A 56353-nucleotide genomic window follows, 5' to 3' on the forward strand; every position below is an offset into this window, starting at 1 on the left:
GGGGCGCGGCCCGGGCGGGCGCGGCGGTGGCCGGACCCGCGCAGCCAGCGCGGCAGCGTGCGGTCGAGGAACCCGAACGCGGTGTCGCGGTCGCGCAGGTGCACCAGCAGGAGCCCGCCGGGCTTCAGCGCCGCGACGAACCGGTCGAGCACCAGTTCGGCGTGCGGGACGCGCTCGATCAGGTACGAGGCGTGGACGATGTCGAAGGCGCGCGGCGGCAGCGGGACGGTGCGCAGGTCGCCGAGGTGCCAGGCGTCGAGGTCGGGCCGCTCGCAGGTGTAGGCGCGCAGCTCCGGGGACTCCAGGTCGACCCCCGTGACTTCGCGCTCGCGGTCGCCGAGGTCCAGCCCCGTCCCCCAGCCGCAGCCCGCTTCGAGGATGTGGATCCGCTGCAGGGGCTTCTCTAGGGCGTACTGGCGGGCGCGTTCTGAGAAGAGATCGCCGCCGTTGACCGGCGACGTACGCAGATCGGTCACAATCTCGCAGCGTAATCGCTTGGCTGCGCTCCGTCCGCTATTTGCCTTTTCTTGGTGACGGCCGTGTCGCCGTCCTCGCCGGTCAGGGTGCGGACGGCGGGCCGCGTGCCCGGGCGGGCGCCTTCGGCTCCGCCTGAACGAGCGTCGTCCGGGGCGCGTACGCTGGTACGCGGTACCGGGTCCGGCTGGATTCCGGGTTTTCGGCCTGCCCTGCCTCGGGGTGATTGGCCATTTGTGGGCGAATATCGGGCTAATAATGACGCTTTCTGGACTTGTTGACCTTGCGTGCACCGACCCCGGCCTGCGGAGCGCGCTCACGCGGCCGCGCACGGACCGGGAGATCGTCGCACCCGCCGCGCTGTGGCCGATCCTGGCCGCCGCGCTGAGCCGCCGCCTGCGCGCGGACGGCGAGGGCGTCGTGCTCGCGGTGACCGCGACCGGCCGCGAGGCCGAGGACCTGGCCGCCGCCCTGTCGAGCCTGCTCGACCCCGAGCGCGTCGCGCACTTCCCGGCGTGGGAGACGCTGCCGCACGAGAAGCTGTCGCCTCGCTCCGACACGGTCGGGCAGCGGCTGGCGGTGCTGCGCCGCCTCGTCCACCCGGGCGCGGGCGGCCCGCCCGCCGGGGACGGCTCGGCGAAGGGCGGCGCGCTGGACGTCGTGGTGACGCCGGTCCGCGCGGTGCTCCAGCCGATCGTGTCCGGGCTCGCCGACCTGGAGCCGGTGCGGCTGGCCTCCGGCGAGGACGCCGACATGGACGACGCGGTCCGGCGCCTGGTGGAGGCCGGGTACCAGCGCGTGGACCTGGTGGAGAAGCGCGGCGAGATCGCGGTGCGCGGCGGGATCCTCGACGTGTTCCCGCCGACCGAGGAGCACCCGCTGCGGGTGGAGTTCTGGGGCGACACCGTCGAGGAGATCCGCTACTTCAAGGCGGCCGACCAGCGCTCCCTGGAGGTCGCGCAGGGCGGGCTGTGGGCGCCGCCGTGCCGCGAGCTGCCGCTGACGGAGAAGGTGCGCGAGCGCGCGAGGCGGCTCGCGCAGGAGCACCCCGCCCTGGAGGAGATCCTCGGCCGGATCGCCGACGGCGACACCGTCGAGGGCATGGAGGCGTTCTCGCCCGTCCTCGCCGAGAGCATGGAGCTGCTGACCGACCTGCTGCCGGACGGGTCGGCGCTGCTGGTCTGCGAGCCGGAGCGGATCCGCACCCGGTCGGTCGAGATGGTCCGCACGAGCCAGGAGTTCCTGGAGGCGAGCTGGGTCAACGCCGCCGCCGGGGGAGAGGCGCCGATCGACCTCGGGGCGGCGGCGTTCCGCTCGCTGGAGGAGGTCCGCGCGCACAGCGCGGAGCTGGGGCTGCCGCGGTGGAGCGTGACGGCGCTGAGCCCGCTGGCGGCGGGCGGCGCGGACGCCGAGCTCCCGGACGGCGGGTCCCTCGGCGGCGGCGCGGAGACGCTGAGCCTCGGGGTGCAGCCGGCGGAGGCGTACCGCGGCGACACCTCCCGCGTCGTCGGCGACCTCAAGGGCTGGACGGACGGCGGCTGGCGCGTCGTGCTGGTCACCGCCGGGCACGGACCGGCCGAGCGGCTCGTCCAGCTCGCCCGGGAGGAGGGCGTCGGCGCGCGGCTCGCCGACGTGGCCGGCGCGCCCGAGCCGTCGGTGGTCACCGTCACGACCGGGCTGCTGGAGAACGGGTTCACCTGGGAGTCGGTCAAGCTCGCGGTGCTGACCGAGACCGACCTGTCGGGGCAGAAGTCCTCCACGCGCGACGCGCGGCGCATGCCGTCGCGGCGGCGCGGCGGCATCGACCCGCTCCAGCTCAAGCCGGGCGACTACGTGGTGCACGAGCAGCACGGCGTCGGGCGGTACGTGGAGATGGTCAGCCGCACGGTCCAGGGCGCCACCCGCGAGTACCTGATCCTGGAGTACGCCAAGAGCGACCGGCTGTTCGTCCCGACCGACCAGCTGGAGGAGCTCACCCGCTACGTCGGCGGCGAGGCGCCCAGCCTGCACCGGCTCGGCGGCGCCGACTGGCAGAAGGCCAAGTCCCGCGCCCGCAAGGCGGTCAAGCAGATCGCCGGGGAGCTGATCCGGCTGTACTCGGCGCGGATGGCGAGCCCCGGCCACGCCTTCGCGCCCGACACCCCGTGGCAGCGGGAGCTGGAGGACGCCTTCCCCTACAACGAGACGCCCGACCAGCTCGCCGCCATCGACGAGGTGAAGGGCGACATGGAGCGGGCCGTCCCGATGGACCGGCTGATCTGCGGCGACGTCGGCTACGGCAAGACCGAGATCGCCGTGCGTGCGGCGTTCAAGGCCGTCCAGGACGGGCGGCAGGTCGCGGTGCTCGTGCCGACGACGCTGCTGGTGCAGCAGCACCTGTCCACGTTCGCCGAGCGGTTCGCGGCGTTCCCCGTCGTGGTGAAGCCGATCAGCCGGTTCCAGTCCGACAGGGAGATCGGGGAGACGCTGAACGGGCTGTCGGAGGGCTCGGTGGACGTCGTGGTCGGCACCCACCGGATCCTGTCGTCGCAGACCCGCTTCAAGAACCTCGGCCTGGTGATCATCGACGAGGAGCAGCGGTTCGGCGTCGAGCACAAGGAGGAGCTGAAGCGGCTGCGGACGCAGGTGGACGTGCTCGCCATGTCGGCGACGCCGATCCCGCGGACGCTGGAGATGGGCCTCACCGGCATCCGGGAGATGTCGACGATCCTCACCCCGCCGGAGGAGCGCCACCCCGTCCTGACGTTCGTCGGCCCCTACGAGGAGAAGCAGATCGCCGCGGCGATCCGCCGCGAGCTGCTGCGCGAGGGCCAGGTGTTCTTCGTGCACAACCGCGTCCGGTCCATCAACAAGGTCGCGGCGACCCTGGCGCGGCTCGTCCCGGAGGCGCGGATCGCGGTCGCGCACGGCCAGATGAACGAGCACGAGCTCGAGAAGGTCATGGTCGACTTCTGGGAGAAGAACTACGACGTCCTGGTCGCGACCACGATCGTGGAGTCCGGCCTGGACGTGCCGAACGCCAACACCCTCATCGTCGACCGCGCCGACATGTACGGGCTGTCGCAGCTCCACCAGCTGCGCGGCCGCGTCGGGCGCGGCCGGGAGCGGGCCTACTCCTACTTCCTCTACCAGCCGGAGCAGCCGCTCACCGAGACCGCGCACGAGCGGCTCGCGACGCTGGCGCAGCACACCGAGATCGGCGCCGGCATGTACGTCGCGATGAAGGACCTGGAGATCCGCGGCGCGGGCAACATCCTCGGCGCCGAGCAGTCCGGCCACGTCGCGGGCGTCGGGTTCGACCTGTACGTCCGGATGGTCGGCGAGGCGGTGCGGGAGCTGAAGGAGGGCGGCGGCGAGCCCGAGGCCGTCGAGACCAAGGTCGAGCTGCCCGTCGACGCGCACCTGCCGCACGAGTACGTGCCGGGCGAGCGGCTCCGGCTGGACGCCTACCGGCGGATCGCCGCGATCACCTCCGAGGACGAGATCGGCGCCGTGCACGACGAGCTGAAGGACCGGTTCGGTCCGCTGCCCGTCCCGGTGCTGAACCTGCTGGAGGTCGCCCGGTTCCGGGCCAAGGCCCGCAGGGCGGGGCTGAGCGACGTCACCCTCCAGGGAACGTTCGTCAAGTTCGCGCCCGTGCACCTGCCCGACTCCAAGCAGGTCAGGCTGCAGCGGCTGTACCCGAAGAGCATCCTGAAGCCGGCGACCGACACCCTGCTCGTGCCCGCGCCGAAGACGGCGGTGCTCGGGGGCCGTCCGCTGCGTGACCAGGAGCTGCTGAAGTGGGCGACCGACCTGGTGGACGCCCTGTTCCTGGAGTCCGCGGCGCGGCGCTAGGCTGGCGCCGCCCCGATCGAGCGACGAGACGAGGAATCCGTGCCTGGTAAGTCCGTGAAGGCGGCGGTGGCGGCCGTGCTGGCGGCCGCCGCGCTGGCCGGCTGCGGCGGCTCCCCGAAGGTCGGCACCGCCGCACTCGTCGGCGACGACCGCATCACCGTCAGCACCCTCAGCCAGACCGTCCGCGACTGGCGCGAGCAGTTCCGCTCCGACCCGGCGGCCAACGAGCTGCGCGCCAACCCCGCCAACCCGGCACCGCAGGTCGCGGGCGACTCCGAGTCCGACCTGCAGGGCGCGCTCACCCTGCTGATCAACTTCCGGGTCGCCGACCGGGTGGCGCGCCGGGCCGGCGTCGAGGTGACCGGAGGGCAGGTCGACGGCGCGCTCCAGGCCCTGGACCGCCAGGGCGGGGCCCAGTCGATCACGCTGGCGAGCGGGCTGCCCCGCGCGCACTCCCGCGACCTCGCCCGGCTGGTGGCGACGCAGCTGGCGGTCATGCAGCGGTTCGGCGCCGACCTGAACAACCGGCTGAACCCGGCGACCGAGCAGGCCGGGCGGCAGTGGAACGAGCTGTTCCAGCGCACCGCCGCCGGCATGCACATCAAGGTCAACCCGCGCTACGGGCACTACGACCCCGCCAAGTTCGAGGTCGCCCCGATCGTCTACCGGCTGTCCAGCCCCGATTCGGGTATCTGAGGCCCATGAGCCTCACCCTGCTGGCGACCACGCACCGGGTCGCGCCGGGCCTGCTGACCTGGCGGGCCTGGGACGCGCTCCGGTCGGCCGACGCCGTCCGCCTCCGGGACGGCCATCCGCTGCTGCCCGCGCTCCTCGACGCCGGCGTCGTCCCCGACCTCGTGGAGGAGCCCGACCCGGCGCTCCTGGTGGCCGACGCGCGGCGCGCGGACGTGCTGTGGGTGGCCGCGCCCGAGGGCGACGAGGCGCTGATGCGCGGGATCGGGGCCCTGGTCGTCGACGACCCGCTGGACGTCGAGGTGCTCCACGGCTCCTACGACCTGCCGGGCGCGCGGCTGCTCGACCTGGTGTCGGTGATGGACACGCTGCGCCGCGAGTGCCCGTGGGACCGCAAGCAGACGCACACGACCCTCGTCCCGTACCTGCTGGAGGAGGCCTACGAGGTCCTCGACACCGTCGAGGCCGGCGACTACGGCGCGCTCCGCGAGGAGCTGGGCGACGTGCTGATGCAGGTGGCGTTCCACTCGGTGGTGGCCGCCGAGCGCGACGACGGGACCGGGTTCACGATCGACGACGTGGCGGGCGCGATCGTCGACAAGCTCGTCCGGCGGCACCCGCACGTGTTCGGGGACGTCACCGTCTCCGGCGCCGACGAGGTCAACGCCAACTGGGAGCAGATCAAGGCGGCCGAGCGCGCGGAGAAGAGCGGCGCGGAGGCCTCGGCGCTCGACGGCGTGCCGATGGGCCAGCCCGCCCTGTCGCTGGCCGCGCAGCTGCAGCGCCGCGCCGCGCGCATGGACGCCCCGTCCGGGCTCGCCGAGGGGCTGGCGGAGGAGGCCGGAACCGAGCTGGGCGGACGCCTGTTCGCGCTGGTCCGGGAGGCGGGTGAGCGAGGCGTGGACGCGGAGTCGGAGTTGCGCGCCGTTTCCCGGGTATTCCGGGACCGTGTCCGGACCTGGGAGCGGCGCGACGCCTGATTCGGGGGATAACGGGCGGAACCTCACCAATGGGGTGGTCCGCTCGGGAAGGCCCGTCTACTCTGAGCGCGTGCCGACCGAGGCCGGAAATGACGCAGGGGATCCCGGGCCGGGAGCCCCCGCGGCGCGGCGCCGCCGCCCGCGCCGCCTGCTGACCCCGTCGACGACCCGCGCCGAGAAGGTCCGCGCCGTGCGCGGGCTCGGCGCCTTCGGCGGCCTGGCCGGGCTGCTCGTCGCGCTGATGCTGCTGCCGACCGCGTGCACGGCGGGCGTCGGCGCCCGCGACGCCGCCGGCTGGTTCGAGGCCGAGCCGGACGGGCTGACGACCTCCGGCGTCCCCCAGCGCTCGAAGATCCTCGCCGCGGACGGCTCCACCCTCGCCACGTTCTTCTACCAGAACCGCGTCGACGTCCCCTTCAACAAGATCGCCCCGGTGCTGCGCCAGGCGGTGCTGGCGATCGAGGACAGCCGCTTCTACGAGCACGGGGCCATCGACGCGCAGGGCACCCTGCGGGCGCTCGCCAGCAACCTCAGCAGCGGCCAGGTGACGCAGGGCGGCTCCGGCATCACCCAGCAGTACGTGAAGAACCTGCTGCTCACCCAGGCCGACACCGACGCCGAGCGGCAGGAGGCCCGGGAGGTCTCGGCCGCCCGCAAGATCCGCGAGCTGAAGTACGCGGTGGCGCTGGAGAAGCGGTTCACCAAGGACGAGATCCTGCGCCGCTACCTCAACATCGCCTACTACGGCGACGGGGCCTACGGCGTCGAGGCGGCGTCGCGGCACTACTTCTCCAAGCACGCGTCGGAGCTGACGCTGCCCGAGGCGGCGCTGCTCGCCGGCGTCGTCCGCTACCCCTACGCCTACGACCCGATCCGCCATCCCGGCTCGGCCCGGGAGCGCCGCGACACCGTGCTGACCCGGATGGCCGAGCTCGGCTGGCTCGACCCGGCCAAGGCGGCCGCGGCCAGGCGGGCGCCCGTCCGGCTGGACGTCGACAACGTGCGGAGCGGCTGCGTCACCAGCGACGCCCCGTTCTTCTGCGACTACGTCCAGCGCGAGATCCTCACCGACCCCGTGTTCGGCAAGACGGCCGAGGACCGGGAGAAGCTGCTCAAGCGCGGCGGGCTGACGATCCGCACCACCCTGGACCGGCGCGCCCAGAAGGCCGCGCAGCGCGCCGTCGACGGGCACGTCCCGCCGAAGAACTCCGCGCACAAGGCCGCCGCCGAGGCGATGGTGCAGCCGGGCACCGGCGAGATCAAGGCGATGGCCGTGGACCGCGAGCTCGGCCCCGACCGGGACCGCGGCAAGACGTGGATCAACTTCGCCGCCGACGCCAGCCACGGCTCCAGCATCGGCATGCAGGCCGGGTCCACGTTCAAGGCGTTCACGCTGGCCGCGGCGCTGGACGAGGGCATGCCGTTCGGGACCCGGATGATGGCGCCGCGCGCCTACACGCCCGTCGGCTACCGCAACTGCGACGGGGACCGCGTCGGCGACCCGTCCGCCTCCCTGCGCAACTCCGCCGACGGCGAGGGCGGCCGCCAGTTCAGCCTCGTCACCGGGACGCACCACTCGGTCAACACGTTCTTCCTCGCCCTGGAGAAGAAGGTCGGCCTCTGCGACACCGTCAGGATGGCCGAACGGCTCGGGATGAAGCAGGCGAACGGCAAGCCGCTGGAGCAGTACCCGTCGTTCACGCTGGGCTTCAACCCCGTCTCCCCGCTGCGGCTCGCGGCGGCCTACGCGGCGTTCGGGGCCCGCGGCCGGTACTGCGAGCCGATCGCGATCCGGGAGATCCGCGCCGCGTCCGGCCGCAGGCTGAAGGTGCCGGGGCGCCACTGCGAGCGGGCGATGGACGAGGGCGTCGCGGACGCCGTCAACTACGTCCTGCGCGGCGTCCTGACCAAGGGCACCGCGCGCGGCATGGGCCTCGGGCGCGACGCCGCCGGCAAGACCGGGACCGTCGACAACTTCTCCGCCGCCTGGTTCGCCGGGTACACCCCGGACCTTGCCGCGGCCGTGTGGGTCGGCGACCCGCGCGGCGGCTACAGGCACCCGATGGAGAACCTGTGCATGGACGGCCGGTGCTACGGCTCGGTGTTCGGGGCGACGATCCCGGCGCCGATCTGGCGGCAGAGCATGCTCGGGGCGCTGTCGCACACCGAGCCGGGCTCGTTCCACCGGCCGCCGTCGCGCTACTTCAGCAGGGGCTCGGGCGAGGACCGGGCCAGGGTGCCGGACGTGCGCGGTATGAAGCCGGGCGAGGCCGCCGCCCGGCTCCGCGCCGCCGGGTTCAGGGCCCGGATCGGCGCGCCGATGGCCTCCCGCCGGTTCCCGAAGGGCACCGTCGCCGGCATGTCGCCCTCGTCGGCCGAGCCGGGCGGCACCATCACGCTGCACGTCAGCAAGGGCGCCGGGCGCGGGCCCGGCGGCGGGCCCGGCGGCGGGCGCAGGGGAGGCGGCCACCCCACCGTGCCGCCCGCCACGCCCACCCCGGAACCCGGCGGGCCGCCCCAGCAGGCCCCTGCGTGACCCGCGTCCCCGCGTGACCTGCGCCGACGTGTGATCGTCCGGTCGCGGGGTAGATCGACACGGGAAGATCGACAGCGGGACGCGACGCCCGCGCTGATCCGTTTCGGGGGACGATCGTCATGCGAGCCATCGCCGTGTCGGAGTACGGCGCCACGCCGGCGCTCATGGACCTGCCGCGCCCGGAGCCGGGGCCCGGCGAGATCCTGGTGCGGGTGATCGCCGCCGGGCTGAACCCGCTGGACTGGAAGATCGCCGAAGGCATGCTCAAGGACTCCGTCGACGTGCCGTTCCCGCTGATCCTCGGCCGGGACGGCGCGGGCGTCGTGGAGGAGGCCGGCGAGGGCGTGACCCGGCTGCGGCACGGCGAGCAGGTCTACGGGGCCTTCGCCATCGTGGAGCGCGGGCTCGGCAGCTACGCCGAGTACGCCCTCGTCCGCGAGGACGGCCCGGTCGCGCGGATGCCGCAGGGGATGATCTACACGCAGGCCGCGGCGGTGCCGACCGCGAGCGCGACCGCGCTCGCCATGGTCGACCAGGCGCGCATCGACACCGGCCAGACCGTTCTCGTGGTGGGCGCGACCGGCGGCGTCGGGCAGAGCGCGGTGCAGCTCGCGTCCCGCGCGGGCGCCAAGGTCATCGCGACCGCGCGCGACGACATGGCGGGCACGATGCGGCGCCTCGGCGCGGACGAGACGGTCGACCACTCCGCGGGCGACCTCAACCGGCAGGTGCTCGCCGTCCACACCGACGGGATCGACGCCGTCCTCGACACGGCCAGCGACACCCGGTCGGCCGAGCACCTCGCGCAGCTGCTGCGTCCCGGCGGGACCTACATCTCCACCACCTGGTCGGTGAACCCCGACTCCCTGGAGGCGAAGGGGCTGCGCGGCGTCAACTTCCAGACGCAGCCGTCCGCCGAACTGCTGGACCGCCTCTCCGACCTCATCGACGCGGGCGCGCTGCGCGTCCGCGTCGAGCGGGAGGTCCCGCTGGAGCGGGCGGCCGACGCCCTGGCCGACAACCGGCTGGGCGGCGCGCGCGGCAAGACCGTCCTGCGCATCTGACGGCCCCGCCGAGGTGAGGACGGCCCGGGCGCGGGCATGCAGAGCCGGAGGAGGAGACACATGAACCAGAGTGAGACCGAGGACGACCGGCGCGCGCGGCTCCGCGACATCGAGGAATCCCTGAAGCGGCTGCGCGCGGACCTTCCCGCACCGTCCGGCGACCCCACGGACATGGTGGACTCCGGTCAGTACCTCGCCCAGCGCGAGGAGCTGCAGGGGCAGATCGACCTGCTGGAGGCCGAGCGCGAGCGGCTCCGCGCCGATCTCGGGATGACCTGAGCGCCCGGGGGCGGCCGGGCCGGGGAACAAAGCCCGGCCGTCCCCGGTTCCGCAGGCATGACCACCTACGAGGAGTTCGAGCGCGCGACGCTGTTCTTCGACGCCCGGGACTACGCGGGCGCTGCGCGCATGCTGGCCCCGATCGTCGACGGCGACCCGGGCAACCGCGCCGCGGTCGAGCTGCTCGGCCGCGCCTACTTCCACAGCGCCCAGCTCGGCCGCGCCGAGGAGACGCTCCGCCGCCTCGTCGAGCTCGACCCGGGCAACGGCTGGGCCTACGAGGCACTGGCCCGCACCCTGGAGCGGCGGAGCCGCCCGGACGAGGCCCGCGCCTTCCGCAAGCTCGCCCGCGCCATGGGTGTCGAGCCCACCGCGGAGATCGAGGTCTCCGTGACCGCCGCCGACCTGGCCTGACGTCCCGTCCCGAGGTAGCCGTCCCCGCGGGGGACGGCTACCTCGGGACGTCGTCGCTGGGGAGGCGCAGGACGAAGCGGGCGCCGGGGACGCCGTCGATGCGGTCGGTGAGGATCAGCGACCCGTGGTGCGCCTCGGCGATGTCGCGGGAGATCGCCAGGCCGAGGCCGGTACCGCCGGCGTCGCGGTGCCGGCCCTCGGCCAGCCGCGCGAACCGCTCGAACACCCGCTCGCGGTCGTCCGGCGGGACGCCCGTGCCGTCGTCGATCACCTCGACCACCGCGGTGGCGGGCTTCTCCGTGCGCAGGATCACCGTCACCTCGCCGGCGGCGTGCCGGTCGGCGTTGTCGATGAGGTTGGTCAGCAGCCGCGCCAGGTCGCTGCGCCCGCCCCGCACCACCACGGGGCCCTCCGCGAGCACCGTCACCTGGACGCGGCGGGGACGGCGCAGCACCTCCTGGTCGGTGATCTCGGTCAGGTCCACCCGCTCCATGGGGGAGGCGGTGCGGTCGGCGTCGAGCCGCGCGAGCGCGAGCAGGTCGTCCACCACCGCCGACAGCCGCTCGGTGTTGACCAGGACGGCGCGCAGCGCGGCGGGGACGTCGGTGTCCTCGGGGGCCGACAGCGCCAGTTCCAGCTCCATGCGCAGCGCGGTGAGGGGGCTGCGCAGTTCGTGCGACACGTCGGAGACGAACGCGCGCTGCCGCGCGACCGCCTCCTCCAGACGGTCCAGGGTGGCGTTCACGCTCTCGGCGAGCCGCCCCACCTCGTCGCGGCGGTGCGGCTCCGGCACGCGGCGCTCCAGGTCCGTGGCGGTGATCTCGTCCAGCTCGCGGCGGATCCCCTCGACCGGGAGCAGCGCCCGGTTCACCGACAGCCACGTCCCGTAGCCGGCGAGCAGGGTGATGAAGGGGATGCCCAGCAGGATCAGCACCCCCGAGACCGGGCGCGGCAGCGGCCCCGGTGCGGGGGCGAGCGAGTTGATGAACAGCGCGTCCGGTCCGAGCCCCACCCGGCGCTCGACGATCACGAAGCAGTGGGCGCCCGGCGCGTCGATCCCGCAGACGCGGCCCACCCGGCGCTCCTCGAACGGCGGCGGCGGCGGGAACCGGACCCTGGGGCGGCCCCGCATCCGCGGGGTGGCCGCGACCACCTGGCCCTGCTGGTTCACCACCTGCTGGAGGCTGTCGGTGGTGGGGGAGATGTCCAGGGTGAGCTGCCCGGTCTCGATCGCCGTCGCCGTCCGCCGGTTGTCGCGCGCCAGCGCCCGCACGAGATCCTGGTAGGCGTCCTGCTTGAGCTGGACCAGCAGCACCGCGCTCAGCGCCGACGACAGCACGAAGGCCACCAGCGAGGCCGCCACCGTCACTCGGAACCGGATCTCCGGGTGGCGCAGCACGGCTTGCCAGATCCAGCCGCTCGGGGACGGCCGGCGGAGCCGGACGCCTATGACGACCTCCCTGGTGCGCTGCACGTCATGTCAGTACCGGGGAGTTCTTACCTGGGCAGGGCGGATCCCATCCGGGTCGGCGGGTAAAAGATTGTCAGTGTCCCTCGTCGACGCCCCAGCGGCGCCGGATCGCCCCGTCCACCAGCCCGAACAGCTGGTCGATCACGATGCCGAGGACCAGGATCATCAGCATGTAGGAGATCATGTCGGCGGTGTTGTTCAGCTCCCTGGCCTGCGACAGCAGCACCCCGAGCGAGGTCGTGTCGCCGATGACGACCAGCAGCTCGCCCGCCATCAGGCTGCGCCACGCGAACGCCCAGCCCTGCTTCAGCCCCGCCACGAACGAGGGAAGCGAGGCCGGCAGGATCAGGTGCCGGTACAGCGCGATGCCCCGCAGCCCCATCACCTTCCCCGCGCGCAGCAGGATCGGCGGCGTGTAGTCGACGCCCGTGATCAGCCCGTTGGCGATCGACGGGGCCGCGCCGAGGATCACCACGAACAGGATCGCGCTCTCGCTGAGCCGGAACAGCAGGATGGCGAGCGGGAACCAGGCGATCGACGGCATCGTCTGCAGACCGGTGATCAGCGACCCGAACGCCCGGCGCAGCACCCGGAACCGCGCCACCAGCGCGCCGGCCACGACGCCCACGGCCACGGCGAAGGCGAACCCGACGACCGCACGCCGCATCGTCAGGGCGACGGCGTCCCAGAACCGCCCCGAGGTGAGCTGGTCCCAGAACACCGGGAGCGTGTCCCTGGGGCCGGGGAGCACCCACGGCTCCTTCCAGCCGCTCCACACGACCAGCTGCCACGCCGCGAGCGCGATCAGCACGGCCGCGACGATCGGCCACGCCGCCGACCACGCCCGCTGGAGGAGCCGGGTACGCGCCGTCCCGCCGAGCTCCAGCGCGTCCAAGCCCGCCAGCTCGCGGTCGAGCCGCCTCTCGCCCTTCACCGTGTCATGCGCCATGCCGGACGACCTCCTCGCGCAGCCGGTCGGTGATGGTCCCGGCCAGGGAGGCGACCTCGGGGGAGTCGATCCGCCGCGGCCGCTCCATCGGGACGGGGAACTCCTCCACGACCCGGCCGGGCCGGCTGCTGAGCAGCACCACCCGGTCGCCGAGTCGCACCGCCTCCCTGACGTTGTGCGTGACGAACAGCACGGTCAGGGCGCGCTCCCGCCAGATCCGCTCGATCTCGTCGTGCAGCAGGTCGCGGGTCATCGCGTCGAGCGCGCCGAACGGCTCGTCCATCAGCAGGACGGTCCCCTGCCCCTCGCCGGCGTCGTCCTCGGTGAGGGCGAGGGCGCGGGCCAGCGCGACCCGCTGCCGCATGCCGCCCGACAGCTGGTGCGGGCGCCTGCCGGCGAACCCGCCGAGGTGCACCGAGTCGAGCAGCCGGCCCGCCCGGCTCCGCCGCTCGCCCCGCGGGACGCCGCGCGTCTTCAGGGCGAGTTCGAGGTTGCCGGTCACCGTCAGCCACGGGAACAGCGCGGGCTCCTGGAACATCAGCGCGACCCGCGCGCCGTCCTTGTCGATCGTCCCGGCGCTCGGGCGTTCGAGGTCGGCGACCAGGTTGAGCAGCGTGCTCTTGCCGCAGCCGGACGCGCCGACCAGGCACACGAACTCGCCGGGGGCCACGTCGAGGGAGACCTTGTCGAGCGCGAGGAGCGCGGATCCGCCGGTCCCGAACGCCTTGGAGACCTCGCTGAGGCGGACCGCCGTGTCCGCGGTCATCGGTCGCTGACCTGTGCCTTCCCGCCCGCCTTGAGCACGTCGTTGAGCGGGGCCAGGTTGTAGATCCCGTCCAGGTCGGTCTTCTCCAGCAGGCCGATCTCCTCGGCGTGCGCCGCGCCCGCGACCAGCGAGGACGCGACCGGGTCGGTGGTGAAGTCGATCTCCTTGAAGGCCGCCGTGAGCACGTCCTGCTTCAGCGGCTTGCCGCTCAGCTTGGCGAGGGCGTCGTTGGTGACCTTCTCGGCGTCCGCCTTGTTCTGGTTGATGTAGTCGGTGGCCTCGACGACGCCCTGGAGCAGCTTCTTGACCTGGTCGGGGTGCTTCTTCTCGTACTCCTGGCTGACGAGCAGGTTGGTGATGACGAACTTGCCGCCGGGCCACAGCGACTTCTCGTCGAGCAGCCGCTCGCCCTTGTTCTCCAGGATCAGCCGCGAGGCGTAGGGCTCGGGCACCCAGGCCCCGTCGATGTCGCCCTGCGCGAACGTCTGCAGCGTCTGGGCGTTCTCCTGCGGGACGACCTTGACGTCCCCGCTGCCGTCCTTGTTCGCGGTGAGGCCGTTCTTCTTCAGCCAGTACCGCAGCGCGACGTCCTGCGTGTTGCCGAGCTGCGGGGTCGCGATCTTCTTGCCGCGCAGGTCCTGGACGCCCTTGATCCCGGGCTTGACCACCAGCGAGACGCCGCCCGAGGCCGCGCCGGAGATGATGTGGACGGCCTTACCGTGCGACTTGGACCAGGCGTTGATGGACGGGTTGGGCCCGACGAACGTCGCGTCGATCGCGCCGGAGAACAGCGCCTCGACGGCGGCCGGACCGGCGTTGAACGTCGCGGTCTTCGGCGCGGCGCCGAGGTGCTTGGCGAAGATGCCCTTCTCGACGCCGACCAGGGCGGTCGCGTGGGTGAGGTTCGGGAAGTAGCCGAGCCGGAGCGGGGCCGCGTCCCCGCCGGACTCCTCATCGCCGCCGCCGCAGGCGCCGAGCGTGCCCGCTGCGACGAGAACGGTCAGTGCCACGGCGGCGACGCGCCCGCGGAGTCCACGATGCATTGGAAGTTTCCCTATCAATCAAGTCTGTTTGACCTGCTTAGTAGATAAGGCGGGCGTTCTCCGCGTCAAGTCGTCTTCCTGGCACGATGCGGTCGCCGAGGTGGAGTTGTTTCGCCACCGCCGTCCCCTATGTGCGTTTCTCTGAGGGCTACGGCGAGGCGGTTGGGCGGCGGCGGGGCCGCGCGGATAGGCTCGGTGACCGCACCGACCATCCGCACCATCAGGGGGTTCCCCGTGTCGTCGATCGAGGCCGTAATCGCCCGGGAGATCCTTGACTCCCGCGGCAACCCGACCGTCGAGGTCGAGGTGTTGCTCGCCGATGGGACCGAGGCGCACGCGGCGGTCCCGAGCGGCGCCTCCACCGGCCAGTTCGAGGCGGTCGAGCTGCGCGACGGCGGCGAGCGCTACGGCGGCAAGGGCGTCCGGAAGGCCGTCAAGGCCGTCAACGAGACCATCGACGAGAAGCTCGTCGGCTACCCCGCCTCCGACCAGCGCCTGATCGACCAGCTGCTGATCGACCTCGACGGGACCCCCGCCAAGTCCGCGCTCGGCGCCAACGCCATCCTCGGCGTCAGCCTCGCCGTCGCCAAGGCCGCCGCCGACTCCGCCGGCCTGCCGCTGTTCCGCTACGTGGGCGGCCCGAACGCGCACCTGCTGCCCGTCCCGATGATGAACATCCTGAACGGCGGCGCGCACGCCGACACCAACGTCGACATCCAGGAGTTCATGATCGCGCCGATCGGCGCGGCCACCTTCGCCGAGGCGGTGCGCTGGGGCGCCGAGACCTACCACGCGCTGAAGTCGGTGCTGAAGTCCAAGGGCCTGAACACCGGCCTCGGCGACGAGGGCGGCTTCGCCCCCGAGCTGCCGAGCAACCGGGACGCCCTCGACCTCATCCTGGAGGCGATCCGCAAGGCCGGCTTCACCCCCGGCCGCGACATCGCCCTCGCGCTGGACGTCGCCGCCACCGAGTTCCACGCCGACGGCCAGTACGCGTTCGAGGGCACCAAGCGGTCCGCCGACGACATGGCCGCCTACTACGGCGAGCTGCTCGGCAACTACCCCCTCGTCTCCATCGAGGACCCCCTCGACGAGGAGGACTGGGCCGGCTGGGAGGGCCTCACCGCCGCCGTGGGCGACCGCGTCCAGCTCGTCGGCGACGACCTGTTCGTCACCAACCCCGAGCGGCTCGGGCGCGGCATCAAGTCCGGCGCCGCCAACGCGCTGCTGGTCAAGGTCAACCAGATCGGCACGCTCAGCGAGACCCTCGACGCCGTCTCGCTCGCGCAGACCAGCGGCTACCGCTGCATGATGAGCCACCGCTCCGGCGAGACCGAGGACACCACGATCGCCGACCTCGCCGTCGCGACCAACTGCGGCCAGATCAAGACCGGCGCCCCCGCCCGCAGCGACCGGGTCGCCAAGTACAACCAGCTGCTGCGCATCGAGGAGCTGCTGGACGACGCCGCGCGCTACGCCGGCGCCGCCGCGTTCCCGCGCTTCGACGCGCAGGGCTGAGCCGCGCGGCCCGGCGGGGCGGCGTCCCCGTCCCGCCGGGCACCGGTTTCCGGCAGCCGAGCCACAGGCAGGGGACACGATGGCGCAGGGCGACGACCACGAGACCGGCCGCGGGACGCGGGGCGCCCGGGCCCGCCGTTCCAATCCGGCGCTGACGAGCCGCGCCGCGATCCTCGCGGTGGTGATGTGCGCGATCGCGCTGAGCCTCGCCTACCCTGTCCGGGAGTACATCGCCCAGCGCAAGGAGATCGCCGACCTGCGCCGCCAGGAGGCGATGTCCCGCCGCCAGGTCGAGATCCTCGCCCAGCGCAAGCAACAGCTGGGCGACAAGTCGTACATTGAGCGTGAGGCGACGCGGCGGCTCCATTACTGTCGTCCTGACGTGAAGTGCTACATCGTCCTGGACGGCGGCGAAGGCGACGGGCAGCAGTCCCGCAGGGGCGGAACGGAGACCAGACCGCCCTGGTACGAGACGCTGTGGCGGTCGGTGGAGGCCGCCGACAGGCCCCGCTGACGGTCCCTGAGGCGCGGAGGAGAACGGATCCCCGGATCCGCGGGTGGATACATGATCGATGCACGTGACACGGCCGCGGTCGCGGCCCAGCTCGGGCGCGAGCCGCGCGGCGTCCGCCGCGTGGCGGGGCGCTGCCCGTGCGGGCAGCCCGCCGTGATCGAGACGGCGCCGCGGCTCCCGGACGGGACGCCCTTCCCCACGCTGTTCTACCTGACGTGCCCGAAGGCGGCCTCGGCCATCGGGACCCTGGAGGGGAGCGGCGTCATGCGCGACATGCAGGCCAGGCTCGCCGGCGACCCGTCCCTGGCGGCGAAGTACGCCGCCGCCCACGAGGACTACCTCCGCCGCCGCGACGAGGCCGCCCGCGAGGACGGCGTCGAACCGCTTCCCGAGGGCATGCAGAGCGCCGGCGGAATGCCGGAGCGCGTCAAGTGCCTGCACGCCCTCGTCGCGCACGAGCTGGCGGTGCCGGGCGTCAACCCGTTCGGCCGCGAGGCCCTGGACGCGCTGCCCGACTGGTGGCGCTCGGGGCCCTGCGTTCAGGTCGAACCTGGAGAGACCGTCGAACCTGTCGAATCGGAACCTGAACCCGGGGAGGCGCGGTGACGCGCGTCGCGGCCATCGACTGCGGGACCAACTCGGTCCGCCTGCTGATCGCCGACATCGAGGCCGGTGGCGACGGCGAGGCCGGCGCCACGCTGACCGACGTCGAGCGCCGGATGGAGATCGTCCGGCTGGGGGAGGGGGTCGACCAGACCGGGCGGCTGTCGCCCGCCGCGCTGGAGCGCACCTTCACCGCGATGCGCGGGTACGCCGAGCTGATCGAGCGGCACGGCGACGGGCACGGGCCGGTCAAGACCCGGGTGGTCGCGACCAGCGCGACCCGCGACGCCGCCAACCGGGCCGACTTCGTCAGCGGCGTCGTCGACATCTTCGGCGTCGTCCCCGAGGTGATCAGCGGGGACGAGGAGGCCGCGCTGTCGTTCACCGGCGCCACGCGCGAGCTGGCGAAGCTGCGCCCCGCCCGCCCCTACCTGGTCGTCGACATCGGCGGCGGGTCCACCGAGATCGTGCTCGGCAGCTCCTCGGCGGACGCGGCCCGCTCCATCGACATCGGCTGCGTGCGGATGACCGAGCGGCACCTCAAGGACGACCCGCCCTCGCCCGAGCAGATCTCCAACGCCGCCGCCGACATCGACACCGCGCTCGCCGCCGTCCGCGAGACCGTCCCGGTGGACGAGGCGCGCACCCTCGTGGGGCTCGCCGGATCCGTCACCACGGTCGCCGGGATCGCGCTCGACCTGCCGAGCTACGAGCCGGCCCGCATCCACCTGGCGCGGATCACCGCCGGGCAGGTGCACGAGGTGACGCGGCGGCTGCTGCACGCCACCCGCGCCGAGCGCGCCGAGTTCGGCGTCATGCACCCCGGCCGCGTCGACGTGATCGGGGCGGGCGCGCTCATCCTCGACCGGATCATGCGCGAGTACGGATTCGGGGCCGTCGTCGTCAGCGAGCACGACATCCTCGACGGCATCGCCTGGTCGCTGTGTTGATTCAGTCCCGGCCCCCTTCGCTCGCCTTGCGGCTCGCTACGTGACCGTGCCTGGGCGAACGCGGCATCGCTTCGCGATCTGCCCGGTTCCGCTCGCCTCCGGCTTCGCTCCACCGGGCAGGTCACGCGTTCGCGGGCATAGGCCGAGACCACTTCCACACAGGCTGTGAGTTTGCTTCTGGCTGGCAAGGATGGGGATCGGCTGCTGCGGCCTTGGTCGTGACTCGAGCCAGGCCTTAATACCTGAGCCGGGACAGCAGGGCGGGGATCAGCACGGCGTTCGGGTTCTGCTGCGGGACGTAGAGCACCGGCGCGGTGCCGCCGGCCTGCTGGATCCAGACCCGGCCCCGGTCGACGGTCGCGGTGGAGATCGACGACCAGCTCAGCGATACCCGGTCGCCGCGCACGCCGCCCGGATGGACGGTCAGCCCCTGCGCCACGTCGACCGACTCGCCCGCGCGGACGCGGCCGGCCAGCTCCTCGACGAGCCGCGGCTCCGCGTGCTCCTGGCAGAGCTGGATCAACCGCCCCCAGACGCGCTCCGGCTCGCCGCCCGGCCCCGCCGCGCGGCCGGGCGCCGCACCCGGTTCGATCACCACCTCCACGCGGGGCCCGCCGCGGAACGGATGCCGCCCCGCCTGGAAGACCCACTGCGTGCCGGGGGCGTGGCCGGGGCCCGCCGGGCGCTCCGCCGCCCAGTACGCCACCCACTCCACGCGCGGCCAGGCGAGCGAGGCGTTCCCGTAGGCGACGCCCTGGTGGTCGGCGTGCAGGTGCAGGCCGCGCACGTTCACGTCCAGGGAGGGGACGGACGGGGCGCGGTCCCAGGTCGGCGCGTGCGGGGCGGTGTAGTGCTCCCCGCCGGCGGACCCGGTGCCGCCCTGCTGCTCGCGGCGCGGGAGCCGGGGCGGGCGGTCGGTCTCGGGGTTCAGCCGCTCGGTCCAGCTCTCCCCGTCCCACCAGCGCAGGCTGCCCGTGCCGTAGGGGTCGGGGTACCAGCCCGGTTGCGACACTCCTGCCTCCCGCTTCGCACAGCGCGCGTGCCGAGACACCCGCCTCCCCGACCGGCGAACGCATCGTACCGACCGGACCCGCCTCCCACCGGTCATGGGCGGAACCCGGCCACCGGCCGTGGCGTGGGACGATCGGTGGTATGCCGCCCGCCAACCCTCCGTTCGTGCCGCCCGGGTCAGGGTGGCCGGAAGACCCCGCCGCCCCCGCGACCCCCGTCGCGCACGGCGCCGGCGACGTCGCCGACCTGGCCGCCGGGGCGCCGGATCTGCACGAGCTGTGCGCCCGCCAGTCGGTGTGCCGGGCCTGCGACCGGCTCGTGGAATGGCGGGAGAAGGTCGCCGTCCAGCGCCGCCGGGCGTTCGCGGACGAGCGGTACTGGGGCCGCCCCGTCGCCGGATGGGGCGACGAGCGGCCGCGCATCCTGATCGTCGGCCTCGCCCCCGCCGCGCACGGCGGCAACCGCACCGGCCGCATCTTCACCGGCGACCGCTCGGGCGACTGGCTGTTCGCGTCCCTGCACCGGGTCGGGCTGGCGGCCCGGCCGACCAGCGTCCACGCGGGCGACGGGCAGCGGCTCATCGGCGCGCGGATGGCGGCGACCGTCCGGTGCGCCCCGCCCGACAACAAGCCGACGCCCCTGGAGCGGGCGACCTGCCTGCCGTGGCTCGCGCGCGAGGTCGAGCAGGTCGCCCCGAGCGTCCGCTGCGTCGTGTGCCTCGGCGGTTTCGCCTGGCAGGGCGTGTGGCCCGCGCTGAAGCAGGCCGGGTACGCGGTGCCGCGCCCCCGGCCGAAGTTCGGCCACGGCGCCGAGGTCGAGCTGGCTCCGCCGCCGTCGGCGTCCCGGCGCGACCCCGTCCTGCTCCTGGGGTGCTACCACCCGAGCCAGCAGAACACCTTCACCGGACGCGTCACCGAGGAGATGCTGGACGCGGTGTTCGTCCGCGCCCGCGACTTCCACTAGGCCGGAGGGGGCGCGGCGAGGGGCGGACGCCGGGCCGTCCCCTCCGACGACGTGCGCCCGGCGTTCGAGCCGCTCCCACCGCACCCCGCGAGAGCGGTCAAGGCCGCGACGCCGATGGTGCCCCAGATGATTCGTGGCATCGCTTCCCCCTGAAAGCCGTCCCACGAAGAGTTCGACTGCGAGGCAGGGCCGTGGCCAAGCGGCCGCGGCGCGGCGGACCGGCCCCTGCACCGGTCCGCCGCCCCGCGACCGCTTGGCGCCCCCGTCGGGCCCTGACCTCGCGGTCTCCCTCTTGGTGGTACATCGGATGAGATGTCGGGCGCGCCGCGGAAGTTCGCACCTCCCCCCAAGACGTGAGGCAGCGGCAGAACCGGGTATCGCTCCGGATATGCCAACCCAGCGCACGAAACAGATCGTGATCGTCGGCGGCGGATACGTCGGCATGTACACGGCCCTGCGCCTGCAGAAGAGGCTGCGCGGCGAGATGCGCCGCGGCGAGGTCGCCGTCACCGTCATCGACCCGCAGTCTTACATGACCTACCAGCCGTTCCTGCCCGAGGCCGCCGCGGGGAACCTGGAGCCCCGCCACGTCGTCGCGCCGCTGCGCAAGGTCCTGAACCGCTGCCGCATCGTGAACGGGTTCGTGACGCGGATCGACAACGCCTCCAGACGGCTCACCCTCCGCCCCGCCGGCGCGCACACCTCCGGCGTGCCGGAGCGGGACGTCGAGTACGACATGCTCGTCGTCAGCCTCGGCTCCATCTCGCGGACCCTGCCCATCCCGGGCCTCGCCGAGTGCGGGATCGGCTTCAAGACCGTCGAAGAGGCGATCTTCCTGCGCAACCACGTCCTGCACCAGCTCGACATCGCCGCGTCCAACCCGGACAACGAGGCCGTCCGCAAGCGCGCCCTCACGTTCGTGTTCGTCGGCGCCGGGTTCGCGGGCGTCGAGGCCATGGCCGAGCTGGAGGACATGGCCCGCGACGCCTGCAAGTGGTACCCGACGATCGACGAGAGGGAGATGCGCTGGATGATGGTCGAGGCCACCGACCGCATCCTCCCCGAGGTGGGCCCCGAGATGGGCCGCTGGACCGCCGAGGCCCTGCGTCGCCGCGGCATCGAGGTCAAGATGAACACGCTGCTCAAGTCCGCCGAGAAGCGGCGCATCGTGCTGAGCGACGGCGAGGAGTTCGAGGCCGGCACCCTCGTCTGGACCGCCGGCGTCAAACCGCACCCCGTCGTCAAGGAGAGCGACCTCCCCCTCGACGACAAGAGCCGTATCAGGACCACCGCCGAGCTCACCGTCGAAGGGCTCGACGGCGTCTACGCCGCCGGCGACAACGCCGCCGTCCCCGACCTCACCGACACCGGCGACTTCACCGCCCCCAACGCCCAGCACGCCGTCCGGCAGGCCAAGCGCCTCGCCGACAACATCGTGGCGGACCTGCGCGGCAAGCCCCGCAAACCGTACGTGCACGCCTACGTCGGCTCGGTCGCCGGCCTCGGCCTGCACAAGGGCGTCGCCAACGTCTACGGCCTCAAACTGCGCGGCCTGCCCGCGTGGTTCATGCACCGCACCTACCACCTGTCGCGCATGCCGACCGTCAACCGCAAGTTCCGCATCACCATGGACTGGACGCTCTCCGCGTTCTTCCGCCGCGAGATCGTTTCGCTCGGCGAACTCGAATGGCCCCGCCAGGAGTTCGAACTCGCCGCCGGACGCCAGCGTGACATCTGACAACCCGCCTTGACCGGCCGGACCGTTCCACTGGCCGAACCCGGCCGCCAGAGCTCCACAATCACGGCCCTTGGAGACGGCGGCGACAACCACTGACTCGATATGATGACGCCGCCCCTGTAGCCCAACGGCAGAGGCGGGCTCCCTAAAAGAGCCAGTGTGTCGGTTCGAGTCCGACCAGGGGCACGTGCGGCGAACCCTGCTCGCCGATCTTCTATCGGCTTCGCCTTGGCTCTCGGCGGCGGACCCTGCTCGCCGTCTTTGACGGCTTCGCCGGGGCTCGCTGTGTCCGCCCAGGGGGCGACCCCCTGGAACCCCCGATGCTCGGGCTTCGCCCTCGCGTGGGCTCGGCTTCGCCATCGCCTTCTCCTCGGGTCGGGGTCGGCGGTCGTCTGGCCCGTGCTCGGCTTCGCCTTCGCTGCGCGGGTGGGCGAGTGCTGCGGCTCGGGGGGCTTTTCGGGGGGTGTTGGGGCTGATCAACTGGGGGGTTCGCGGCTTAGACTGGTGGGTCACCTCGGCGGAAGTGGAGACCTGATGGAGAGCAGAAACCCGGCGTTCCGGGGGAGCGCCTTCGACCAGCGGGGCGGAGGGTACGGCGGGGCCGCCTATGCCGCGCCCGGGTACGCGCCGGCCGCCACCAGGACGATGACCATGGACGACGTCGTCGTCCGCGGATTTTTGACGCTCGTGACCCTGGTGGCCACGGCGGCGCTGGCCTGGGCGCTGGTGCCGACCGCGCGCGCCGCGCCCGTGCTGGTCGTGGCGCTCATCGCCGAGATCGGCATCTGGGCGTTCATCGCGTTCGGCCGCAAGGCGAACGCGGCGACGGTGCTGGCGTTCGCCGCCGTCTACGGCGTCGTCGTCGGGATCGTCAGCCACTCCTACAACGACATCTACCACGGAGTGGTCTTCCAGGCGGTGGTCGGGACGGCGCTGGCGTTCGGCGCCACCCTCGCCGTCTACGCGCTGCGCATCGTCCGGGTCACGCCCAAGTTCGCCCGGTTCGTCATGGCCGCCGGGCTCGCGCTGATCGGGCTGATGCTCGTCAACTGGGTCGTGTACCTGTTCGGCGGCGACCACGGCATCGGGATCCGCGACCCCGGCAACCCCCTCGCCTACGCCTTCAGCGTCGTCGCGATCCTCGTCGGCTGCTTCTTCCTGCTGCTCGACTTCGACGCGGTCGAGACCGGGGTGCGGACGGGCGCGCCCGAGAAGTTCGCCTGGTACTGCGCGTTCGGGCTGGTGCTGAGCCTGGTGTGGATCTACCTGGAGATCCTGCGGCTGCTCAGCTACTTCTCCGGGCGCGACTAGGGGTGAGCGTCGGCGTGTTGTGAGCCCGACGCAGTGAGGTCTCCGGTCGGCGCGCTTCGAGAAGAAGGGCCCGGGATTCCGGGCCCTTCGCCGGAGTTGATATGTCAGGCAGCCAGCGTCCGAGACGCTGTGTGTGCTGGCTCTTCGTCGTAGCGGGTGGTGGCGATCTGCCCGGAGGTCAGTCGCTGACCACCGGGTCGGTCCACGGGAGGTGCAGGTCGTCGCCTGCCCGCCGGGGGACGATGTGGATGTGCAGGTGGAAGATCGTCTGGGTGGCCTCGCCGCCCGCCGAGGTGATCACGTTGCACGGGAACGCCTCGCGGGCGAGCTCGGCCGCCCTGGCCATCGTCGTCGCCGAGACCATCGGGTCCTCGGTGACGTCGTCGACGTGCACGCGGGGCACCACCAGGACGTGGCCCTCCACGACCGGACCGAGCGGCACGAATGCCACCGCGTCCGGCCACTCCCGCACGATCTCGGCAGGAGCCGTACCTTCGACGATCTTGCAGAAAATGCACGAGCCGCGCTCGGTGCTGATCGGCTTGGTCATGGTCATCTCCCCGTTTGTGCGGCGCCCATGCTGGTTTGCAGGACGCGGCTTCGGGGGACGACCGTGCCCGGCCGGGGCCATCTGGCAAGTGTGACGTGCGCCGCCCAGGCCGGGCTGCGCGTGCGGTCCGGGGGCGCTCCCGTCCCGGCCGTCCGCGCGCGCCGCAGTGAGTGTTTCGGGGTGGGGTGAGCCGGCGTGTTGTGAGCCGGACGCAGTGAGGTCACCGGTAGACGGGCCGGGGCACCCTGGTGGGACGTGCCTGAATGCTACGGCTCCTGGCAGGCGGTCTACGGGCCGTTCAACACCGGCAACGTAACGGCGCCTGGGCGCGGGTCCTGGCCGGGGCGCTCCACGCGTTGATCAGCCCCGCGCCGGGCGGCGTGGGGCTGATCTGTGCGGGATCTCTGCGCCAAGGTCGTGGCGCGCAGCGGCACGACGGCGGGGACACCCTCTGGCGGGATCCCGCAACGTTCGGTATGACGTTCGATCGGCGCGCCCTCCCCAGGGGAGGCGCGTGCTCAGTAGTGGCGGGCGCGGCGCGTGCGCTCGTGCTCGCGGACCAGGGCCGCGGCGTAGCCGTGGGAGAGGTTGTGCTCCTCGGCCAGCCAGGTGCTGCGTTCCTCGCAGCGCGTGAACGAGGGCCCGTTCTCGATCGTGGTGAACCACTCGGGGATGTCACGTCCGGTGACTTGCGGAATGCGGGCTATCAGCTTGCTGTGCGTCTCCGGCGAGTGGTTCAGTGACAATTGGCACCTCCAGGTCGCGGGGCTCTTCCTGCCGACTCTGCAACACCTCTCCGCATGTGACAACCCCCTAACGGGGACCTATCCATGACGTTATGTAGATCATCCGTAACGGGGATGATCCCCGGAAACGCGCAGGTGGCCCGCAGGGAGCCGCGTGAGGGCGGTTCCGCGCGGGCCACCGTGCAGGGGTCAGGTTTCCGTTTCCCTGGGTAAGGCTGGTCTTACCTTTAGGAGAGGCGCTCCAGGACCATGGCCATGCCCTGGCCGCCGCCCACGCACATCGTCTCCAGACCGAACTGCTTGTCGTGGAACCTGAGGCCGTTGAGGAGCGTGGAGGTGATCCGGGCGCCGGTCATGCCGAAGGGGTGACCGACCGCGATCGCGCCGCCGTTGACGTTCAGCTTGTCGTGATCGATGCCGAGCTCCTCGGCGGACGGCAGCACCTGCGCCGCGAACGCCTCGTTGATCTCGACGAGGTCGATGTCGTCGATCGTCATCCCGGCCTTGGCCAGGGCCCGGCGGGACGCCTCCACCGGGCCGAGCCCCATGATCTCGGGGGACAGGCCGGTGACGCCGGTCGACACGATGCGGGCCAGCGGGGTGATGCCGAGTTCGGCGGCCTTGGTGTCGCTCATGACCACGACCGCGGCGGCGCCGTCGTTCAGCGGGCAGCAGTTGCCGGCGGTGACCGTCCCGTCCGGGCGGAAGACCGGCTTGAGCTGCGACACCTTCTCGTAGGTGGTGCCGGGGCGGGGGCCGTCGTCCTTGGCCACGACGGAGCCGTCCGGCAGCGTCACGGGGGTGATGTCCTTCTCCCAGAACCCGTTGGCGAGAGCCTTCTCGGCGAGGTTCTGCGAGCGGACGCCGAACTCGTCCTGCGCCTGGCGGGAAACGCCGCGCAGGGCCGCCACGTTCTCGGCGGTCTGGCCCATCGCGATGTAGATGTCGGGCAGCGCGCCGTCCTCGCGCGGGTCGTGCCACACGGCGGCGCCGCCCTCGCCGGCCTTGGCGGTGCGCTCCTGGGCGTCGGCGAACAGCGGGTTCTGCGTGTCGGGCAGGCCGTCGCTGCTGCCCTTGGCGAACCGGCTGACGGTCTCGACGCCCGCCGAGACGATGACGTCGGCCTCCCCGGCGCGGATCGCGTGCAGCGCCATCCGCGTCGTCTGGAGCGAGGACGAGCAGTACCGGGTGATGGTGGCGCCGGGCACGTTGTCCCAGCCCAGCAGGACCGACACCACGCGGCCCATGTTGTAGCCCTGCTCGCCGCCGGGCAGGCCGCAGCCGAGCAGCAGGTCGTCGATCTGGCTCGGGTCCAGCTGCGGGACCTTCGCCATCGCGGCGGTGACCATCTGGGCGGTGAGGTCGTCGGGCCGGATGTCCTTGAGCGACCCCTTGAAGGCGCGCCCGATCGGCGAGCGCGCGGTTGCGACGATGACTGCCTCGGGCATGTGCGGGTCTCCTTCTCAGCGCCAACGGTGTTACTCACCGGTCACCAGCAATCTAGCCGCTGGCCCCCCGCCCCGTACACGCCGCCCCCCGCGCCTGGTGGACGGAACGTCCAATAAGTGCGGGCTTACCTCGTTCACCTGGGCGAGGTCCCGGCGGCCGGGTGACCGCCGCCCCATGTGTCCGGGACGCCGGGCACCGGAGAGTGGGACCGCCGCCACCGGCCGGGCCACCGCCAGCGCGGGCGAAGCCTCGGCCGGCACCCCGGACCGCCGGGGCCCGCCACCGGTGACCGGGCGGGCTCCGGCTCCGTGAGCGCCGGGCCGTCCTCCCGGGGAAGGTGTCCGGCCGCGTGGCGCCGGGGCAGGTGCCGCAGCGGGTACCGCAGGGTGGCCCAGCGGCCCCGGGGGCCGCGGTCGAGCCCGGCGACGGACGCGCCGCTGACCTCCGTGCCGGCCCGCTCGGCGGCCTCGGCGGCGGCGAGGTAGACGGGCAGGACGTCCGCCGCCAGGTGGTCGGACAGATCGTGCCCCAGGCCCAGCGCGGCCGCCATCGACGGCAGCACGGCGGCCGATGCGGCGGCGTAGCCGCGGGCGGACGGGTGGTAGCGGTCCTCGCTGAACATCGCGAGCGGGTCGGCGGCGAACTCGTGGCCGAGCAGGTCGCCGAGCGACACCGAGCGGCCGCCGCGCTCGACGACGGCGATCGTCTGGGCGGCGGCGAGCTGCCGGCTCGCGCGGCGCGCGAACCAGCGCAGCGGCGGCATCAGCGACTTCACGGAGCCCAGGTCGGGGCAGGTGCCGACGACGACCTCGCCGCCGGCGCCGCGCAGCCGCTCCACCGCGCGGGCCAGGTGCCGGACGGACTCGGCGGCCGGGACCCGCCCCGTCACGTCGTTCGCGCCGATCATGATGACGGCGACGTCGGGACGGGTCTGCAGGGCCTGGTCGACCTGGCCGTCGAGCGCCTGCGAGCGGGAACCGGAGCGGGCGACGTTCGTCAGCCGGACGGGACGTCCCGCGATCGCGGACAGCCCGGCCGCCAGCAGCGCGGCGGGAGTCTCCTCCGGGGTGCGCACGCCGAGCCCGGCGGCGGTCGAGTCGCCCAGCATGACCAGCGAGAGCGGGTCGCCGCCGCGCGTCCCGCCGTACAGGCCGTCGGCGATCGGCGGGTCGCCGTTCGGCCGTGCGAGGATGGTCCTGCGGGCGAGCCTGGCCTGCATCAGCAGCAGACCGAACGTGATGCCGCCGAGCGCGGTGATGCCTCCGCCGCCATAGGCCGCGGCGGCCGCGATGCGGCGGGCGGTGAATGCTCTCCACATGCTGCGCTGACCCTCCGTGAATTTGTACCTACCCGCACGAAAGGGTCGCGATACCTGCGGTGGCGGATCTCGGCTACCGTCGAGAACGGGAAGCCTTCCGGTCACCGCGCCGGTTTCGGCGCGCGACCGGCGGCCGACCAGGGACGCAACCATAAGATCAACACACTGAACGACAAGGATGTCGCGGTGCACGTACACGACTCGCTCATCGAGCTGATGGGCAACACCCCGCTCGTCCGGCTGCGCAAGGTGACCGCCGGCGTGGGCGGCGGCCGGGCGCCGCAGGTGCTCGCCAAGGTGGAGTACTTCAACCCCGGCGGGTCGGTGAAGGACCGCATCGCGGTCCGCATGATCGACGCCGCCGAGAAGTCGGGCGAGCTGCGCCCCGGAGGGACGATCGTCGAGCCGACGTCCGGCAACACCGGGGTCGGCCTCGCCATCGTCGCGCAGGAGCGCGGCTACCGGTGCGTCTTCGTCTGCCCCGACAAGGTCGGCAAGGACAAGATCGACGTGCTGCGCGCGTACGGCGCCGAGGTGGTCGTCTGCCCGACGGCGGTGAACCCCGAGCACCCCGACTCCTACTACTCGGTCTCGGACCGCCTCGTCACCGAGATCCCCGACGCGTGGAAGCCGAACCAGTACACCAACCCGCAGAACCCCCAGTCGCACTACGAGACGACCGGGCCGGAGCTGTGGGAGCAGACCGAGGGCCGCATCACGCACTTCGTCGCGGGCATCGGCACCGGCGGGACGATCAGCGGCGTCGGCCGGTACCTCAAGGAGGTCTCCGGCGGACGGGTCCGGATCGTCGGCGCGGACCCGGAGGGCTCGGTCTACTCCGGCGGCAGCGGCCGCCCCTACCTCACCGAGGGCGTCGGCGAGGACATCTGGCCCGAGACCTACGACCGCGACATCTGCGACGAGGTCATCGCGGTGTCCGACAAGGACTCCTTCACCATGACCCGCCGCCTCGCCCGCGAGGAGGCGCTGCTCGTCGGCGGGTCCTGCGGGATGGCGGTCGTCGCCGCGCTGCGCGTGGCCGAGCGCGCCGATCCGGACGCGGTGATCGTGGTGCTGCTGCCCGACGGCGGCCGCGGCTACCTCGGCAAGATCTTCAACGACAGCTGGATGGCGGACTACGGCTTCCTCACCCCCTCCACCGAGGAGGCGCGGGTCGGCGAGGTGCTCACCCGCAAGGGCGGCACGCTGCCGGAGTTCGTGCACGTCCACCCGCACGAGACCGTGCAGACCGCGATCGCCATCATGCGCGAGTACGAGGTGTCGCAGCTGCCGGTGATGAAGGAGGAGCCGCCGGTCATGGCGGCCGAGGTGGTCGGCTCGGTCGGGGAGACCGACCTGCTCGACATCATGGTCAAGGGCCAGGCCAAGATGACCGAGCCGGTCGAGTCGCACATGTCGGCGCCGCTGCCGACGCTCGGCTCCGGCGAGCCGGTCAGCAAGGCCGTCGGCGTCCTGGAGAAGTCCGGCGCCGCCGTCGTCCTCGTGGACGGCAAGCCCAAGGGCCTCATCACCCGGCAGGACCTTCTGGCCTTCCTGTCCGACTCCACCGGCTGACCCCGGCGGAGCGGAGAACGGCCGAGCGCCTGGAGATCGATGATCTCCAGGCGCTCGGCCGTTCAGGTGTCGGGTCGCGGGGCCCGGCCGGTGGGCGGCGTTATGGGCCGGCCCCCGCGACCCGACGTCTCGGGGGCGCCGCTAGCCGCGGTGCCCGGTCGGGGCGAAGTCCTCCCGCGTGTCGTTCGCACGCGGCTGCTTCTTCGGCTCGTCGCCGTGGCCCGGCCACCAGGCCCGGTGGCCCAGCATCGCGGTCAGGCCCGGCACCAGGAAGGTGGACATCACGAAGGCCGACAGCGCGATGCCGATCGCCACCGAGAAGCCCATCTGCTGGAGCATCGAGACCGGCGCGAGCATCATCACCGAGAACGTGCCGGCCAGGATGAGGCCCGCCGCGGCGACCGTCGGGCCGCCGTGCTGGACGGCCAGCGCCGCCGCCTTCCGCGGCTCGTGGCCCTCCTTGGCCTCCTCGCGCAGCCGCGCCGTCATCAGGATGTTGTAGTCGGTCCCGATGGCCAGCACGAACAGGTAGAGGACGATCGGCAGCTGGAAGGTGACGCCGGCCTCGCCCATCGCGCCCTGGAAGACGTACACCGCGGAGCCGAGCGTCGCCGCGAAGCCCAGCAGGACGGCCACGACCAGGTAGAGCGGCGCGACCACCGACCTCAGCAGCAGCGCCAGGATCAGCGCGATCAGGACCGCCGCCACCGGCAGGATCACCGACAGGTCGCGGTTGTTGACCGTGTTGATGTCGGAGAAGATCGCCGTCGGTCCGCCGACGTAGGTGCGGGTGCCCTCCGGCGCCGCCTTGTGCACGGCGGGCGTCAGGTCGTCCTTGACCAGGCTGATCGCCTTGTTGGACGCGGGGTTGAGCTTCAGCACCAGGTCGACCCGGGCCACGGTCTTGTCCTGGCCGGGGACGGGCGGCTGCACCCTGCCGACGCCGGGCGCGTTCTCGACGGCCTTGCTGAACGCCTGGGTCTGCTGCTGGCTGACCGGCTGCCCGTTCTGGCTCTTGATGAACACCTGGACCGGGGTGGTCAGGCCGGGCGGGAAGCCCTTCTCCATGTCCTTGGTCGCCTGCGCGGACTCGGTGTCCTGCGGGAAGCCGGCCGCGAAGTCGTAGTCGGCCTTGAAACCGAGGGTGCCGAGCGCCAGCACGACCAGGACGAGCCCGGACGCCGCCGCGGCGAGCGCGGGGCGCTTGCCGACGCCGCGGCCGATGGCCGTGGAGAACCTGTCCTTCGGCTGCTTCTTCCACGCCTTGGACGGCCAGAAGACGGCGGTGCCGAGCAGCGAGACGAGCGCGGGGAACAGCGTCAGCGAGGTGATGCCCATCACGACGACGGCGATGGCCAGGGACGGGCCCCAGGCGCTGAAGACGCCGAACGTCGCGAGCAGCAGGACCAGGAACGTCACGGCGATGGCGGCGGCGGCCGAGGAGATGACCTCGCCGACCCGCTCCACCGCGGTGATCATCGCGGTCTTCTTGTCGTCGCCGGCCCGCAGCCGCTCGCGGAACCGGAACATCAGGAACAGGTAGTAGTCGGCGCCGATGCCGAAGAGCACGATCAGGATGATGGTGCTGAGGCTGTCGTCGCCGGAGAATCCGAAGATCTTCGAGGCCGTGCCGATCAGGCCCATCGCGACCTGCATGGTCACGGTGATGACGACGATCGGCAGGATCGCCGCCAGCGGGGCCCGGAAGATCAGCAGGATCAGGCCGATGATCAGCACGAAGGTGGCGATGCCGACGATCTCGAAGGACTTGTTGAAGGAGTCCTCGTTGTCGACGAAGCCGGCGACGTCACCGCCGACCTTGGCCTCCATCCCGCTGCCCTTCAGCAGGGTGGGCAGGTCCTTGCGTATCTGCTTGACCGCCTCGCCCTGCTTCTTGCTGTCGTCCATCGAGGTGCCCTTCATCGGCACCATGACCACCTGGACGGCCTTGTTGGGCGCCAGGGCCTGCGGGCCGGTGGCGAAGCCGAGGACGGTCGGCGGCTTCTTGGCGTTCAGCGACTTGGCGGCCTCGTTCACCTTGGCGCTGTCCTGCGCCGTCAACGGCTGGCCGTCCGAGCGCTTCACCACGATCAGCGAGGAGGTGTCCTCCTGCTGCGGGAAAGCCTTTTCAGCGATCTTGAGCGCCTGCACCGACTCGTACTTCGAGGGCAGGAAGTCGCCCTGGTCGGACTCGGTGGTGAGCTTGGGGGAGAGGGCGATGATGAGAACCGCGGCGACGAGCCAGGCCACGATCGTCCACCACGGGTGTCTCACGACGAAGCGCGCGAGCCGAGCGAACATGGGGGCTTCCTTAATTCACGGTCGTAGGGATACCCGTAAAACAGTAGAGACCGGACACCGCGCAGGGGTCACCCGCAGCGCCGAAATGCGGGGTGATACCTCCGGGGGAGACTCTCCTCCTCTAGGAGGGGCGGGGAGTGGATAGCCTCGTACCCATGGACAACGAGGTTCAACGGGGGTTCGAGACCCTGGCCATCCACGCCGGGCAGGAGCCCGACCCGGTCACCGGCGCGGTCGTGCCGCCGATCTACCAGGTCTCGACGTACAAGCAGGACGGCATCGGGGGGCTGCGCGGCGGCTACGAGTACTCCCGGTCGGCCAATCCGACGCGTACCGCGCTGGAGGTATGCCTGGCCGAGACGGAGGGCGGCGCGCGGGGGCTGGCGTTCGCCTCCGGGCTCGCCGCCGAGGACGCGCTGCTGCGCACGGTCTGCAAGCCCGGCGCCCACGTCATCGTCCCCAACGACGCCTACGGCGGGACGTACCGGCTGTTCGCGAAGGTCGCCCAGCCGTGGGGCGTCGAGTTCGACCCGGTGCCGCTCGGCGACATCGCCGCGGTGCGGGCGGCGGTGCGACCCGACACGAAGATCATCTGGGTGGAGACGCCCACCAACCCGCTGCTCGGCGTCGCCGACATCGCGGCCCTGGCCGCCGTCGCCCGCGACGCCGGCGCGCTGCTGGCCGTCGACAACACCTTCGCCTCCCCCTACCTGCAGCGGCCGCTGGAGCTCGGGGCGGACGTCGTCGTCCACTCCACCACCAAGTACATCGGCGGGCACTCCGACGTCGTCGGGGGCGCGCTGATCGTCGCGGACGCGGACCTCGGGGAGCGGCTGGCGTTCCACCAGAACGCGATGGGCGCCGTCGCGGGCCCGTTCGACGCCTGGCTCACCCTGCGTGGGATCAAGACCCTCGGCGTGCGGATGGACCGGCACTGCGCCAACGCGGAGCGGGTCGCGGAGCTGCTGACGCGGCACCCGTCCGTCCGGCAGGTCCTCTACCCGGGGCTGCCCGACCACCCGGGCCACGAGATCGCCGCCAAGCAGATGAAGGCGTTCGGCGGCATGGTCTCGTTCCGGATGGAGTCGGAGGAGGCCGCCGTCCGGGTGTGCGAGCGGACGAAGCTGTTCACGCTCGGCGAGTCGCTCGGCGGCGTCGAGTCGCTGATCGAGCACCCGGGGCGGATGACGCACGCCTCGGCGGCCGGGTCGCCGCTGGAAGTGCCCGCCGACCTGGTGCGACTGTCGGTCGGCATCGAGGACGCAGCCGACCTGCTCCGCGATCTGGAGCAGGCGCTTTCCTGAGAATCGGCTGACCATTCCCCACCGGACTTGATCAAAACATCTATACTCGGCGCGCCAGGTTCGTGAAGAAAGGGCCCGGGGTGCGCAAAGTACTGGTCTGTGGGGCGGCGTTCGCCGCGACGTGTGTCTCCGCCGTGACCGTTCCCGTGGGAGCCCACGCGAACGAGCCGGCGCCGACGCCCAGCGTGTCCGTTCCGTCCGTGCCGACCGAGTCGTCGGCGGGGACCCCCTCCGGCGCGCCGGAGACCGGGGCCCCCGGCACCGGGTCGCCGTCGGCGCCGTCCGCGACGCCGACGGAGGGCGGCCCCGCCGGCGCGGACGGCGAGCCGGACGGCACCGTCACCGCGCAGGCGGTCATGGTGACGCCGCAGCTCCCGCTGTTCCGCACCTACGCCTACGGCAAGCTGCCCGCCCAGAAGATCGACGCCTACTGGCGCAAGCCGGGCCCGCGCGCCACGCCCCGCCCGGCCGTGCTGCTCCTGCACGGCGGCTACTGGCTGGAGGGCGACAAGGGCGGCGGCTGGAAGTACTTCGCGCGCCGGCTGACCGAGCAGGGCTTCGTCGTGCTGTCGGCCAACTACCGGCTCGCGCCCAAGGCGCAGTGGCCCGCCCAGCGCGACGACGCCATGGCGGCCCTCGACTTCATCAAGAAGCACGCCCAGGTGTGGAACGTCGACCCGAACCGCGTCGCGGTCATGGGCTCGTCGGCCGGCGGGCACCTCGCGACGCAGCTCGGCACGCTCGGGACGGGCACCCGCCAGGTCCGCGGCGTGGTCGCGCTGTCCCCGCCGAACAACCCCTTCCTGGCCTTCCAGGACGGCGCGAAGCCGGACGCCACGTTCACCAAGCGCAAGCTGCGGCGGGCCGTGGTCGGCCTCGTCCACTGCGAGCCCGGTGTCACCGCCGACCCGGACTGCTGGACGAAGCTGGACGACGCCAGCACCGTCACGCACGTCTCCGCGGGCGACGCCCCGATGCTGCTGATGCACGCCACCGGCGACTTCGTCCCCGTCACCCAGAGCACCGGGCTGGCGACCGCGCTGCGCGCCGCCGGCGTCCCGGCGACCGTCAAGACCGTCGAGGGCGACATGCACGCCTCGGACATGCTGGGCGACGAAGGCGTCTACCCGACCATCCTGGCCTGGCTCAAGAAGCGGCTGAACGTGTAGTTGGCGGTGCTCTCCTCCTTCGGGCCTTGACGGCCCTCCATCGTCGAGCACCGCGGGCGATCGCTGGCATCGCTCCGGCTCGCCTGGCGGCTCACTGCGCGATCAGGTTCTCGCTCCGCTCGAACCTGCCTTCGGACGCGATCGCAACCATTGAGGTCGTCGCGGGGTGGCGGTGCCGGCTGAGGTTGTCGCGTGGTTGCGGTGAGGCTCGGGGCTGCGCGGACTATGGTCGGCTCATGTCGACTTCGGACCGCATCCTGCTTCTTCTGCACATCGGGTTCGCGATCTTCACGCTGGGGCCGCTGACCGCCGCCACGATGTCCACGCCCCGCTACATCCGCAAGCGCGACGTGGTGGTGGTGCGTTACCTCCACCGGACCACCCAGATCTACGGGATCGGCACGCTCGGGATCTTCCTGATCGGGCTCGGGCTGGCCAAGGGCGACCTCGCCGAGGTGTGGCTGACGGTGTCGATGACGCTGTTCGTCGTCGCGCTGGTGCTGCTGCTGATCGTCGAGCGCGACCAGCGCAAGGCGGTGCACCTGCTGGAGGTCGCGGCGGCCGAGACGGCGGCCGCACCGGTCCCGGTCCGTCCCCCCGCGGCCGAGGAGCCCGGGGAGGCCGAGGGCGGCGCGACGGAGGCCGAGGCCCCCGCCGCCGCGGGACCGGCGGCCGACACCGGTGAGATCGCCCAGGTGGAGCGGGGGCGGCTGGCCGCCATGTCCGGCGTCGTCGCGCTGATCTGGCTGGTGATCCTCGCCCTGATGGTCTGGAACGGCTGAGCCGGCCGAACGCGACTAAGCACGCCTCACTCGGAGATAGTCGCTGACGACGTATTCGCCCAGACGGTCGGCGTCGGGGGCGAAGACGCGGCCGCCGTTGCGCCTGGCGACCTCCTCCACGAACGACACGAGCCGCCGGTCCTCGGCGAGCATGAAGAAGTTCATGGTGGCGCCGCGCCGGGTCATCTTGTCGACCTCGGCGAGGGTGAGCACGAGCGTGTCGGTGGACGGCGGGTAGTCGAACAGCGAACGGCCGTCCGGCCGCAGGTGCGCGGTGGGCTCGCCGTCGGTGACGACGAGGACGATCGGCTCGAAGTCGGGGTGCCGGTCCAGGTGCCGTCCGGCGATCATCAGGGCGTGGTGCAGGTTGGTGCCCTGCACCATGTCCCAGTCGAGGCCCGCCATCTCCGTCGGGTGCAGCACCCGCGCGTAGTTGGAGAAGCCGATGATCTGGATCGCGTCCTGCGGGAACTTGCTGGTCACGAGCGAGTGCAGGGCCAGCGTGGTCTGCTTGGCGGCCGCCCACGTCCCGCGCAGCACCATCGAGTAGGACAGGTCGACGAGCAGGCAGACGGCGGCGCCGGTGCGGCGCTCGGTCTCGTGCACCTCGAAGTCGTCGACGCTCAGCCGCACGCCGTCCGGGCGGCGCGCGCCGTTCCCGCCGGTCGTGCCCACGCGCTCGGTGACCTTCGCCCCCGCGGGCGGGGGGACGAGCCCGGCGGCGGGCTCCCCGGTCCCGGTCGCGGGGGTCCCGCGCTCCATGGCGCTGCGCCGGATCGCGTTGCTCACCGTCCGGACCACGTCGAGGGGCTGCTCGTCGCCGAACCGCCACTCGCGGCTGGAGCCGGTCAGCTCGCCCGCCTGTCCCGCGTCCCGCTGGTCGTGGTCGCCCTGGCGGCCGGACGCCAGCTGGGAGAACACCCGGCGCAGCGCGGTCTCGCCGAGCCGCCGCACCGCCTTCGGTGTCAGCTCCAGCTTGCCGCGCCGCCGCTGCAGGTAGCCCTGCCGCTCCAGCTCGGCCTCGATGCGGCGCAGCGCGGCGAGGTCGTCGACGGCCTGCCGGCCGAGGGCCCGCCGGACGGCGTCCTCGTCGATGTCGTCGAGCCGCGCGCCCGGGTAGTCCTGCCCGAGCGCCGCCTCCAGCTCGCTGAGGTCGGCCAGCTCCGCCAGCGCGGTCGTGGCGTCGCCCACGCCGAGCGGGTTCTCGCCGGTCATCTGCTCGGGCTGCCCCCAGCCGAGGTCGGGGCGGCGGGCCCGCAGCGCGTCGCCGAGCCGGGTCATCTCCATGGCGAGGCCCGCGTCCTGCATGGCCTGCTCCATGAGCCCGGCCAGCTCGGCGCGCTGCTCGGGGCTGAGCGAGGCGAGCAGCCGGTCCATCGCGGCGGCGCGGCGGGCCAGCGAGTCGACCAGCTCTTCGAGGTTCCGCGGGTCGTCGGGGAACATGTCCCCGTACTCGTTCATGAACCGGTCGAAGTCGTCCTGGGTGTGCTCGCCGCGCGCGTCCCGCTCCAGCATCGCGTTGAGGTCGGCCATCATGTCCTTGACCCGCTGCATGGCGGCCGGGTCCTGGTTCTCCAGGGCCTGCTTCATGCCCTGGAACTGCGCGTCGAGGACCTCGCGGCGCAGCAGGTCCTTCAGCTGCTCGAAGGTGCGGCGGGCGGCGGCGGAGCGCCAGTCGTAGTCCGACAGCCGCCGGATCGCCTGCGAGGTGTCGGACGGCAGCGTGTCGAGCTCCGCCTCGCGCAGCCTGGCGTCGTCGCCCGGGTCGGGGAACAGCTCGGCCCGCTCCTGCCCGATCGCGGTGTCCAGCAGCGCGCGGGCCTGCTCCAGCGTCCCGTCGAGACGGCCCCGGTCGCGCAGCGCGCGGCGCCGCTCCCGGACCTGGCGGAGCATGTCGTCGAGGCCCCGGCGGTTCTGGGCGCCGGGCAGGCCGCGGCGCAACAGCTCGCGGAGCGCGTCGTCGGGCCGGGCTCCGTCCAGCACCGAGTCGCCCACGGCGTCCAGCGCGTCGCGGACGTCGTAGGGCGGCGCGAGCGGGTCGGGCCCGTCCTCGTAGGCGCCGTAGCGGTATCGGCTCATCGAATCCCCTTGCGCGTGGACACCTCGGGACGCGGCGTCACGTCCGGTACGTCGCCGTCCCGTCGGAGCGTCCCTCGGCGACGTCCTTGGAGAGCCGCCGGGTGAGGAACAGGCCCTCCAGGGCGAACTCGATCGCCGCCGCGGCCTGCCCGGGGGACTCCCCGCTCATGCCGAGCCTTTCCATGATCTTGGCGAGGCCGGGCACGTGGCCGGTGCGGCGCAGCAGCTCGCGCGCCGGAACCAGCTCGCCCGACTCCACGCTCTCCCCGGAGTCGAACTTGTCGAGCAGGCCGGTGAGGTCGGCGGCGCCGAGCGTGCGGCGGTAGGTCTCGGCGACCGCGCGGCGCAGCAGGTGCTCCAGCACCTCCTGCTCGCGGCCCTCCTCGCTGACCTCGAACTCCACCTTGCCCATCAGCGACGGCACCACGGCCGGCAGGTCGCAGACCCGCGCGACGGCGTTCTCCTCGCCGGTGAGCGCCGCGCGGCGCACCGCGCCCGCGGCGACGGTCTCGGCGCCCGCGAGCGCGAACCGCGCCGAGACGCCCGACCGGGCGTCCACCGCCGTCGACTCGCGGACGAGCCGGGTGAACCTCCCGATCACCTCGATCATGTGGTCGGGCACCTCGGCGGGCAGTCCGCCGAGGTCGGCGAAGTCGGCCTCCTGGCGGATCAGCGCGAGCTCGGCGTCCAGTTCGAGGGGGTAGTGGGTGCGGATCTCGGCGCCGAAGCGGTCCTTCAGCGGGGTGATGATCCGGCCGCGGTTGGTGTAGTCCTCGGGGTTGGCGGACGCGACGAGCAGCACGTCGAGCGGCAGCCGCAGCGCGTAGCCGCGGACCTGGACGTCGCGCTCCTCCAGCACGTTCAGCAGCGCGACCTGGATCCGCTCGGCGAGGTCGGGCAGCTCGTTGATGGAGAAGATCCCGCGGTTGGTGCGGGGGACGAGCCCGAAGTGCACGGTCTCCGGGTCGCCGAGCGTGCGGCCCTCCGCCACCTTGATCGGGTCGACGTCGCCGATGAGGTCGCCGACGCTGGTGTCGGGCGTGGCGAGCTTCTCGCCGTAGCGGTCGTCGCGGTGCCTCCACTCGACCGGCAGCTCGTCGCCCAGCTCGCCGGCGAGCCGGCGGCACCGCACGCAGACCGGCGCGTACGGGTGGTCGTTGATCTCGCAGCCGGCCACCACCGGCGTCCACTCGTCCAGCAGGCCGACGAGGGTGCGGATCAGCCGCGTCTTGCCCTGCCCGCGCTCGCCGAGCAGCACCAGGTCGTGCCCGGCCAGCAGGGCGCGCTCCAGGTGGGGCAGGACGGTCTCGTCGAACCCGAGGATGCCGGGGAAGCGTGGTTCGCCGGATCTCAGCCGGTCGAGCAGGTTGCGCCGGATCTCGGCCTTGACGGGAAGCCGCACGTGGCCGCCGGCGCGCAGCGCGCCCAGGGTCGCCTCACGGGGTGCGGACTCGCCGGAGGAGGACTCGTGTGGTGTGGATGAACGCACGCGACCGACACTACGTCGCCGGTCCGCGCGATCGCACCCCCGCCGGGGATTCGCCCGTCCGATCCCGTCCCGCCGCTGTTTGGGTGGAACGGTCGCGGAGGGGGAGACTGGTGGTGTGAAGCGACCCGGCGAACGGAGTGAGGGAGGCGGCGCCGATGGCGCGATTCGGTGATGGCCTGGCCCTCGGACCCGATCTGTCCAGCGCCGCCGCGACGGCGGTCGAGCAGGCGCTCGCGCCGCTCAGCGCGGCGCCCGACCTGGTGTGCGTGTTCGTCACCGGCGACGACCCGGACCAGGTCGAGGAGGCCGCGCAGGCGGCGCAGCGCGCGGCCGGTCCGGCGCTGGTGCTGGGGTGCAGCGCGTCCGGCGTGATCGGGGCCGGGCGCGGGGTGGAGGAGCGGGGCGCGGTGAGCGCGTGGGCGGCGGTGCTGCCCGGCGCGCGTCTCGACCCGTTCCGGCTGGAGACGCTGAAGGGCGACGACCGGCTCATCGTGGTCGGCATGCCGGAGGCCCAGGACGACGACGTGGTCGGCGTGCTGCTGGCCGACCCGTACAGCTTCCCGGTGGACGCGTTCGTGGAGCGCTCGGACGAGGCGCTGCCCGGGCTGCCGCTGGTCGGCGGGCTGGCCGAGGGCAGCGGGCTCGGCGAGACCGGGCACGGCGAGGCGCGGCTGTTCGTCGGCGGCGAGGTCTACCGGGAGGGCGCGGTCGGCGTGGTGATCGGCGGGGCCGTCGCGGCAGCCACGGTGGTCAGCCAGGGCGCCCGCCCGATCGGCCCGGACATGGTGGTGACGAGGGCCGAGGAGAACGTCCTGTACGAGCTGGCGGGCGTGCCGGCGCTGGAGAAGCTGGAGCAGATCGTCCTCGGGCTGCCGGAGGAGGAGCAGGAGCTCGCCGGGCGCGGGCTGCTGATCGGCGTCGCGATGGACGAGTACGCCGACGAGCACGAGCACGGCGACTTCCTCGTGCGCGGCGTGGTGGGCGCCGACACCGACACCGGCGCCATCGCGATCGGCGACGTGGTGGACGTGGGGCGCACCGTCCGGTTCCAGGTCCGGGACGCGGGCGCCGCCGAGGAGGACCTCGCCGCGCTGCTGGAGCGGTTCGACCTCGCGCCGGTCGAGGGCGCGCTGCTGATCTCCTGCAACGGCCGGGGGCAGGCGATGTTCCCCGACTCCGACCACGACGCCAAGGTGCTGGACCGCGCCTTCGGCCCCGCCGGGGTGGGCGGGTTCTTCGCGGCGGGGGAGATCGGCCCGGTCGCGGGGCGCAACCACGTGCACGGGTTCACCGCCTCGATCCTCGCGTTCGGCCGGGCCGAGGAGGGCGTTTGAGCGCCGTCCTCGCGGTGGACATCGGCGGCACGAAGCTCGCCGCCGCGCTGGTCGAGCCCGACGGGCGCGTCACCGCGCACGACCGGGCCCCGACCCCGAACGCCCCGGGCGTCGACGGCGAGGAGCTGTGGCGGGCGCTGGAGGCGCTGCTCGGCAAGCTCGCCGCGGACGCCGGGGACCCGCCCCTCACGGGCGTCGGGGTGGGCTGCGGCGGGCCGATGACCTGGCCGGCCGCCGAGGTGTCCCCGTTGAACATCCCGGCGTGGCGGGGCTTCCCGCTGCGCGAGCGGCTCCGCGCCCGGTACCCGGGCCTGCCCGTCCGCATCCACAACGACGCGGTCTGCGTCGCGATCGGCGAGCACTGGCTCGGCGCGGGGCGCGGGCACGACAACGTCCTCGGCATGGTGGTGTCCACGGGCGTCGGCGGCGGGCTCATGCTCGGCGGACGCCTGGTGAACGGCGCCAGCGGCAACGCCGGGCACATCGGGCACGTCATCGTCGAGCCCGACGGGCCGCCCTGCGGCTGCGGGGGCCGCGGCTGCCTGGAGGCGGTCGCGCGGGGCCCCGGGCTGGTCGCGTGGGCGCGGGAGCAGGGCTGGCGGCCCGGGAGCGCGGACGCCACCGGCGTGGAGCTAACCGAGGACGCCCGCCGCGGGGATCCGGTGGCGGGCGCGGCCATGCGCCGGGCGGGCCGCGCCCTCGGCATCGCGATCGCGTCCGCGACGCACCTGTGCGATCTGGAGGTCGCGGCGATCGGCGGCGGCCTGTCGCAGGCGGGGCGGCTGCTGTTCGACCCGCTGGAGGAGGCGTTCGGCGAGCACGCGCGGATGGAGTTCGCGCGGCGCCTGAGGATCGTCCCCGCCGAGCTCGGGCAGACCGCGGGCCTGGTCGGCGCCGCCGCCCTGGTCTACGCCCAAGATCGCTATTGGAGTGCCGGATAAGTCGGGCATGCAAGGATGAGCGCATGAGCGAAGCGGCCCGGGGGGTGTGGGGGGCCGGCCCCCCGCGAGCGAGGACGAGCGGCGCCGGTCCGGCCTCCGTCGGCGTCGACGACGTCCGCGCCGCCCGGGAGCTGCTGGGCGGGGTGGCCGTGCCGACGCCGCTGATCCCCTCCCGGGTGCTGTCGGAGCAGATCGGCGGGCCCGTCCTGCTGAAGTGCGAGAACCTGCAGCGCACCGGCTCCTTCAAGATCCGGGGCGCGTACGTGCGGATCGCCCGGCTGAGCGAGCGGGAGCGGGCGGGCGGCGTGGTCGCGGCGAGCGCGGGCAACCACGCGCAGGGCGTCGCCCTCGCCGCCTCGATGCTCGGCTGCAAGGCCACGGTGTTCATGCCGGTCGGCGCCCCGCTGCCGAAGATCGCCGCGACCCGCGGCTACGGCGCCGAGGTCGTCTTCCCCGGGCCGACCGTGGACGACTGCCTCGTCGCCGCGCAGGAGTACGCGGACGAGTGCGGCGCGGTCTTCATCCACCCGTTCGACCATCCCGACGTCGTCGCGGGGCAGGCCACGATCGGCCTGGAGGTCATGGAGCAGTGCCCGGAGGCGCGGACGATCGTGTCGCCGGTGGGCGGCGGCGGGCTGCTGGCCGGGGTCGCGGCGGCCGTGAAGGGCCTGGCGAAGGAGACCGGCGGCGGGGACGTCAAGCTCGTCGGCGCGCAGGCCAAGCGGGCCGCGGCGTTCCCGCCCTCGCTCGCGGCGGGCAGGCCCACCCAGATCGGGATCGAGCGCACGATGGCGGACGGCATCGCGGTCGGCCGTCCCGGCCGCCTGACCTACGCCATGTTCACCGAGCTGGTGGACGCCGTCGTCACCGTGACCGAGGAGTCGATCTCCCAGGCCCTGCTGCTCTGCCTCGAACGCGCGAAGCAGGTCGTGGAGCCCGCGGGCGCGGCGGGCGTCGCGGCCCTGCTGGAGCACGCCTACGCCGTCGAGCCGCCCGTCGTGGTGCTGCTGTCGGGCGGCAACATCGACCCGCTGCTGCTGTCGAAGGTGCTGCGGCACGGGCTCGCGGGCGCGGGGCGCTACCTGGTGGTGCGCTGCCGCCTGAAGGACCGCCCGGGCGCCCTGGTGACCCTGCTGAGCGAGCTGGCCGAGCTGGGGGTCAACGTCCTGGACGTCATGCACGAGCGCATGGCGGCCCGCCTCCACGTCGAGGAGGCCGAGGTGCTCATGCACCTGGAGACCCGCGGGGCCGACCACTCCGAGGACGTCATCGGCCGCCTGCGCGAGAAGGGCTACACCCTCACGCTGAGCTAGCGGCGCGCGGCCGGCTCGGCGTGAGGGTGCGGCGGGCCGGTCCTACAGGGACGGCTTGCCCTCGGAGTAGAGCCAGGCCTTGGCCCAGGCGTCCAGGTCCTTGCGGGAGAGGCGCTCGGCGAAGCGCACGAAGTCCTTCGTGGAGGCGTTGCCGTACCGGTGGGCCGCCGGCCACGCCTTCAGCAGCTCCGAGAACGCCCGCTCGCCGATCTTCGTGCGCAGCACGTGGACCGCCATCGCGCCGCGGTCGTAGACGAGCCCGTCGAAGATGTGGTCGCGGCCCGGGTCGGCGACCCTGCCCGTCCACAGGCCGTCGCTCGCGGGCGTGGCGTAGGTGTCGTCGAACTGCTTCTGGACGGACGGGCCGCCGTGCGCCGCCCCGTACATCCACTCCGAGTACGTCGCGAAGCCCTCGTTCAGCCAGATGTCGGCCCACCTGGCCGGGGACACCGAGTCGCCGAACCACTGGTGGCCCAGCTCGTGCGCGAGCAGGCTGGTGCTCGGGATGCCGCCCGGACGGCGCCCGAGGTCGTACACGGGGCGGCCCTGCGTCTCCAGCGCGTAGCCGACGCCGGCCTTGACGACGATGCCGCCGGTCGAGGTGAACGGGTAGCGGCCGTAGAGCCCGTTCTGGAAGTCGGTGACCTCGGCGGTCTGGTCGTGGAACTTCTTCGCGTCCTCGGGCTTGATGGCCATGGCCCGGTCGGTGGCGGTCAGGTTGGGGATGCCCGCCTTCGTCCGTCCGGTGGCCACGTCGTACCGGCCGATGGCGATCATGGCGAGTTCGCTGGCCATCGGGTTGCGGACGTCCCAGCGCGTGGTCGTCCAGCCGCCCGCGGTCCGCTTGCCGCGCGGGTCGCCGTTGGCGAGCGTGGTGAGGCCGCTCGGGGCCGTCAGCGTGTAGGTGTAGGTCGCCTTGTCGGTCGGGTGGTCGTTGACCGGGTAGACGGTGGCGGCGCCGAACGGCTGGTTCAGCATCACCGCGCCGTCGGGGGTCGGCACCCAGCCGGACACGCCCAGCGCGTCGTCGTTGATCGTCTGCGGAACGCCGGAGTACGCCACCGTCACGGTGAAGGCGCGGCGGTTCCGGATGCCCTTGCGCGGGGTGATGACCAGTTCCTGGGCGCCCGTCCGCGCGTAGGTCGCGTCGCGGCCGTCGACCTTCAGGGAAGAGATCTTCAGCGGGCCGAGGAAGTCGAGGTCGAACCGGGACAGGTTCTGCGTCGCCCGCGCCGTCACGCGGGTCACCGCCTGGATCCCCTTGGTCGCGGGATCGTATTTCAGCCCGATGTCGTAGTGGGCGACGTCGTAGCCGCCGTTGCCCATGTCGGGGAAGTAGGGGTCGCCCGCGCCGGGCGCCCCGGGGGTGAACCGCTCGGCGGCGCCGGCGGGCGCCGCGGTCACCGCGAGGCTCGCCGCGACGCCCAGCGTCACGGCCGCCAGCGCTCTGGGGGTTCTGCTCATCGACCTCGTCCTCGGTAGCGTCGGTGGACCGTCATGACCGCGCTCAAGACTTTCTCGTGGAGCGAGCCCGCACAAGCGCGATTTGGTATCGAATCTGCTTGTCAGGTGAGGTTTTTGTGGCTGGGCACCGCATTCGGTCACCAACTCAACGGTTTGGTCTTCGAATGGAGCCAGGTCTGGAACAGCGTCGTGAGCCTTTGGCCCGACACGCGTTCGGCCAGCGCGGTGAACTGCGGCGTCGTGGCGGTGGAGTGGCGGTGCTCGGCGGTCCACGTCCGCAGGATCGTGAAGAACGCCCGGTCGCCGACCCGCTCACGGAGCGCCTGGAGCGTCATCGCGCCGCGGACGTAGACGGAGAAGCCGAACATCTTCGCGGCGCCCGGCGCTCCCGGCGGCGGGCTGAAGATCGGCGAGCTCGCGGGCAGCGCGTGGTACCGCTGGAAGATCTTCTTCGCCGAGTCCCGGCCGGTGCGCTCGCGCCACAGCCACTCGGCGTAGGTGGCGAAGCCCTCGTTCAGCCAGATGTCGCTCCAGTCGCGCAGCCCGACGCTGTCGCCGAACCACTGGTGGGCCATCTCGTGGACGATGAAGCCCTCGTCCGGCGCGAATCCGCCGTAGACGGGACGCTCCTGGGTTTCCAGGGCATAGCCCAGCTTCGGGTCGTCGACGATGCCGCCCGCCGTCGCGAACGGGTACGGGCCGAAGATCGGCGCCGCCCACCGCATCACCTTGACGGTGGTGCCCTCCAGCCGCCCGGCGGCCGACCGGAACGCCGGATCGACGGCCGTGATCACCGGGACGCCGTCCACCTCGGTCCGCCGCACGTCGAACCGCCCGATGGCCACCGTGGCCAGGTAGCTCGCCATCGGCGCGTCCTCGGCCCACTCGTAGGTGGCGGTCGCGGCGCCGGTGCGGACGGGGCCGGGCCGCCCGTTCGCCACGGCGCGCAGGCCCTTCGGGACGGTGATGTGGAACGCGTACGTGGCCTTGTCGCGGGGATGGTCGTTCACCGGCAGCCAGGTCGACGCGCCGTCCGGCTCGGAGGCGACGACCGCGCCGTCCTTGCTCGGGATCCACCCGTAGGCGCCGTAGGTCTTGTCCCCGACCGGCGACGGCCTGCCCGCGTACCGGACCGCGACCCGGAACGTCCGCCCGGCGCGGATCGGCTCGGCGGGCGTGATCACCAGCTCCCGGCCCGCGCGGCGGTGGCGCGCCTCCCGGCCGTCCACCGCGACGGCGGTGATCTGCGGGCCGCGGAAGTCGAGGTCGAACGCCGACAGGTCCTGGGCGGCCGTCGCGGTGACGGTCACCGCCGCGTCGACCGCTCCGGTCCTGACGCCCGCGTAGGCCAGCGCGACGTCGTAGTGGACGACGTCGTAGCCTCCGTTGCCCGCCCCCTCGAAGTAGGGGTCGCCCAAGCCCGCCGCTCCCGGGGAGGGCGTGCCGCAGGCCGGCGACGGCGGTACGGCGGGCGGCAAGGGCTGTGGACAAGGTGCGGCCGCCCGCCGCTCCGCCGCGGCACCCGGGTCCTCGGACGCGGACGCGGCGCCGGGCGACCCGATCAGGAACGCGACGGCGAAGGCCGCGGTCGTCCGCCGAGAAGGCCCGTTCATCAGGCCGATGCTGGTGGACCGCCCGCCCCGCCGGGCCGGGGACCGGCCGGGCTTTCCGCGCTCCTTGCCGAGCCTTCACCCGCAGCGGACCGGGACCGCCCCGTCACTTGGACGGGCGGCCCCGCTGGTACAGCCAGTCGTCGAAGAACGCGTCCAGCTTCTTGCCCGACACCCGGTTCGCCGTCGCGATGAACTGCTTCGTCGTCCCGGAGGAGTGCCGGTGCTCCTTCGTCCAGGTCTGGAGGATCTTGTAGAACACGTCCTCGCCCACCCGGGCGCGCAGCGCGACCAGCGTCATGCCGCCCCGGTCGTACACCGACCGGCCGAACATCTGCTTGCGCCCCGGGTCGCCGGGCGGGACGTCCCACAGCTCCTGGCCGCCGACGCCGTTGTAGGCCTCGTCGAAGTGCTGCTGCACCGTCTGGCCGCCGGTCTTCTCGTCCCACAGCCACTCGGCGTAGGTCGCGAAGCCCTCGTTCAGCCAGATGTCCTGCCACCGCGACAGGCTGACGCTGTCGCCGAACCACTGGTGCGCCAGCTCGTGGGCGACGATCATCGGCTGGAGCCCGAACGCCCCGTACACCGGCCGCGTCTGCGTCTCCAGCGCGAAGCCGACGTCGGCGTTGTCGATCAGGCCGCCGGTCGAGGAGAACGGATACGGGCCGAACAGCTTCGACCACTCGTCGACGACCCGGGCGTTCAGCTGGTGGAACTGGTCGATGTTCACGCCGGAGGTGGTCGCGTCCACGGCCGTGATGTTGGGGACGCCGCCGGCGGTCCTGCCCGTCCGCACCGAGAACCGGCCGACGTCGACCGTCGCCAGGTAGGTGGCCATCGGGTCCTTGACCCGCCACTTCGAGGTCGTCGTGGCGCCCGCCCCGGCGCGGTGGGCGACCGGCACGACGCCCGGTCCGTCCGTCGGCCCGGTGGTCGGGGGTTCGGTGGTCGGGAGTTCGGTGGGCGGCCCGCCCGGAAGGCCCGGCGGCGTTCCGGTGCCCGGCGCGCCGCCGCCGGAGGAGTCCTGCGGCGGCGAGTCCGGCTCGCCGTTGGCGATCGCCGTCAGCCCCTGCGGGACCGTGATCTCGAAGTCGAAGGTGGCCTTGTCGCTCGGATGGTCGTTGCTCGGGAACCAGGTGTGCGCGCCGCTCGGCTGGCACGCCACGAAGACGCCGTCGGACGTGCGGATCCAGCCGTACCGGCCGAGCACCGGGTCCGACACCGGCTGCGGCGTCCCCGAGTAGGCGACCACCGTGGTGAAGGTGCTGCCCTTCTCCAGGGGCTTGGCGGGCGTCACCTCCAGCTCGCCGCCGCCGCGCTGCTGCCGCGCGGGCGCGCCGTCCACCTTGATGGAGGACACGTCCAGGCCGGTCAGGTCGAGGTTGAACCGGGCGAGCCTCGCGGTCGCCCTGGCGGTGATCGTCGCGACGCCGTCGAGCTGCTTCGGGCCGTCCGGCGTGATGGTGAGCTTCAGCCCGTAGTGCTGGACGTCGTAGCCGCCGTTGCCGTTGCCCGGCACGTAGTCGTCGCCCGCGGTCGTCGGGCCCGCCGGGCCGTTCACCGCCGGACCCTTGGGTGAGCCGGACGCGCCCGGGTCGTCGAACGGGGTCTGGCAGGCCGCGGTCAGCGACCCCGCGATCGCCAGGGCTGCCAGCCCCGGAACGCCGCGCGACGCGGCGCCGCGGACGGCCCTCCGGCCGTTACGACGAGGACTGGGTGAGTTTCCGGCCATATGCACGCCGTCCAGCCTGCCCGGACGAGACCCCGCCCGGCAACTCGGACGGCGCCGGAACCCCCGCCGGCGGGGCGATGTCAGCGATGGGAGTAGGGATTGGGCCGGTGCGGGTCGGCCTTCACGACGACGGTCTGCGCCACCTTGCAGTGCAGCGCCTGCTTGCGCTGGTCCCAGAGGATCCACGCGACGTCGATCAGGCCGATGCACCCGCAGACGCCGCCGAGCACGCTGTAGAACGCGGAGCGCCCCGCGGCCTGGCCGGTGGTGATCGCCTGCCCGTCGTCGGCCCGGACGACCCGCGTCCGCACCAGCATCTTCCCGAGCGTCTGCCCCCACTTCGCGTGCATCAGCCAGAAGTAGAAGAAGGCCAGCACGACGCTGATCGCGTTCGTCCCCACCCGGGCGCCGTCGTACATGGAGGTGCCCGGCTCAGGGTTGACGACGTTGTTCCAGTTGACGAACGGGATCGAGATCAGGCCCGTCACGATGCCGATGATGACGAGGTCGACGATGCCCCCGCCGAGCCGCGCCCAGCGGCTCGCCAGCTCCCCGGAGGGATGCGCGTATCCGCCCGCCCCATAGCCGGGGTGCGGCTGCCCGTATCCCGGCTGGGCGCCGTACGGTTGCTGCTGCCACTGGCCCTGCTCACCGTACGGCTGCTGTCCGTACTGCTGTTGCTGCCCGTACTGCTGTTGCTCGCCGTACGGCTGCTGCCCCCACTGCTGCCCGCCCCACTGCTGCTCCCCGTAGGGCTGCTGCCCGTACCCCTGCTGTTCGTACCCCTGCTGGCCGCCGGGTGGCTGCTGCCCTCCGTGCGGAGGCTGCTCGCCGTAGGGAGGCTGCTCGCCGTATGGGGGCCGCTGTTCCTGGGGCGGTTCCCCGTACGGCTGCCGGCCGCCGTAGGGGCCCGGCCGGCCGGGCTGCTCCTGCTCCCCGTGCGGCCGGTCGTCTTCTGGCTCTCGCCCGGACGCGGGGTCGTGCGGCGGTTGCGTCATGCCGTGAGGGTCGCCGCGTCACCGCGGACCAACCCTGCCGCGCCCGGGTGGAGCCGGAATGTTTACCCCCGCGTGGCCGGCCCTTGCCGGGCCGGGATCAGGACGGGTCCCGCTCGCGGGCGTAGGGGTTCGGCGTCCACGGCGTCGCCTTCACCACCACCGTCCCGGCCACTTTGTCGTGCAGCGCCTGGCGCCGTTCGTCCCACAGGATCCAGGCGTTGTCGAGCAGGCCGACGAGGCCGAGGATCCCCGCGACGGGCGTGAGGAGGTTCAGCGCCCCCGTCGTGATGCTGATGGCGTAGACGAACGCCTGCCTGCCGAGCGCCTGCCCCCAGCTCACCGCCGACAGGTCGGAGGCTCGCACCAGCCGGATGCCGAACGCCTTCTTGCCGAGCGTCTGCCCCCACCGGGCGTGCAGGACGGTGAAGTACGCGAAGCCCAGCAGGAACGCGATCGCGTACCCGGTGAGCAGGCGCGGGATGTTGTAGAGGTCCAGCGGGTTCGTCATCGTCTCGCCGGACTCGGCCATGTCCCGCACCCGGTCCCAGCGGATGGAGAACAGGACGGCCGGCGTCGCCGCGAAGCCGATGACGAAGCTGTCGAGGATTCCCGCGCCGAGCCGCAGGAGCCGTCCGGCGGTCATGTCCTGCGGGCCCTGCGGGCCGGGGTGGTGGTAGCCGGGAGGGCCGTAGCCCGGTGCGGGCGGCGCCTGCGGCGGCGGGGCCCCGGGGTGGCCGTACCCCGTCCCGGGGACGGCCTGGGCCGGAGGCCCGCCGTACGAGCCCTGGTAGGGCGGCGGGCGTTCGGGGGTGGCGGGGGCCTCGCCCTGCGGCCGGTCAGGAGGTTGCCAGCCGCTGTCCGGCTTCGGGGTGTCCTGGGGTGGTTCGCTCATGGCCCCACAGTGTGCCGGGTGCGGGCGGCGCGCGGTCGCCCGGGCGGCGACCGGCCCCGGACGCGGGCGCGTCCGGGGCCGGTCCCCCGAGTCCGGGCGCCGCGGCGTCGAGGCTCGCCGCGGCGCCGCGGGGTCACAGGTTGCCGCGGCGCTCCTGCTCCCGCTCGATCGCCTCGAACAGCGCCTTGAAGTTGCCCTTGCCGAAGCCGAGCGAGCCGTGCCGCTCGATCAGCTCGAAGAACACCGTCGGGCGGTCCTGGACGGGCTTGGTGAAGATCTGCAGCAGGTAGCCGTCCTCGTCCCGGTCGACGAGGATCCGGCGCTTCTGCAGCTCCTCGATCGGCACCCGCACCTGGCCGATGCGCTCGCGCAGCTCCGGGTCCTCGTAGTAGGAGTCGGGGCTCTCCAGGAACTCCACGCCCGCGGCGCGCATCCGGTCGACCGACGCCAGGATGTCGCCCGTGGCGAGCGCGATGTGCTGGACGCCCGGCCCGCCGTAGAACTCCAGGTACTCGTCGATCTGCGACTTGCGCTTGCTCTCCGCGGGCTCGTTCAGGGGGAACTTCACCTTGCGGGTGCCGTCCGCGACGACCTTGGACATCAGCGCCGAGTACTCGGTCGCGATGTCGTCGCCGACGAACTCCGCCATGTCGGTGAAGCCCATGACGCGGTGGTAGAAGTCGGCCCACTCGTCCATGCGCTCGACGTTGCCGACGCAGTGGTCGATCGCCTGGAAGAACCGCTTGCCCACGGGCTCCACGACGGGCTCGGCGGGCTCGAACCCCGGCAGGTAGGGGCCGGTGTAGTTGGAGCGGTCGACCAGCGTGTGCCGGGTCTCGCCGTAGGTGGCGATCGCCGCGACCGTCACCTTCCCGAACCGGTCCTCCAGGACGTGCGGCTCCTCCAGCCCGGTGGCGCCCTTCGCGAGCGCGTGCCGGTAGGCGTGCTCGACGTCGGGCACCTCGATCGCGAGGTCCACCACGCCGTCGCCGTGCTCGGCGATGTGCCGCCCGATCTCGGTGCCGGCCTTCACCGGGCCGCGGAACACGAACCGGGCGCCGCCCGACTCCAGCACGTGCACCGCCTCGTCCGGGCTGCCGTTCTCCGGGCCCCGGTAGGCGACCCTGCGCATCCCGAACGCGGTCGAGTAGTAGTGGGCGGCCTGTTTGGCGTTGCCGACGGCGAAGACGACGGCGTCCATACCCTTGACCGGAAACTCATCCATGCCACCTAATCTCGACATACGCCTGCAAGGTGCGCAAGAGCGGGCGGAATCACTGGTCAATCTGTACAGTACAAACGTGATCTGACCGGTCGCTCTGTGCAGGGTGACCACGACCACAGGAGGGTGCCGTGCCGATCGACGAACTGGACGGCCGGCTCATCGAGCTGTTCGCGGCCGAGCCCAGGGTCGGCGTCCTGGAGGCGTCCCGGCGGCTCGGGGTGGCGCGCGGCACCGTGCAGGCGCGGCTGGACCGGCTCGCGCGCGACGGCGTCATCGCCGGCCACGGCCCGGAGATCGACCCGGCCGCGCTCGGCTACGGGGTGACGGCCTTCGTGACGCTGCAGTTGCGGCAGGCGGGCGGCCACGACCCGGTGGCGGCCCGGCTCGCCCAGGTGCCCGAGGTGATCGAGGCCCACACCATCACCGGCCCCGGCGACATGCTGTGCCGCATCGTCGCCCGCAGCAACACCGACCTCCAGCGCGTCATCGACGTGATCGTGGACGTCGCCGGCGTGGAGCGCGCCTCCTCGGTGATCTCCCTCGCCACCCAGATCCCGTACCGCACCCTGCCCCTCGTCCGCGCGGTCTCCGGCCCCGCCCGGGCGGAGGCGCCCCGCGGACGCGCGCCCGGATAGGGGCGAACAAGCAACGACCGCCGGGCGGCATCCGCCCGGCGGTCTTCACCTCCGCAGTGTCGAGGGACGGCGGCTACGCGCCGCCGTAGGGGGTGGCGTCGAGGACCTCCACGGTCATCGATCGGCCGTTGGGGAGGTTGTAGGTGGCCTTCTCGCCGACCTTCTTGCCGTCGATGGCGGCACCGAGCGGCGACTTCGGGGAGTAGACGTCGATGGGGGCGCCGACCTCCTCGCGGGAGGCGAGCAGGAAGGTCACCTCCTCGTCGTCGCCCTCGAACGAGACCGTGACGGTCATGCCGGGCCCGACGACGCCCTCCGTGCGGGGGGCCTCGCCGACGCGGGCGTTCTCCAGGATGCCCTGGAGCTGGAGGATCCGGCCCTCGATCTTGCCCTGCTCCTCCTTGGCCGCGTGGTAGCCGCCGTTCTCGCGCAGGTCGCCCTCCTCCCGCGCCGCCTCGATCTTCTGAGCGATCTCGATGCGGCCCGGGCCCGACAGGTGGTCCAGCTCAGCCTTGAGCCGGTCGTACGCCTCCTGGGTGAGCCAGGTGACGTTGTCAGCGCGGGTCTCGGTCACGGGTACTCCTCATCCACATGGTGCGATCTCACCCGCCCCCGCGGGCGGGCGTCACATCGACATGAAGTGCGGCTGGGTGAAACCTCTAGCCTATCCGGTGTGTGCGGGTAAAGGTTCCCTGAACACGGCGTCCGCAATCCGCCAAACCGTGTTCCGTCACTCACCGGGCGTATCGGTCGGCCGGTGGCGGCAGGGTCAGACCTTGCGGCAGTCGCGGATCCTGGCCCCGGTGGCCCGCCGCGGCGTCTGCAGCGTCTCGGCCCCCTTCACACTGGACGTCCCGGGCGGGACGGACACCTCCTTCTGCGCGAGCACCGCGAAGTCGGTGTCGTAGGCGTCCACTGTGCAGCGCACGTCGTCGTCCTTCCCCTTGGCCACCGTGTAGTTGATCTCGACCGACGTGTCGGTGATGTCGTAGGTGACGGTCTGCGGGACGATCCCCGGCGTCTGCCCCGTGTGCGCCGCGAGGATGCCGAAGCCGGCCGCCATCACCGCCGCGAGGAGGCCGACGGCGGCCAGGCCGAGGCGGCTCCGCCGGGACTCGGCCGGAGCCGCTGGTTTCGACACGCTCGTCGTCATGGCGGGAATCCTCGTGCGGGGTTTCGGTGTTGTCAGGGACAATTCATTCTCGTCTGTCATGGCGCGTGCCTCGAACCGGGGGCCGCTCAACAGTCCGGAGAGGGAGACCCCCAAGTGTCCGAGGTCATCGACGGTACGTCCGGCGTCTTCGACGGCGCGGCGCTCGAACGGCCGTGCGGCGGCGACGAGCCCCTGCGTCTCATGGCGGTGCACGCGCACCCCGACGACGAGTCCAGCAAGGGCGCGGCCACGATGGCGCGCTACGTGGCCGACGGCGTCGAGGTACTCGTCGTCACCTGCACCGGCGGCGAGCGCGGCGACATCCTGAACCCCGCGATGGACCGCCCCGAGGTCAAGGCCGACATCGGCAAGGTCCGCGAGGCGGAGATGGCGCGGGCCCGCGAGATCCTCGGCGTCGACCAGCGCTGGCTCGGGTTCGTCGACTCCGGCTTCCCCGAGGGCGACCCGCTGCCGCCGCTGCCGGAGGGCTGCTTCGCGCTGGAGCCGCTGGAGACCGCCGCCGAGCCGCTGGTGCGCGCGGTCCGCGAGTTCCGCCCGCACGTGATGCTCACCTACGACGAGAAGGGCGGCTACCCCCACCCCGACCACGTGAAGTGCCACGAGGTGTCGGTGGAGGCGTTCGAGGCCGCGGGCGACCCGGAGCGCTACCCGGGCACGGGCGACCCCTGGCAGCCGCTGAAGCTCTACTACCACATGACCTTCAGCAAGGACCGCATCCTCACCCTGCACGCCGCCATGGAGAAGGCCGGCCTCGAGTCGCCCTACGGCGACTGGCTGAAGCGCTTCGAGGAGGAGGGCGAGGAGCGCGCCCGGTGGGAGGTCACCACGCGGGTGCCCTGCGCCGACCACTTCGAGACCCGTGACCAGGCCCTGCTCGCCCACGCCACCCAGATCGACCCGAACGGGTTCTGGTTCGTCGTCCCGCTGGACGTCCAGCGCGAGGCATGGCCGACCGAGGACTACCATTTGGCCAGGTCCCTGGTCGACACGGAACTGCCGGAGGACGACCTGTTCGCCGGCATCCGGGAGAAGGTGTGTCTGTGATGGCTGCCGTCCACGCCCTGCCGCTGAACGCCATGCCGCTGAACGACGACACGGTCAGCCCCGGCATGCTCGGCTTCGTGGTGTTCCTGCTCCTGCTGGCCGCGACGGTCCTGCTGATCCGGTCGATGGGCAAGCAGATGAAGAAGATCCAGGCGCCCCGCGAGGCCGACCTGAGGCAGCAGGAGTGGGAGCGCGCGGAGGCGGCCAAGGCGGCGAGGGCCGGCACGGCGGCCAAGGCCTCCGACGACGACGCCTGACCCGCCCCGGCGCCGGTTGGGCGCCGCCTCCTCCGGGGAGGATCTTCGACGTGCGCGCGAACCCCGATGACTCCTACCGCGACCTCCCGTCCGCGGAGCTGCGCCGCGCCCTCGACCGCCATCTCGCCGGAACGGCCTCCGGCGAGGGGGAGGTGGAGGCCGAGGGCCTGGCCCTGCTGGAGGGGGAACGCTGGGCGGAGGCCGCCGAGACGCTGGAGGAGGCCCTGCGCCGCGCCGAGCGGGGCGGCGACCTCCACGCGGTGCTGGCGGCGCGCCACGACCTCGCCCGGGCGCTGATCGGCGGCGGCGACCTCGACCGCGCGATCGGGCTGCTCGGCCCGCTGCCGGACGAGTTCGCCGCCCTGCCGGAGCCGGACGAGCACGCCCGTGCCCGCGCGCTGGAGAGCCTCGGCGAGGCCTACCTGCGCGCGAACCGTCCCGTCGCGGCCCTGAACTTCTTCGGCCAGGCCCTGGAGATCCTCCGCAGGCTGGACGCGGTCCGCGGGCAGGCCGCGATGTTCGTCCACATCGCCGACGCCGCCCGCCTGCGCGGCGACGACGCGGCCGAGCGCGCCGCCCTCGACCGCGCCGCGGAGCTGATCCGCCCGACCTGACCCGCCCGGCCTGCTCCTTCCGATGCGACCCGGCCGGGCCTACACCTTGCGGTGGTCCCAGCTCACGACCCGGTCGGGCTCCATGACGATGAGGACCCGCTTGGCCAGCGCCTGCTCGATGCCCTCGGCGATGACCGGGTCGACCGGCTCGCCCATCGCCGGGACGGGCAGCCCCGCCATCCGGGAGCCGACGACCATGCCGACCTTGGACCGCGGCTCGGGGTCCTCGACGACCAGGCCCCGCCCGTACAGGGCGACGCCGCGCAGCTCGTTGTACTCCACGCCGTCCTCGACCAGGCACGTCATGACCGGGTTGCGGCGCAGGTTGATCACTTTCTGCGAGGACTTGTACGTGGTGAAGGCGATCCTGCCCTCGTACAGGGTGTAGAACATCGTCACCAGGTGGGGCTCGCCGTCCTTGCCGACGGTCGCGACCTGCACCTTGAAGTTGGCGGCCAGGTAGGCGGCCACCTCCTCGGGCGTCATCTTGATCTTGTCGCGCTTGCTCCCGGCCAACGGGCCCTCCTCGGGTCGTCTGCATCGCGCACAGAATAACCAAGCGCTTGCCCGGCCCCTCGACCGGCACCATGGGTGCATGTCCGTTCGCGATCTCACCGTCCTCGGCTCCGCCAGCGCGGTGCCCACCCGGTCCCGCAACCACAACGGCTACCTGCTGCGCTGGGACGGGCACGGCGTCCTGTTCGACCCTGGGGAGGGCACGCAGCGGCAGATGACGCACGCCGGGCTCTCCGCGAATGACGTGACCTGGATCTGCGTGACGCACTTCCACGGCGACCACTGCCTCGGGGTGCCGGGGATCGTCCAGCGCATCGCCCGCGACGGCGTCGCGCACCCGGTGAACGCGGCGTTCCCGGCGAGCGGCAGGCCCTACTGGGAGCGGCTGCGGCACGCGGCCGCGTTCCGCGACACCGACGTCATCCGCGAGCGGCCGGTGTCCGGCGAGCGGACGGAACTCGACACCGGCGACGCCCCGTTCAGCCTGGTCGCACGGCGGCTGTCCCACCCCGTCGAGGCGTACGGGTACCGGCTGGAGGAGCCCGACGGCGTGACGATGCTGCCGGACGAGCTCGCCGCGCGCGGCGTCAGGGGGCCGCTGATCCGCCGCCTCCAGGAGGAGGGCCGCGTCACCACGCCCGCCGGCCGGACGGTCGCGCTGGCCGAGTGCAGCGTGACCAGGCCCGGGCAGAAGGTCGCGTTCGTCATGGACACCCGGCTCTGCGACGGCGTCCGCGAGCTGGCCGCCGGGGTGGACATGCTCGTCATCGAGTCCACCTTCCTGGGCGAGGACGCGGCCCTGGCCGCCGAGTACGGGCACCTCACCGCCGCCCAGGCGGGCGCGGTGGCGGCGGAGGCGGGCGTGGGGCGGCTCGTCCTGACCCACTTCTCCGAGCGCTACCCCGCCGCCGACGAGCACCGCTTCACGGACGAGGCGTCCGCCGCGTTCGGCGGCGACATCACCCTCGTCCACGATCTGGACCGGATCCCGCTGCCACCGCGCCGTCTGACCTGACGGGAAGGTGGGCAGGACCAGGGCATGGCTGACGAAGTCGATGTCGTGGTGATCGGTCTCGGCCCCGGGGGCGAGGACGCGGCGGGCAGGCTCGCCGAGGCGGGCCTGTCGGTCGTCGGCGTCGAGTCGCGGCTGGTCGGAGGGGAGTGCCCCTTCTACGCCTGCGTCCCCACCAAGATGATGGTGCGCGCCGCCGGGCTGGTCGCCGAGGCCGGGCGCGTCCCCGGCATGGCGGGCGAGGCGTCCGTCCGGCCCGACTGGGGGCCGGTGGCCGCCCGGATCCGCGACGAGGCGACCCACGGGTGGGACGACACGGCCGCCGCCGACCGCCTCACCGGCAAGGGCGTGCGGCTGGTGCGCGGCCAGGGCCGCATCACCGGCCCCCGCGAGGTGACCGTGGGCGACCAGGTCTTCGCCGCCCGGCGCGGCATCGTGCTCAACACCGGAACCTCGCCCACGGCCCCGCCCGTCGACGGCCTCGCCGGCACGCCGTACTGGACGAACCGTGAGGCCGTCCAGGCGACGGAGGTCCCCGAGTCGCTGCTGGTCCTCGGCGGCGGCGTGGTCGGCGTCGAGACGGCCCAGGTCTTCTCCCGCTTCGACTGCCGCGTCACGGTCGTCGAGGCGGCCGACCGCCTCCTCGTCAACGACGAGCCGGAGTCGGGCGCTCTGCTGCGCGAGGTCTTCGAATGCGAGGGCATCGGCGTGCGCACCGGCGTGGACGTCACCCGCGTCACCCACGACGGGTCCGAGTTCACGATGCACCTCGGCGGCGAGACGCTCATCGCCGACCGCCTCCTCGTCGCGACCGGGCGCCGCCCCAACCTCCGGGGGCTCGGCCTCGGCGCCGTCGGCCTGGACGAGAACGCCCGCCGGATCGCCGTGGACGGCCACATGCGCGCGGCCGACGGCGTGTGGGCGATCGGCGACATCACCGGCATGGGCGCGTTCACGCACGTCTCGATGTACCAGGCGGCCGTGGCGGTCCGGGACGTCCTCAGGGAGGAGGGGCCGCCCGCCGCCTACCGCGCCGTGCCGCGCGTCACCTTTACCGACCCTGAGATCGCGTCCGTCGGCCTCACCGAGGCCCAGGCCCGCGACCAGAACCTTCCGGTCCGCACGGCCGTCGTGCCGATCGCCGAGTCGACCCGCGGCTGGATCCACAAGGCCGGCAACGACGGCTTCGTCAAGCTGGTCGAGGACGTCGAGTGGGGCACCCTGGTCGGCGCCACCGCCGCGGGGCCGTCGGGCGGGGAGGTGCTCGGCCTCCTGGCCCTCGCCGTCCACACCGAGACCCCCACCGCCTCCCTCCGCGAGATGATCTACGCGTATCCCACCTTCCACCGCACCGTCGAGTCCGCCCTCGCCGATCTCGCCGCGCAGGCGCGGGGGGAGTGAGGCGGCGGCCGGATCGGGCAGGATCGGGGGCATGAACCGGCTCAAGGACGCGACCAGCCCGTACCTGCTCCAGCACGCCGGCAATCCGGTGGAGTGGTGGGAGTGGACCGGGGAGGCGTTCGCCGAGGCGCGGCGGCGCGACGTCCCCGTCCTGCTCTCCGTCGGATACGCCGCCTGCCACTGGTGCCACGTCATGGCGCACGAGTCCTTCGAGGACGGCGAGACGGCGCGGGCGATGAACGAGCTGTTCGTGAACATCAAGGTCGACCGGGAGGAGCGCCCGGACATCGACGCCGTCTACATGGAGGCGACGCA

At 72.8% G+C, this 56353-nt stretch carries 50 protein-coding genes and 1 tRNA gene (1 of these 51 cut by a window edge); 29 read left to right on the forward strand and 22 right to left on the reverse strand.

What is annotated here, in order from left to right; genetic code table 11:
- Positions 1-476, reverse strand: a 476-nt coding sequence (locus tag ABD944_RS15600) for a class I SAM-dependent methyltransferase (protein WP_345176847.1), incomplete at its 3' end; no start/stop codon positions are given.
- Positions 477-732: 256 nt separating this feature from the next.
- Here ABD944_RS15600 and mfd point away from each other — a divergent pair.
- The 7 genes from mfd (at position 733) to ABD944_RS15635 (ending at position 10277) form a co-directional block, all read left to right on the forward strand.
- Positions 733-4311 carry a transcription-repair coupling factor gene (gene mfd, locus ABD944_RS15605; protein ID WP_345176850.1) on the forward strand — a complete coding sequence of 1193 codons (3579 nt, stop codon included), beginning with the start codon at positions 733-735 and terminating at the stop codon, positions 4309-4311.
- A 39-nt stretch (positions 4312-4350) separates the two neighbouring features.
- On the forward strand, positions 4351-5007 hold the full coding sequence (locus tag ABD944_RS15610; RefSeq protein WP_345176853.1) for a hypothetical protein: 657 nt from the start codon (positions 4351-4353) through the stop codon (positions 5005-5007).
- Positions 5008-5012: 5 nt separating this feature from the next.
- On the forward strand, positions 5013-5984 hold the full coding sequence (locus ABD944_RS15615; RefSeq protein ID WP_345176854.1) for a nucleoside triphosphate pyrophosphohydrolase: 972 nt from the start codon (positions 5013-5015) through the stop codon (positions 5982-5984).
- Between the two features lie 70 nt (positions 5985-6054).
- On the forward strand, positions 6055-8520 hold the full coding sequence (locus ABD944_RS15620; RefSeq protein WP_345176859.1) for a penicillin-binding protein: 2466 nt from the start codon (positions 6055-6057) through the stop codon (positions 8518-8520).
- 119 nt (positions 8521-8639) lie between these two features.
- Positions 8640-9584, forward strand: coding sequence for an NADP-dependent oxidoreductase (locus ABD944_RS15625; protein WP_345176860.1), 945 nt, complete (start codon positions 8640-8642; stop codon positions 9582-9584).
- A 60-nt stretch (positions 9585-9644) separates the two neighbouring features.
- On the forward strand, positions 9645-9863 hold the full coding sequence (locus tag ABD944_RS15630; protein ID WP_345176863.1) for a hypothetical protein: 219 nt from the start codon (positions 9645-9647) through the stop codon (positions 9861-9863).
- A gap of 57 nt (positions 9864-9920) precedes the next feature.
- A complete protein-coding gene (locus ABD944_RS15635; protein WP_345176865.1) occupies positions 9921-10277 on the forward strand; it encodes a tetratricopeptide repeat protein in 357 nt (118 codons plus the stop codon).
- Between the two features lie 37 nt (positions 10278-10314).
- On the opposite strand, the gene ABD944_RS15640 is transcribed toward ABD944_RS15635, so the two are convergent.
- From ABD944_RS15640 to ABD944_RS15655, 4 genes are all read right to left on the reverse strand, one after another.
- A complete protein-coding gene (locus ABD944_RS15640) occupies positions 10315-11751 on the reverse strand; it encodes a sensor histidine kinase (protein WP_345176868.1) in 1437 nt (478 codons plus the stop codon).
- 70 nt (positions 11752-11821) lie between these two features.
- Entirely contained in the window at positions 11822-12697 is an 876-nt protein-coding gene (locus ABD944_RS15645) for an ABC transporter permease (protein WP_345176871.1), read from the reverse strand.
- Positions 12687-13463 carry an ABC transporter ATP-binding protein gene (locus tag ABD944_RS15650; RefSeq protein ID WP_345176874.1) on the reverse strand — a complete coding sequence of 259 codons (777 nt, stop codon included), beginning with the start codon at positions 13461-13463 and terminating at the stop codon, positions 12687-12689. Before ABD944_RS15650 ends, ABD944_RS15645 begins: the two co-directional genes overlap by 11 nt.
- Positions 13460-14506, reverse strand: a complete 1047-nt coding sequence (locus ABD944_RS15655) for an ABC transporter substrate-binding protein (protein WP_345176876.1) — start codon at positions 14504-14506, stop codon at positions 13460-13462. The genes ABD944_RS15650 and ABD944_RS15655 overlap by 4 nt, the downstream gene beginning before the upstream one ends.
- 234 nt (positions 14507-14740) lie before the next feature.
- On the opposite strand from ABD944_RS15655, the gene eno reads away from it, so the two are divergent.
- The 4 genes from eno (at position 14741) to ABD944_RS15675 (ending at position 18091) form a co-directional block, all read left to right on the forward strand.
- Positions 14741-16024, forward strand: coding sequence for a phosphopyruvate hydratase (gene eno / locus ABD944_RS15660; protein WP_345177224.1), 1284 nt, complete (start codon positions 14741-14743; stop codon positions 16022-16024).
- Positions 16025-16103: 79 nt separating this feature from the next.
- Positions 16104-16538, forward strand: a complete 435-nt coding sequence (locus tag ABD944_RS15665; protein WP_345176880.1) for an FtsB family cell division protein — start codon at positions 16104-16106, stop codon at positions 16536-16538.
- Between the two features lie 51 nt (positions 16539-16589).
- Positions 16590-17144, forward strand: a complete 555-nt coding sequence (locus ABD944_RS15670; RefSeq protein WP_345176882.1) for a DUF501 domain-containing protein — start codon at positions 16590-16592, stop codon at positions 17142-17144.
- Positions 17141-18091, forward strand: coding sequence for a Ppx/GppA phosphatase family protein (locus ABD944_RS15675; protein ID WP_345176884.1), 951 nt, complete (start codon positions 17141-17143; stop codon positions 18089-18091). The genes ABD944_RS15670 and ABD944_RS15675 overlap by 4 nt, the downstream gene beginning before the upstream one ends.
- 235 nt (positions 18092-18326) lie before the next feature.
- Here ABD944_RS15675 and ABD944_RS15680 read toward each other — a convergent pair whose 3' ends face one another.
- A complete protein-coding gene (locus ABD944_RS15680; protein WP_345176887.1) occupies positions 18327-19103 on the reverse strand; it encodes a DUF2510 domain-containing protein in 777 nt (258 codons plus the stop codon).
- A gap of 140 nt (positions 19104-19243) precedes the next feature.
- Between ABD944_RS15680 and ABD944_RS15685 the strand changes: the two genes are divergently transcribed.
- The 4 genes from ABD944_RS15685 (at position 19244) to ABD944_RS15700 (ending at position 23114) form a co-directional block, all read left to right on the forward strand.
- Positions 19244-20065, forward strand: coding sequence for a uracil-DNA glycosylase (locus tag ABD944_RS15685; protein ID WP_345176889.1), 822 nt, complete (start codon positions 19244-19246; stop codon positions 20063-20065).
- A 388-nt stretch (positions 20066-20453) separates the two neighbouring features.
- Positions 20454-21803 carry an NAD(P)/FAD-dependent oxidoreductase gene (locus ABD944_RS15690; RefSeq protein WP_345176892.1) on the forward strand — a complete coding sequence of 450 codons (1350 nt, stop codon included), beginning with the start codon at positions 20454-20456 and terminating at the stop codon, positions 21801-21803.
- A gap of 113 nt (positions 21804-21916) precedes the next feature.
- Positions 21917-21989, forward strand: a tRNA-Leu gene (locus ABD944_RS15695).
- 348 nt (positions 21990-22337) lie between these two features.
- Entirely contained in the window at positions 22338-23114 is a 777-nt protein-coding gene (locus tag ABD944_RS15700; RefSeq protein WP_345176894.1) for a Bax inhibitor-1/YccA family protein, read from the forward strand.
- A gap of 178 nt (positions 23115-23292) precedes the next feature.
- On the opposite strand, the gene ABD944_RS15705 is transcribed toward ABD944_RS15700, so the two are convergent.
- The 4 genes from ABD944_RS15705 to ABD944_RS15720 form a co-directional block, all read right to left on the reverse strand.
- Positions 23293-23664, reverse strand: a complete 372-nt coding sequence (locus ABD944_RS15705; RefSeq protein ID WP_345176897.1) for an HIT family protein — start codon at positions 23662-23664, stop codon at positions 23293-23295.
- A gap of 518 nt (positions 23665-24182) precedes the next feature.
- Positions 24183-24410 carry a DUF4287 domain-containing protein gene (locus tag ABD944_RS15710; protein WP_179843986.1) on the reverse strand — a complete coding sequence of 76 codons (228 nt, stop codon included), beginning with the start codon at positions 24408-24410 and terminating at the stop codon, positions 24183-24185.
- 227 nt (positions 24411-24637) lie between these two features.
- Positions 24638-25858 carry an acetyl-CoA C-acetyltransferase gene (locus ABD944_RS15715; protein ID WP_345176900.1) on the reverse strand — a complete coding sequence of 407 codons (1221 nt, stop codon included), beginning with the start codon at positions 25856-25858 and terminating at the stop codon, positions 24638-24640.
- Positions 25859-25992: 134 nt separating this feature from the next.
- The gene (locus ABD944_RS15720; RefSeq protein ID WP_345176902.1) at positions 25993-27177 is read right to left on the reverse strand and encodes an SGNH/GDSL hydrolase family protein; all 1185 of its coding nucleotides are present in this window, start codon (positions 27175-27177) and stop codon (positions 25993-25995) included.
- 186 nt (positions 27178-27363) lie between these two features.
- Between ABD944_RS15720 and ABD944_RS15725 the strand changes: the two genes are divergently transcribed.
- A complete protein-coding gene (locus ABD944_RS15725) occupies positions 27364-28752 on the forward strand; it encodes a cystathionine beta-synthase (RefSeq protein ID WP_345176905.1) in 1389 nt (462 codons plus the stop codon).
- Between the two features lie 141 nt (positions 28753-28893).
- Here the strand turns inward: ABD944_RS15725 and ABD944_RS15730 are convergent, their stop codons facing one another.
- Positions 28894-31053, reverse strand: coding sequence for an MMPL family transporter (locus ABD944_RS15730; RefSeq protein WP_345176907.1), 2160 nt, complete (start codon positions 31051-31053; stop codon positions 28894-28896).
- 155 nt (positions 31054-31208) lie between these two features.
- On the opposite strand from ABD944_RS15730, the gene ABD944_RS15735 reads away from it, so the two are divergent.
- From ABD944_RS15735 to ABD944_RS15745, 3 genes are all read left to right on the forward strand, one after another.
- On the forward strand, positions 31209-32357 hold the full coding sequence (locus ABD944_RS15735) for a cystathionine gamma-synthase (protein WP_345176908.1): 1149 nt from the start codon (positions 31209-31211) through the stop codon (positions 32355-32357).
- A 134-nt stretch (positions 32358-32491) separates the two neighbouring features.
- The gene (locus ABD944_RS15740) at positions 32492-33526 is read left to right on the forward strand and encodes an alpha/beta hydrolase fold domain-containing protein (protein WP_345176911.1); all 1035 of its coding nucleotides are present in this window, start codon (positions 32492-32494) and stop codon (positions 33524-33526) included.
- Positions 33527-33762: 236 nt separating this feature from the next.
- Positions 33763-34308, forward strand: coding sequence for a hypothetical protein (locus tag ABD944_RS15745; RefSeq protein ID WP_345176912.1), 546 nt, complete (start codon positions 33763-33765; stop codon positions 34306-34308).
- Positions 34309-34323: 15 nt separating this feature from the next.
- Here ABD944_RS15745 and ABD944_RS15750 read toward each other — a convergent pair whose 3' ends face one another.
- Positions 34324-36387: a vWA domain-containing protein gene (locus tag ABD944_RS15750; RefSeq protein WP_345176914.1), complete on the reverse strand. Its 2064-nt coding sequence runs from the start codon at positions 36385-36387 to the stop codon at positions 34324-34326.
- 37 nt (positions 36388-36424) lie between these two features.
- A complete protein-coding gene (locus tag ABD944_RS15755; RefSeq protein WP_378188483.1) occupies positions 36425-37876 on the reverse strand; it encodes a sigma 54-interacting transcriptional regulator in 1452 nt (483 codons plus the stop codon).
- Between the two features lie 155 nt (positions 37877-38031).
- Here ABD944_RS15755 and ABD944_RS15760 point away from each other — a divergent pair, with 155 nt between their 5' ends.
- The 3 genes from ABD944_RS15760 to ilvA are packed head-to-tail and all read left to right on the forward strand — an operon-like array spanning position 38032 to position 41464.
- Positions 38032-39210: an FIST signal transduction protein gene (locus tag ABD944_RS15760; RefSeq protein ID WP_345176917.1), complete on the forward strand. Its 1179-nt coding sequence runs from the start codon at positions 38032-38034 to the stop codon at positions 39208-39210.
- Positions 39207-40151, forward strand: coding sequence for an ROK family protein (locus ABD944_RS15765; protein ID WP_345176918.1), 945 nt, complete (start codon positions 39207-39209; stop codon positions 40149-40151). Before ABD944_RS15760 ends, ABD944_RS15765 begins: the two co-directional genes overlap by 4 nt.
- Positions 40152-40174: 23 nt before the next feature.
- Positions 40175-41464 (forward strand): threonine ammonia-lyase, encoded by a 1290-nt coding sequence (gene ilvA / locus ABD944_RS15770; protein WP_345176919.1) that lies wholly within the window; start codon positions 40175-40177, stop codon positions 41462-41464.
- A 42-nt stretch (positions 41465-41506) separates the two neighbouring features.
- On the opposite strand, the gene ABD944_RS15775 is transcribed toward ilvA, so the two are convergent.
- The 6 genes from ABD944_RS15775 to hppD all read right to left on the reverse strand — a co-directional run bounded on the left by ABD944_RS15775 (position 41507) and on the right by hppD (position 49385).
- Complete coding sequence (locus tag ABD944_RS15775) at positions 41507-42928, reverse strand: M1 family metallopeptidase (RefSeq protein WP_345176921.1); 1422 nt, start codon at positions 42926-42928, stop codon at positions 41507-41509.
- A 137-nt stretch (positions 42929-43065) separates the two neighbouring features.
- A complete protein-coding gene (locus tag ABD944_RS15780) occupies positions 43066-44541 on the reverse strand; it encodes a M1 family metallopeptidase (protein WP_345176923.1) in 1476 nt (491 codons plus the stop codon).
- Positions 44542-44644: 103 nt separating this feature from the next.
- Positions 44645-46270, reverse strand: coding sequence for a M1 family aminopeptidase (locus ABD944_RS15785; RefSeq protein ID WP_345177228.1), 1626 nt, complete (start codon positions 46268-46270; stop codon positions 44645-44647).
- An 80-nt stretch (positions 46271-46350) separates the two neighbouring features.
- Positions 46351-47268 (reverse strand): RDD family protein, encoded by a 918-nt coding sequence (locus tag ABD944_RS15790; protein WP_345176925.1) that lies wholly within the window; start codon positions 47266-47268, stop codon positions 46351-46353.
- 97 nt (positions 47269-47365) lie between these two features.
- The gene (locus ABD944_RS15795) at positions 47366-48160 is read right to left on the reverse strand and encodes an RDD family protein (protein ID WP_345176927.1); all 795 of its coding nucleotides are present in this window, start codon (positions 48158-48160) and stop codon (positions 47366-47368) included.
- A 133-nt stretch (positions 48161-48293) separates the two neighbouring features.
- On the reverse strand, positions 48294-49385 hold the full coding sequence (hppD, locus tag ABD944_RS15800) for a 4-hydroxyphenylpyruvate dioxygenase (protein WP_345176929.1): 1092 nt from the start codon (positions 49383-49385) through the stop codon (positions 48294-48296).
- 128 nt (positions 49386-49513) lie between these two features.
- On the opposite strand from hppD, the gene ABD944_RS15805 reads away from it, so the two are divergent.
- The gene (locus tag ABD944_RS15805; protein WP_345176931.1) at positions 49514-50020 is read left to right on the forward strand and encodes an Lrp/AsnC family transcriptional regulator; all 507 of its coding nucleotides are present in this window, start codon (positions 49514-49516) and stop codon (positions 50018-50020) included.
- 73 nt (positions 50021-50093) lie between these two features.
- Here the strand turns inward: ABD944_RS15805 and greA are convergent, their stop codons facing one another.
- Positions 50094-50594 (reverse strand): transcription elongation factor GreA, encoded by a 501-nt coding sequence (gene greA, locus ABD944_RS15810; protein WP_179843970.1) that lies wholly within the window; start codon positions 50592-50594, stop codon positions 50094-50096.
- A 195-nt stretch (positions 50595-50789) separates the two neighbouring features.
- Complete coding sequence (locus ABD944_RS15815; RefSeq protein ID WP_345176933.1) at positions 50790-51173, reverse strand: DUF4307 domain-containing protein; 384 nt, start codon at positions 51171-51173, stop codon at positions 50790-50792.
- Between the two features lie 201 nt (positions 51174-51374).
- Between ABD944_RS15815 and mca the strand changes: the two genes are divergently transcribed.
- From mca to ABD944_RS15830, 3 genes are read left to right on the forward strand one after another with little or no spacing between them, the layout of a single operon-like run.
- Positions 51375-52238 carry a mycothiol conjugate amidase Mca gene (gene mca / locus ABD944_RS15820; RefSeq protein WP_345177229.1) on the forward strand — a complete coding sequence of 288 codons (864 nt, stop codon included), beginning with the start codon at positions 51375-51377 and terminating at the stop codon, positions 52236-52238.
- Complete coding sequence (locus ABD944_RS15825; protein ID WP_345176935.1) at positions 52238-52495, forward strand: hypothetical protein; 258 nt, start codon at positions 52238-52240, stop codon at positions 52493-52495. Before mca ends, ABD944_RS15825 begins: the two co-directional genes overlap by 1 nt.
- 50 nt (positions 52496-52545) lie before the next feature.
- Positions 52546-53109: a tetratricopeptide repeat protein gene (locus tag ABD944_RS15830; RefSeq protein ID WP_345176938.1), complete on the forward strand. Its 564-nt coding sequence runs from the start codon at positions 52546-52548 to the stop codon at positions 53107-53109.
- 39 nt (positions 53110-53148) lie between these two features.
- Here the strand turns inward: ABD944_RS15830 and ABD944_RS15835 are convergent, their stop codons facing one another.
- Complete coding sequence (locus ABD944_RS15835) at positions 53149-53625, reverse strand: pyridoxamine 5'-phosphate oxidase family protein (RefSeq protein ID WP_345176939.1); 477 nt, start codon at positions 53623-53625, stop codon at positions 53149-53151.
- Between the two features lie 79 nt (positions 53626-53704).
- On the opposite strand from ABD944_RS15835, the gene ABD944_RS15840 reads away from it, so the two are divergent.
- The 3 genes in view from ABD944_RS15840 to ABD944_RS15850 are tightly spaced (at most 31 nt apart) and all read left to right on the forward strand, a layout consistent with a single transcriptional unit that may run on beyond the window.
- Entirely contained in the window at positions 53705-54640 is a 936-nt protein-coding gene (locus tag ABD944_RS15840) for a ribonuclease Z (RefSeq protein ID WP_345176941.1), read from the forward strand.
- A gap of 24 nt (positions 54641-54664) precedes the next feature.
- Positions 54665-56038, forward strand: a complete 1374-nt coding sequence (locus tag ABD944_RS15845) for a dihydrolipoyl dehydrogenase family protein (protein ID WP_345176944.1) — start codon at positions 54665-54667, stop codon at positions 56036-56038.
- Positions 56039-56069: 31 nt separating this feature from the next.
- A protein-coding gene (locus ABD944_RS15850; protein WP_345176945.1) for a thioredoxin domain-containing protein crosses the window boundary here: on the forward strand, positions 56070-56353 show its beginning. It continues 1702 nt past the right edge of the window; the window shows 284 of its 1986 coding nt (coding positions 1-284); its start codon is at positions 56070-56072; its stop codon lies off the right edge, out of view.

The organism is Actinomadura verrucosospora, assembly GCF_039540335.1.
In the GTDB taxonomy this organism is placed as follows: domain Bacteria; phylum Actinomycetota; class Actinomycetes; order Streptosporangiales; family Streptosporangiaceae; genus Spirillospora; species Spirillospora verrucosospora.

What these genes read in the sequence shown, in the direction of transcription:
- ABD944_RS15745 (WP_345176912.1), top strand. Translation starts at nt 33,763, where the DNA reads ATGTCGACTTCGGACCGCATCCTGCTTCTTCTGCACATCGGGTTCGCG.
- ABD944_RS15840 (WP_345176941.1), top strand. Translation starts at nt 53,705, where the DNA reads ATGTCCGTTCGCGATCTCACCGTCCTCGGCTCCGCCAGCGCGGTGCCC.
- ABD944_RS15845 (WP_345176944.1), top strand. Translation starts at nt 54,665, where the DNA reads ATGGCTGACGAAGTCGATGTCGTGGTGATCGGTCTCGGCCCCGGGGGC.
- ABD944_RS15815 (WP_345176933.1), bottom strand. Translation starts at nt 51,173, where the DNA reads ATGACGACGAGCGTGTCGAAACCAGCGGCTCCGGCCGAGTCCCGGCGG.
- ABD944_RS15690 (WP_345176892.1), top strand. Translation starts at nt 20,454, where the DNA reads ATGCCAACCCAGCGCACGAAACAGATCGTGATCGTCGGCGGCGGATAC.
- ABD944_RS15685 (WP_345176889.1), top strand. Translation starts at nt 19,244, where the DNA reads ATGCCGCCCGCCAACCCTCCGTTCGTGCCGCCCGGGTCAGGGTGGCCG.
- ABD944_RS15780 (WP_345176923.1), bottom strand. Translation starts at nt 44,541, where the DNA reads ATGAACGGGCCTTCTCGGCGGACGACCGCGGCCTTCGCCGTCGCGTTC.
- ABD944_RS15700 (WP_345176894.1), top strand. Translation starts at nt 22,338, where the DNA reads ATGGAGAGCAGAAACCCGGCGTTCCGGGGGAGCGCCTTCGACCAGCGG.
- ABD944_RS15750 (WP_345176914.1), bottom strand. Translation starts at nt 36,387, where the DNA reads ATGAGCCGATACCGCTACGGCGCCTACGAGGACGGGCCCGACCCGCTC.
- ABD944_RS15665 (WP_345176880.1), top strand. Translation starts at nt 16,104, where the DNA reads ATGGCGCAGGGCGACGACCACGAGACCGGCCGCGGGACGCGGGGCGCC.
- ABD944_RS15825 (WP_345176935.1), top strand. Translation starts at nt 52,238, where the DNA reads ATGGCTGCCGTCCACGCCCTGCCGCTGAACGCCATGCCGCTGAACGAC.
- ABD944_RS15670 (WP_345176882.1), top strand. Translation starts at nt 16,590, where the DNA reads ATGATCGATGCACGTGACACGGCCGCGGTCGCGGCCCAGCTCGGGCGC.
- mca (WP_345177229.1), top strand. Translation starts at nt 51,375, where the DNA reads ATGGCGGTGCACGCGCACCCCGACGACGAGTCCAGCAAGGGCGCGGCC.
- ABD944_RS15730 (WP_345176907.1), bottom strand. Translation starts at nt 31,053, where the DNA reads ATGTTCGCTCGGCTCGCGCGCTTCGTCGTGAGACACCCGTGGTGGACG.
- ABD944_RS15720 (WP_345176902.1), bottom strand. Translation starts at nt 27,177, where the DNA reads ATGTGGAGAGCATTCACCGCCCGCCGCATCGCGGCCGCCGCGGCCTAT.
- ABD944_RS15790 (WP_345176925.1), bottom strand. Translation starts at nt 47,268, where the DNA reads ATGACGCAACCGCCGCACGACCCCGCGTCCGGGCGAGAGCCAGAAGAC.
- ABD944_RS15630 (WP_345176863.1), top strand. Translation starts at nt 9,645, where the DNA reads ATGAACCAGAGTGAGACCGAGGACGACCGGCGCGCGCGGCTCCGCGAC.
- ABD944_RS15760 (WP_345176917.1), top strand. Translation starts at nt 38,032, where the DNA reads ATGGCGCGATTCGGTGATGGCCTGGCCCTCGGACCCGATCTGTCCAGC.
- ABD944_RS15715 (WP_345176900.1), bottom strand. Translation starts at nt 25,858, where the DNA reads ATGCCCGAGGCAGTCATCGTCGCAACCGCGCGCTCGCCGATCGGGCGC.
- ABD944_RS15615 (WP_345176854.1), top strand. Translation starts at nt 5,013, where the DNA reads ATGAGCCTCACCCTGCTGGCGACCACGCACCGGGTCGCGCCGGGCCTG.
- ABD944_RS15705 (WP_345176897.1), bottom strand. Translation starts at nt 23,664, where the DNA reads ATGACCAAGCCGATCAGCACCGAGCGCGGCTCGTGCATTTTCTGCAAG.
- ABD944_RS15625 (WP_345176860.1), top strand. Translation starts at nt 8,640, where the DNA reads ATGCGAGCCATCGCCGTGTCGGAGTACGGCGCCACGCCGGCGCTCATG.
- ABD944_RS15795 (WP_345176927.1), bottom strand. Translation starts at nt 48,160, where the DNA reads ATGAGCGAACCACCCCAGGACACCCCGAAGCCGGACAGCGGCTGGCAA.
- ABD944_RS15635 (WP_345176865.1), top strand. Translation starts at nt 9,921, where the DNA reads ATGACCACCTACGAGGAGTTCGAGCGCGCGACGCTGTTCTTCGACGCC.
- mfd (WP_345176850.1), top strand. Translation starts at nt 733, where the DNA reads ATGACGCTTTCTGGACTTGTTGACCTTGCGTGCACCGACCCCGGCCTG.
- ilvA (WP_345176919.1), top strand. Translation starts at nt 40,175, where the DNA reads ATGAGCGAAGCGGCCCGGGGGGTGTGGGGGGCCGGCCCCCCGCGAGCG.
- ABD944_RS15655 (WP_345176876.1), bottom strand. Translation starts at nt 14,506, where the DNA reads ATGCATCGTGGACTCCGCGGGCGCGTCGCCGCCGTGGCACTGACCGTT.
- ABD944_RS15735 (WP_345176908.1), top strand. Translation starts at nt 31,209, where the DNA reads ATGGACAACGAGGTTCAACGGGGGTTCGAGACCCTGGCCATCCACGCC.
- hppD (WP_345176929.1), bottom strand. Translation starts at nt 49,385, where the DNA reads ATGGATGAGTTTCCGGTCAAGGGTATGGACGCCGTCGTCTTCGCCGTC.
- ABD944_RS15785 (WP_345177228.1), bottom strand. Translation starts at nt 46,270, where the DNA reads ATGGCCGGAAACTCACCCAGTCCTCGTCGTAACGGCCGGAGGGCCGTC.
- ABD944_RS15775 (WP_345176921.1), bottom strand. Translation starts at nt 42,928, where the DNA reads ATGAGCAGAACCCCCAGAGCGCTGGCGGCCGTGACGCTGGGCGTCGCG.
- ABD944_RS15650 (WP_345176874.1), bottom strand. Translation starts at nt 13,463, where the DNA reads ATGACCGCGGACACGGCGGTCCGCCTCAGCGAGGTCTCCAAGGCGTTC.
- ABD944_RS15645 (WP_345176871.1), bottom strand. Translation starts at nt 12,697, where the DNA reads ATGGCGCATGACACGGTGAAGGGCGAGAGGCGGCTCGACCGCGAGCTG.